Genomic DNA, 54,703 nt, shown 5'->3' with positions numbered 1-54,703 from the left:
CAGCGACCCAGCCCAGGCTGCGGAGGCCCCGGCAGCATCTGAAGAACCGCCGGCTGATGAGGGTTTTGACGGCGGAGACGACTGGGGCGGGTTCGATATTGGCGGCGATTTCTAGGCGCTAGCGCACACGCCGCCTTTCATAGAATTCATTGCCACCTGCTTCGAGGACGTAGAACATATTGTTGTATGGGAAGCGCAGGCCTGCAGTGTGGAAATGCTGGGCTGACTGAACGCCAGGATGCCGTGCGCCCGACAGCACCTGATCGGCGACCTGCGACGCAAGCACTGCGCCGCTATCGGTCATTGGCCTTGTGAGAACCCCCTGGGCGAATTGGTTTTTCTGGCCAACTACGCCGCAAATTGATTTCGGGTAGCGCGGATCATTGAGTCGATTTATCACCACAGTGCCAACGGCCAGCATGCCCTCGGCGCTGGATCGGTTGGATTCGAAATACATGGCGCGCATCATGCATTCCTTCTCGCTCAGCCGCGCCATGCCGAAATTCGTCCCTGCAATGCCGCAGGCTGCGAGGTTGATAGCGGCCAAAGCCACTACCGAGAGGCGCAGAAGGGCTTTGCAGAACTGGCGCATCAGGGCGTTCCGGGGATCACTAGAAAAGGTCGATTGATCCCGAAAATGCGCGCGCAGGCTTAAGGAAACACTGCGTGGGAAGGTTAATCAGTGCTTAGCGCCGACTGAGCAGTCGGATGAGCAGCAGGGCAGTACCCGCCAGAGCGATGGCCGGCAGAGGATCGCGCCTGATCATCCCGGCTCCTTTTCGAGCCTCCTGGCCGGCCATTTGCGCGAACTCACCGGTTTGGGTGGCGACTGCCGAGCCAATTTCGTGCAATTGATCGCCCCAATGGTTCGCAGTCTGTCCAGTCTGTCGGGACAGTAATTGTCTAAGATGCTGGACGTCGCGTCGCATAGCGTGCAATTGGCCTTCCAGGCTATGCGGATCGTGCCGCTGGAGGCCGAGTTGGGTCAGCAAAGTATTGAGGGACATGGTCTGCTCCGTCTTTGCTAGTGAACGGTTGGACTACTAGGGCGGTTCCACGCCCTTGAACTGCCGAGTGTCTGCGCCATCTTGTCGAGATGGGAGGGAACCGCATGAGCAAGAGCACAGATCGCCTGAACCGGCTGTTTGATCGCCTGGAAAGGCGTATCCCCAGCCTGGCCGCAGGCTGGCTGGCGCGGTTGCGACGCCCGGGCGCGCGCTGGGTTCGCATTCCACTCGGTATTGTCCTGGTGCTGGGCGGTATCTTCAGCTTTTTGCCGGTGCTTGGTATCTGGATGCTGCCACTCGGCCTGCTGCTGCTGGCGGTCGATCTGATTTTTTTACAGGGACCGGTGAATACGGCTGTGCTGCGCGGAAGCCGATGGTGGACGAACTGGCAAAGGGCGCGGCGCGACAAGAAGCGCGATAGAAAGTAGCCATCATGGCTTGCTGTAGTGGGCCTCGATGAGGTCCACGGCAGCGGCGAGGCGCTCATCAACAATGTGCAGGTATTGCGTCCAGTCCGCCATGCCGGTGACCTCGGCCTTGCCGTCGGAAATCCCTCGTAGGGCCAATAGGGGGATGCCAAATGCCTGGCAGGACCGCAGGATGGCGAAGGTTTCCATGTCGACCATGTCTTCAGGAACCGAATCATAGGCCGGGCCAGAGACGATATTGGCCCCAGTGGACAGCGTGGCGGGCACCAGGCCGGGCACGAGTGGCTCCAGCGGCAGTGTCGCCGGCACATCAAGGAATGGTGTCACACCTTTGGGGAATCCGAGGGCTGAGGCGTCCATATCGCGGTAAGATACCGAGATGGCCTGATAGACGGCGCATTGCTCAAGGCTGCGTGAGCCGGCGGATCCGAGCGAAACCACTATGTCTGGCGGACTATCGGCCATGGACGCCAGGATGCGGGTGGCGTTGACGGCAGCCTCTACCGGCCCCACACCGATCATCTTTGGTTTGATGCGGGCGCGCAGGTGTGGGCCGTATTCCGGCTCAGCGGCCATGAGGTAAAGGATCGTCATGGCTCAATTTCTATCACGGTACTAGGTTTCGCCAAGCCGATTTGCCTTGTGGTCGGCACTTGGTCATCGCCTGGGCGCGGTTTGCCGCGAGAAGCGTAGACCCGCGGCCAACCGAACGAACAATTAGGCGGCCTTGCTGGCTTTCGCCGTTCTTGTTGTACGTTTACGCGGCGGCTTGACTGTCTTGGCTGCCTCGAAAGCGATTTCTGAAACGGCCTTGAACCAATAGGCCTGATCCTGACCTTCGGGACGGCCATCGGCCTCCCACATCGCATAGGCTCGGCGTTGGACTTGCTCGTGCACTTCAGCACTCCTTGATGGATTGGGCGAGAGAAGCGTGCGCGTGCATGGTTTATGAATGGTAAACGCCGTTACTGCGTGGATGCATAGCGCCTCTGCCGCGAGCGCGTGTTAGAACTTGTCCTCTGTGATGTGTCGAAGATGCCCGCGATGAATCGTCGGTGATGACACGATGCTGAACTTTTTTGCTGACGGCACTGGTCGGCAGGCATTGCTAAGCATCGCGCCAGGTTCCGAGCCTGCCCATTTGATGGGTCGGCCACCAGCATGGATGGGTCGAACATGAAGCCATTTCATCAGATTCTCGGCAATAATCTTGTCGCTAACGTCACCAATTTCACGGTGTGGTTTGCCATTACCTTCTGGGTGTTTCTTGAAACCAAGTCGGTCTTCGCCACCGGGATGATCGCTGGTTTCTATCTGGTATTCACGGCGGGTTTCGGCTTCTGGTTCGGCTCGATAGTGGATCACAACGCCAAGAAGCACGCCATGCTGGCCTCCAGCATAGCCTCGGCGTTCTTCTACCTGCTCGCGCTGGGCATGTTGCTGGCTGAGCCGGAAGCGGCGTTCCGAGACCCCTATGGCTGGTACCTGTGGGGCTTTGTCCTGCTGGTCATGCTGGGCGTTATCGCAGGCAATATCCGCTCAATCGCCTTGCCAACGCTAGTCACCATCCTGATCGCCGAGGACCAGCGCGACAAGGCAAACGGGTTGGTTGGCATGGTGACCGGCATTGGCTTTCTGACAACCTCGGTGATATCGGGGTTCCTGGTGGCCTATGCCGGCATGTTCGGGGTGATAGTGCTGGCCCTTGTCGCGACGGGGCTGGTGTTTCTGCATCTGCGCCTGATTCAGATCGATGAGGGCAGGGGGGCGCCCAATCCCGATGTGCCGGCAGAGCCCAAGCGGGTCGACATTGCCGGGACCATAAAAGTTGTGGCCGCCGTGCCGGGGCTCTTCGCACTGATCTTTTTTGCCTGCTTCAACAATTTCCTGGGTGGCATATTTATGGCGCTGCTTGACGCCTATGGCCTGTCGCTGGTGCCGGTGGAAGTGTGGGGGCTGACCTTCGGCGTGCTGTCGATCGCCTTCATCCTGAGCGGGATCATTATTTCCAAGACAGGCCTGGGCAAAAATCCACTGCGCACGCTGCTCATGGTCAATGCCATCACCTGGGCGGTGTGTAGCGTGTTCACCATCCAGTCCTCGTTCTGGCTGCTGGCCGCCGGATGCTTCATTTGGATGCTGCTTGGACCTTATGCCGAAGCGGCCGAACATACGACGCTGCAAAAAGTGGTGCCGCTGGAGCGACAGGGGCGTGTGTTCGGCTTTGCCCAATCGGTCGAACAATCCGCTTCACCGCTGACGGCCTTCCTCATCGGTCCGCTGACGCAGTTCGTGGTCATTCCCTTCATGACGGAGGGCGCCGGGGCCGAAACGATTGGCGGGTGGTTCGGCACCGGTCCGGAGCGTGGCATGGCGCTGGTGTTTACCATTGCTGGCTTGGTCGGTCTGCTGGTCACCATCATCGCGTTCAATTCGCGCTATTACCGGGACCTCTCTGCCGCTTATGCGAGGGGCAAGGATGATGACGGGGCAGGCGGCGGGGCGACCGTCGCCAGCCCCGCCTGATCGGCAAAGAGCGGTTACGCAGGCAGGGTGTCTTTGGGCGCCGCATTCTCGTTCTTTGGTGGGAAGGCCAGGACAAGCATGGCTGCGGCCAGACCGATGGCGGCTGAAGCCATGTATAGTCAGTGGTAGTCACCAAAAGTATCGAAGAGATAGCCGCCACCAACTGGACCAAAGGCCATGTCGATTGCCGAGGTCATGGTGATGCCACCCATCACCGTGCCCATGACCTTGGCGCCGAAATAGTCGCGCGCCAGCACGGCATAGAGGGCATTACGCCGCCATAGACAAGGCTCTCGACGCGATAGATTCTAGCGGCCGCCAGCGCAGATGCACCGCACGGCATGGCATAGCTGACGGTGTGGAAGATCGGGCCGGAATGGGCGCCGCAACCCAGGAAGCATACAGCGGCCAGAACGATGAACTGCAGCGTGCGCAGGATGGTCCCGATATTGGTCGGTGGCCTGGGCGACGGTACGACGTCGCTCCCCGGCCCTGGCGCCTAGGCCAGAGCCTCTGGCGCCCTGCGGATCAAAAAGGCGGCCGGAATGATGAGGACCGTTGTCGCGAAAGCCGTGATCATAATAGCGTCGCGCCGGCCAAAATTCTCGAGCAACACGGCGGCCAGTGGGGTTATGGTCATTGGCGCAACGCCGGCACTACGGATGCCTTCAGGATAACCGAACGTGCGCCGAGGCGGTCGGTCTTGGTGCCTCAGAAGAAGCCGGTAATGCCCATGACCATGAAGCCTACGGTCATGGCGCCGGATATGCCGGCTCGGTTTCAACCGGTTTCCTCGGCGATGGGTTGGAGATAGACGGGCAGGGCGAACATGGCGCCCATCGCCAGTCAGGTGATCGCTGCGCCCGCAGCCACGATCACCCAGCCATAGCGTCGTTCCGGTGGTAAATCCGTTCCTGCAGGAATTTACCTGGACGACGGATGAAGCGCCCGTGTTTCGACGCAAACAAGTGAAATTTATCCGCAGTTCCGCTGCCCTCCTTGCCGGAGCGTCTGCGGGGCCACATATTCAAGGCATGAGTGAAAAAAATCCGGCTCGCCGCTCCGATGCTGTGAGGCCAAAAAGAGATGTTCGCGACGAGGTGTCTGCCTTTGTGCAGAAGGTTGGACTTATGGCCCGACCCAACGCGGCGGAGGACGGCCGGCTTTTGTTCGGCATGGATGCGACCATGAGCCGGCAGCCTACCTGGGACATGGCGGTTTCCCTGCAGGCAGGCATGTTCGAGGCCATCCCCAAAGACGCGCATCTGCAGGTGCAATTGATCTATTTCCGGGGGCTGGGGGAATGCCGGGCGTCGAAATGGGTGCTCGATGCCAACGCCCTGGCCCGCTTGATGAGCACGATTTCCTGTCAGGGTGGTAATACACAGATCGGGCGGGTGTTTTCGCACGCCAGGGACGAGCACAAGAGGCGACGCATCAATGCAGTGGTCTATGTCGGTGACGCGATAGAAGAGAATGTGGATGCGCTCTGCGCCAAGGCGGGGGAACTGGGCGTGATGGGGCTACCACTGTTTGTGTTTCAGGAGGGGCATGACAGCCGGGTGGAGGCGGCCTTCCGCGAGTTTGCACGCCTCTCCAAGGGTGCCTATGCGCGGTTTGACAGCTCGGCGCCGCAGCAGCTCGCCGATTTGCTCAAGGCCGTGGCGGCCTATGCCAGTGGCGGACGCGCCCATCTCAAGTTGCAATCAAGCGGTGCGGCGCGGGCCCTGCTTACTCAGATCGAGAAACGATGAGCTGGGTTTTTCTCGGTGCATTGGTTCTGATCGGCATCCTGTGGCTGGTCTATGCACTGCGCAATATGGATCGTCGTCTGGTGATGCGGGGGTTGCGCTGGATCGTTGGCGGTGGCGCCGGGCTGATTGCTGCTGCGGCGCTTCTCTTTCGGCGTATCGATATCGCCATGATCCTGGGCGCGGTCGCTGCGTCAGTGCTGCTGCGTGGCCGGTTGGGGCAGTTCTCATTCGATAGTATCGGCTCGGGGCCTTCAAATGTATCCAAGGTGCGCAGCCGGTATCTGGCCATGGAACTGGACCATGATACGGGTGAACTGACGGGCAGGGTGCTGGACGGGCAGTTTGCCGGCTGGGATCTGATGGATCTGGGCGAAGCGGAGACGCGCGCTCTCATCGATGAGATCGGGCACGATGCGGAGAGCGTCAATCTGCTCGAAAGTTGGCTGGACACCAACCGCGCCGGCTGGCGAGAATATTTTGCTGAGAACGGCGCTTCTGGGGCGGAGGGTGCGCAGTCAATGGGTGCGGCCCGAGACCCGGTGGCCGAAGCCTATGCCGTTCTGGGCCTAGAGCCCGGCGCCAGCGACGAGGAGATCAAGGCGGCGCATCGTGAATTGATGAAGGGTGTGCATCCAGACAGGGGTGGCTCGGAGTTCCTGGCCGCCAAGATCAATGAGGCGCGAGACTTCCTGCTGGGACGGTGAGCCGGATGGTGCGAGCGACGTTCCTCAGTCTGTTGCCCTCAGGCCGCGTCGCTGGCCCTGCGCTACCCAGATTGACAAGGGTACCATGACCAGTCCGGCCCAGCCATAGGCCGGCAAGATGCCGATAGTTTCTGCCAGAAAGCCAAATGCCAGCGTGCCGATAATGCCTGATACGTTTTCCGCCATAACGAGGGCGGAGGTCGTTGTGGCGCGGCTCTTGCCTTCCATGACGCGATGAAAGCGAGCCTCGGCCAAAACGCTGAGCGGCGCCATGAGCACATAAGCCAGGCAGAGCAACAAGACGAACCACGGGGAGGTGCCGATTGAGGACAGGATCAGCAGGCCGCCGCCCAGCAGCGGGAGTAACCAGGCCAGCCATGACCGCCCGGCGAGACGGTGGGCGTAGATGCTGGCCGCGGCATAGATGAATTCCACTGCCGCGCCGACAATGCCCCACGCCCAGACCGGAAGATTGACCGCGAGATAGTAGATCTGGTCGAACTCTTCGATGAGTTCGAAGACCACGAGACCAACAGCGATATAGGTGGTTACGAAGCGCAGATCGGCGTGTTGGCGAAACTCCATCACGGCATCGGCAAAGTGCGATAAATAGGTGGCCGGTGTTTCGTCCGTCTTGGACGCCGGGGCGCCACGCCGCGTGTCGTGCAGCCAGACCGCGATGATTGAAGCGAGCAGAAGCGGCGGTATGGAGAGCCACAGGCCCCAGTCGAAGCTGTGATAGGCGACGAAACCGCCCAGGAGCGCGCCAATGCCGATGCCGAGTTCTTCGGCAGCATTGTCGCGACCTAAAACCTTTTCGAAGACTTCTACGCGGCCTTCGTGTTCCATTCGTTCGTACAGCAGCGCCTCTCGAGAGCCCGATTGTAGGGCCTGGGCGAGGCTCCAAAACAGGAAGCCGAGCGCATAGAGCCAAAAGTTGCCCGCGGCGGCGATCCAGAGCAGGAAGGTCAGCGCCTTGAACAGTGGCGCAGAGACCAGGAGCCACCGCCGGCCAAAGTGGTCCGAGAGTGCGCCTGAGGGCATCTCCAGCACGATCGCGGTGGCGGACCAGAAGGCCAGTAACAGTCCGATTTCGGTTAGCGACAGGCCCTCAAGCTGAAACAGCGCCGTGTAGAAGGCATAGGCGAGGATGAAGTCAAACAGGAAAGCATAAGCGTAGTAGAGCCCGAGGAAGCGACGGAGGTCTGAGGACGAGCTGGACATCGTGGCGATCCTGTTTCGCTCGTCCAAGGATCGCATATCCAGGCACTGGTGGGCACCAGCGATAGCCAGATGGATCAGATTATTGCGGCGATGATGAGTCTGATGCGCGATGAGCAGGCGTGACTGCAATTTGGCGTCTACGGTCTAGGCTCGCCCGGTGAGCCATGCTAAACCGTCCGCAAATCGAAGCCATATATGCGGAATCGAAAATTGGCCCAGACCGGTATTAAGCAGTTCCTGACCGAAATCTTCTCGTGGTGGGGTGGTAACACTTGGGGCACGCGCCTCTGGATCCGCCGTTTCGGCGACTATGTCGGGTCCGATGAATTCGGCAATCGCTATTATCAGGACCGCAAGGCCAATCGGCGCTATGTGACCTATGCTGGCGGTCTTGCCGATGCGTCGGCCATTCCGCCCGGCTGGCACGGCTGGATGCATCATCGGTCCGATGTGGCACCTGCCAACGCAAAATATGAGCCGCACCCCTGGGAGAAGGCGCATCAGCCCAATCTGACCGGGACGGCCGCCGCCTATCGTCCCGATGGCAGCCTGCTCAACAAGGGCGAGCGTCCGCGGGTGACCGGCGATTACCAGGCCTGGTCGCCCGAATAAGGGGTCGCGGTTTGCGGCAATCCATGAAAATTCTGCTTCGGCCGCTCCTGATAGCGGCCGTTTTGCCCTTTGTACCCACGGTGCAGGCGCAGCCGGTAGCCAATCCGATTGCGACCTTTGCCGGCCTCGACAAAATTACCGGTCGAATTACGCGCTTCGATGTCTATGTCGATGAAACAGTTCTGTTCGGCGCGCTCGAGCTCACGCCGCGCGCCTGCTATGATCGTTCCAAGAGCGACACCCTGCAGCGCACATCTGCTTTTCTCGAGGTCAATCAGATGAGCCTGGACGGCACCGGGGAGCGGATATTCACGGGCTGGATGTTTGCCGATAGTCCAGCGCTCAACGCGGTGGACCACGCGGTCTATGATGTGTGGCTCATCGAGTGCAAGACTTCAACGAATGTGCCACCGCCCGACGCGCGGTGATTTGTGATGACCGCGCGTGCATTTTGGATGCGTTCTCCCAATGCCGCAACACACAGTATCTCTCGGAGGTTCGTCTAACAGGACCTCCGGCGGAGAACCGCCGGATACCGATGATCGGATGACGATGTTGGCGTTCAAACTGTGGGCCTAGAACATCTCGTCCAGGGTGCAATAGAAGCGAAATCTGGCCTCGTCCCATTCCGCACCATAGGCTGCAAGGAAGGGCGCGATGTGCTCTTGGCCGATATTGTCCCTGATGCTGCGGCAGGCAATAGCAAGGTCTTGCCAGACATCGGCGGTGCCGAGGCGTCCGCAATCGACCATGCCCGAAAAGCGGCCGTCGGCCGCGAGAATGTTTGGAGTGCAGGCATCGCCATGGGTGACGATGGCGTCACCGATTTCCGGGCGATTGGCGTCGAGCCAGTCCAGAATCTGTGCGCCAGTCCGGCCCAGACGCTCGGCGTCGAAATCGGTCTCGTCGACAAGGCCCGCGGCTAGGCGCTGTTCAGCCAGGATCAATCGCGCGTCGATACTGTGGTCGAATGGGCAAGTCGTCGGGTCAAGCGCATGCAAACGTTTGAGGGCCTGGGCGTAGGCCCGGACGACGATTGCCGGTTCATTGGCGTAATGGGTGAGGTCCGCTCCGGGAACGGCACTCATCAGGAGCCAGAGGCGATTGCTGCCCTGTTCGGCATCGACGACGCGTGGGGCCTTGAAACCCATGCGCGTCAGCCAGTTCAGGCGCTCGATTTCTCCCGGCAATTCGCCAAGTGGATGAACGGTTTCAGCCTTGAGAAACACCGCATTGCCGTCACCAAGGGCAATGCGCCAGACGTGGCAGGTCGATTTGCCAATGGTAATACGGGTCCAGGGCAGATCGCGCAGTGGCCCCAGGCTTTCGGGCAGGTCTTCAGGCTTGGTCATTGCTGTCCCAGGCGTTCCAATTGCCTTCGCGCTGCAGAGCCAGGCTGAGGCGATCTTCATATTCGGTTCGGGTAATTTCGATGCCGCCAAGCGATTCGAGATGGTCGGTGAGGAACTGCGTATCGAGCAGTTCGAAACCACCGGCATTGAGGCGGTCGACCAGATGCGCCATGGCCATCTTGGAGGCGTCGGTGCGGCGATGAAACATGGATTCGCCGAAAAATGCTGCGCCTATCGCAAGGCCGTAAAGACCGCCAACCAGGTTATCGCCGTCCCAGACTTCTACCGTATGGGCCACGCCACGCCGAAACAGCTCGCCATAGACGGCGCGGATTGTGCCATTGATCCAGGTGGTCTGGCGGTCCTTGCCGACGGTGGCACAGCCCTCGACGATGCCATCCCAGTCGGTATCGACGCGAATGGTCCAGCCGGAACTGCGCATGGCCTTGCGCAGGCTCTTGCTGGCATGAAATCCATCGAGTGGAATAATGCCGCGCAGGTCAGGGCTTACCCAGAAGAGGTCTGTGTCGTTTGCATCCTCCGCCATGGGAAAGATGCCCGCCTGATACGCGCGGACAATCAGCTCGGGGGTGATCTCGACTGTAAAGGGGTCTGTCTGGCGGGCCATGGTACTAAAGATAAGGGGCGCTCACGCGCCCCTCAAGCTCATGCCTTGTTCTCGGCCAGGAATTTCTCCAGCCAGTGGATGTCGTAATTGCCGGCCAGGATGTCAGGCTCCTTGATCAGGCGCTGGAACAGGGGCAGGGTGGTCTTGACGCCATCCACCACGAACTCGTCAACAGCGCGGCTGAGGCGTTTGAGGCATTCCTCGCGGGTGCGGCCATAGACGATCAGCTTGCCAATCAGCGAGTCGTAATAGGGCGGGATCTTGTAGCCCTGATAAACTGCCGAATCGACACGTACGCCGACGCCGCCCGCGGGGTGGTAGAAGGTGATGGTGCCGGGCGACGGTGCAAAGGTCTGCGGGTCCTCGGCATTGATACGGACTTCAATGGCGTGGCCATAAAACTGCACCTGATCCTGGGTCATCGATAGCTTTTCGCCCGAGGCAACCTTGATCTGCTCATACACGATGTCGATACCGGTGATGCGCTCGGTGACCGGATGCTCCACCTGCAAGCGCGTGTTCATTTCAATGAAATAGAACTCGCCGTTCTCGTATAGGAACTCAATGGTGCCAGCGCCGGAATATTTCAGCTTGCGCATGGCGGCGGCGCAGATTTCGCCGATCTCGTCGCGTTCCTGGGGGGTGATGGTGGGACCACCGGCTTCTTCCCAGACCTTCTGGTGACGACGCTGGAGGGAGCAGTCGCGTACGCCAAGATGGACTGCATTGCCCTGGCCATCGCCCAGCACCTGCACCTCGATGTGGCGCGGCTTGCCGAGGTATTTTTCCATATAGACCGAGTCATTGCCAAAGGCGGCCTTGGCCTCGGTGCGGGCCGTCGACCAGGCTTCGAGCAGGTCTTTTTCTGTCTTGGCCACCTTCATGCCGCGGCCACCGCCACCAGCCGTTGCCTTGATCAGCACTGGATAGCCGATTTCCTTGGCAGTCTTCTTGGCGTCGGCATCGGTCTCGACGGCGCCGGCAGAGCCTGGGACCACGGGGATGCCCAGTTCCACCGCCGTCTTCTTGGCGGTGATCTTGTCGCCCATGATCTCGATGTGGTGCGCGGAGGGACCAATGAAGGTCACGTTGTGCTCGGTCAGGATTTTGGCGAAACGGGCATTTTCGGAGAGGAAGCCGTAGCCGGGATGCACCGCGTCAGCGCCTGTAATCTCGCAGGCCGCCATGATGGAGGGAATGTTGAGATAGCTGTCCTTGGCCGCATTGGGGCCGATGCACACACTTTCGTCGGCCAGGCGCACATGCATGGCATTGGCGTCAGCCGTTGAGTGCACGGCAACGGTCTGGATGCCCATTTCCTTGCACGCTCGCAGGATACGCAGGGCGATTTCGCCGCGATTGGCGATCAGAACCTTATGGAACATGGTCGTCCCCTTACTCGATGACGACGAGCGGCTCGCCATATTCTACCGGCTGGGCATCTTCCACGAGGATTCGCGTGATTGTGCCCGAACGGTGTGCGGGAATCTGGTTCATGGTCTTCATCGCTTCGATAATCAGGATGGTCTGACCCTCGGACACCTTGGTGCCGACCTCCACAAAGGTCGGCTTGCCTGGTTCGGGAGAACGATAGGCCGTGCCGACCATCGGCGAGGTCAACGTGCCCGGATTGGACGCCAGATCTTCGGCCGCGGCGGGCGCGGCGGACGGAACGGAACCAGAGGGCGCGCTGGGCGCAGCTGGTGCGGCGGCAGCAGCTGCAGGCGGCGCCATGTACTGCATGGGAGCGTGCGCATAAGTTGGCGCCTCGCTGGGGTAGGAGCGGGTGACGCGAACTCTCAGATCTTCCTGCTCGATTTCAATCTCGGCAAGGTCTTCCTTGTTGAGCAGTTCGGCGATGGCGCGGATCAGATCCTGATCCACCGATGACTTGGTCATTCTGTCGGTCTCCCGGCTTCTCGTCTTGAAGCGTTATTTGAGTTTATCGGCCAAGGCCATGAGGGCCAGTCTATATCCAAGCGTACCAAAGCCGCAAATAACGCCGAATGCGACCGAAGACACATAGGAATGGTGCCGGAACGCTTCGCGCTGATGGATATTAGTCAAGTGCACTTCCGCCACCGGTAGGTTCACCGCCCTCAGGGCATCATGTATGGCAACGGAAGTGTGCGAATATGCGGCGGGATTGATCAGGATGCCGTCGGCCGTCTTGCGGGCATCCTGGATCCAGGTGACCAGCTCACCTTCATAGTTGGACTGGCGGAAATCGAGGCTCAGCCCTAATTCCTCGGCGGCCACGTGACAAAGGGCTTCGATGTCCTTGAGCGTTTCGGCGCCATAGGTCCCTGGCTCGCGCGTACCGAGCAGGTTTAGGTTCGGGCCATTGAGGACGAGAACGCGTTTTGTCATGATCCATGCCTTGTGCACCGGCCCTTTTGGCCAGCGCAAGGGCGGTTACACGAAATGCACCGAAAAGACTAGAGCTAGCTGCACTTCGCTGCGGTTTGCGGGTGTTGCGTCGTCGGCACCACAGTGATTTGGCTTTAGTTACACTGGGTCTTTCCGCATTCGCGCATGTCAGCAATGCGGGTCCGCAATTCGTCGGCCCCGATTGCGCCGGGAATGATTTCGTTCCCGATGATGTAGGTTGGAGTTCCGGTGATGCCCAACGCCTGGGCTATCTCATAGGACGACTGTATGGTCTGGGCGACACGGGGATCGCCCATTTGCAGTTCCAGCTCAACGGGCGAAAGGCCGAGATCCTGCGCCGCGGCGAGGGCCACGGATTTGTCGACCTTGCCGCGGCTGGTGAACAGGGCGGAGTGAAAATCCCAATAGCTCGCGTCACTCTCCCCGACCAGGACGCCGATTCGTGCGGCATCGATGGATTCATTGGAAAGAATGGGAAACTCCTTGAGCACGACCCTGAGATTGGGATCCTCGGCCAGCAAGGCGGCCATGTCAGGCAGGGCAGCGCGGCAGTAGCCACAGTTGTAGTCGAAGAATTCGACCAGGGTGACATCGCCATCGGGATTGCCCAGGACAATCTGGCCTGGCGCGTTGAAGATCTGGTCCCGGAATTCGGCCAGTGCCGTTTCTGAGCGCTCCGCTTCCTCTGCGCGCAGGGTTTGCTCAAGTGCGGTAGAAACGCGCTGCAGCACCTTGGGGTCGTTGAGCAGGAATTGCTCGATCATGGGATTGAGAACCGCAGGATCGATATTGGCGATTTCAGATTCTGCCGGCTCTGCCTCAATCTGAGCCGCCTGTTCTTCGAGCATCTGCGCGACGATGGTGCGGACTGCGACTTCGTCCATCTGCGGTGAGGGCGGGTTCAAATAGCCATAGCCCAGTGCGCCGGCAAGAATTCCGGCGACAGCAGCAAGAAGGATAGTCAAGCGGTTCATCATTGGGCTCCAGGCGAGTCGGTCGGCCTTTGTCTAGCAGACCTTTGGCCATACTGGCATGGGACGGTAGCCCATGGACTTACGAGACTATCAATTGTTGTTGAGAAACCGGGCACTTCGCGCTAGGCCCGAGGCAGAAGTGGGGTTCGCATGACCAATTCTCCGGACGGCCTGATGCCGTTTTTCGCCATGGATATTCTCAAGCGCGCCAAGGCGTTGGAAGTGCAGGGGCGCACCGTGTGCCATCTGGAAGTTGGTGAGCCGGGCGCGCCGCCGGCGCCGCGGGTGCTTGAGGCGGTGGCGTGGGCATTACCGGAGCCGCAGGGATACACCAATGCGAAGGGCCTGAACGCGCTGCGCGAGGGCCTGGAGGGTTATTATGAACGCCAGCACGGCCTGCAAATCGATCCGGAGCTGATCGTTGCGACGATGGGCTCGTCGGCGGGCTTCATCCTGGCATTTCATACTGCATTCCAGCCGGGTGCCCGGATCGCCATTACCCGTCCGGGCTACCCGGCCTATGTGAACACGTTGCTGGGATTGGGCTTCGGCGTTGCCGAAATTCCCGTTTCGGCCGGAAATGGCTGGCGGCTGACCGGGGCGGAAATCGCAGTCGCGCATGCGCGACAGCCATTCGATGGTCTGCTCTTTGCCAGTCCAGCCAATCCGACCGGGGCGTCGGTAAGCCGCGAGCAGCTTGCCGATATCGTTGCTACCTGTGCGCGCCTGGGCGTCACGCTGATTTCCGACGAAATCTATCATGGCCTCGACTATGCAGGACCGTCGGTGAGCGCTCTGGAGCTGACCCGTGATGCCATCATCATCAACAGTTTCTCGAAATACTATTGCATGACCGGATGGCGCATCGGCTGGATGGTGTTGCCGGAAGCGATGATCCGGCGGGCAGAGATTTTGCAGCAGAACCTGTTCATCTCTGCGCCGACCCTGAGCCAGATCGCGGCCAGCGTGGCCTTGGGGGAGCGTGACTATGCGGAAGAGCAAAAAGCGCGCTATGCCCATAACCGGCATTTACTGGGGCAGGGGTTGCGTGAGCTTGGCTTTGATTTGCCCCGAGATGGCGACGGGGCCTTTTACGCCTATGCGGGGATCGGTCAGTTTTCCAATGATGCCATGGATTTCTGTCTGACCATGCTGGACCAGGCCGGTGTCGCGGCGACACCGGGTATTGATTTCGACCGGACCGATGGCAATGGCTTTGTGCGGTTCAGTTATGCAGGCAAGTCCGAGACGGTGGAAAACGCTCTGGAGCGCATGCAGGATTTCCTCAGGGCAGGCGGCTAGACATGAGCGCCATTCCGACCTTGCACACAGCACGATTGGTGCTGCGACCGCCGGTGATGGCGGATTATCCCGCCTATTCCGCCTTCATGGCGTCAGACCGTTCACGCATGATGGGCGGGCCGCATGTCCGCTGGGCTGTATGGGGCATGTTCGCCAGCGATGTTGCCATGTGGGAACTTTATGGCCACGGCGCATTGATGATCGAGGTCAAGGCGAGCGGCGAATGCGTCGGTCAGGTGGGGATCAATCACGGCCCGATGTTCCCGGAAAAGGAACTGGGCTGGATGCTCTATGCGGGATTTGAGGGGCAGGGTTTTGCGACCGAGGCCGGTGGCGCCTTGAGGGACTGGGCGTTCGAAACGCTTGGACTCAGTACGCTGGTGAGCTATTTCGACGCAGCGAACTACAAATCCATGGCGGTTTCAGCGCGTCTGGGTGGCGTGCGGGATGACATGGCCGTGCCTCAGGATGAGGGCGATGTGGTGTACCGGTATCTTGCCGGACGGTGAGGGACTCGGCCTTGGAGCACTTTGCAAGGCAGAGCCTTCCAATGGCTGATATTTGGAAAAAAAGGGCGGCCCGGAGGCCGCCCTTTTCATCTAACCAAGGCCAAGGCGGCGCTGCCACCAACCGACCTTCTTTTTCTTTCCAGGCTCAGACTCACCTTCGCCCTCGCCTTCACTCCCGCTCTCGGCAGGCGCGTTGGTCTCCTCGGCCGGAGCGACGCTTGAGGTGACAACCACGCCCTCGGGCGGCAGATCCTTCTTCACGCGACGGGTGCGCGCTGGCTTCTTTTCCTCTGCCGCGCTGTCATCGGCCTTGGGGGCCTCGGCAGGCGCAGCTTCGGTTACTGCCGGTTCGGCTGCTGCTTCGGTCGCTTCAGCCTTGGGCTTGCGCGCACGGGGCTTGCGCTTGGGCTTTTCCACCGGCTTGTCTTCGGCGACCGGCTCAGTGGGCTCTTCTTCGGAACTGGCCGCGACCGGGGTGGTTTCGGCAGGCGCCGATTCCTCGGTTTCGGTAACCTTCTTGCGACGGGTGCGCCGAGGCTTGTCGGCCGGCTTTTCCTCGGCAACAGGTGCTTGTTCGGCGCTCGGCTCGGCGTTTACCTCAACATGGTCGACAACCGCTTCTTCAGGCGCCGAAACGGCGGCCGCCGCAGCGTCGTGTCCGGTCTCGCCGTTCTGATCGTTCTGATCGCGCCGATTGCGGCGCCCGCCGCGACGACCGCGACGGCGGCGGCGGCGTGTTTCGCCATCGCTATCGCCTTCAACGGCCTGGCGGGCGTCTGCATCCTCACCACCGGTCTCGTCATCTTCGGCAGCACTATCGGTGTCGCTATCCTGATCGGAACTGCCCTCGGATGCCTGCTGGTTCTGCTGTTCGCCATTGCGGCCACCGCGCCGACGGCGGCGGCGCCGACGGCGTCCGGACCCTTCGCCATCTCCGGCATCTGCTGAACGCGATTCGGTTTCTTCAACCTCGACTTCGATGTCGACCTCGACGTCGTCTTCGGCAGAATCCTCAATCACTGCGCTGTCCACCCGCACATGGGCGGCTGCACGCTGATCGGCATAGGCTGAAACGCGGGTTTCGCCCTTTTCAATGGCGAACTGGTGGCCCGTCATCTTGCTGTCTGCGGTGATCGTGATCGAGAGCTTGTTGCGAGCTTCGAGCTGCGAAAGGGTGTCGCGCTTGAAGTTGAGAATGTAGAGCGCGACGTCGACCGGGACGCGAACATTGATCGACTGACCCTGCTTGCGGAGCACATGATCCTCGATATGGCGCATGATCATCAACGCCAGGCTTTCGGTGGAGCGCACAAGACCGGTGCCATCGCAGATCGGGCACTTGTGGGTCGAGCTTTCCACCACGCCAAAGCGGATACGCTGGCGACTCATCTCCATCAGGCCGAAATGAGAGATGCGACCCACCTGGATGCGGGCGCGGTCGTCCTTCAGGCAATCCTTGAGCTTGCGCTCGACGGCCCGGTTGGACCGGTTCTCCATCATGTCGATGAAGTCGATGACGATGAGGCCGGCCAGGTCGCGCAGGCGAAGCTGGCGCGCCACTTCCTCGGCCGCTTCCAGGTTGGTCTGGAGGGCGGTGTCCTCGATATTGTGCTCCTTGGTGGAGCGGCCCGAGTTCACGTCGATGGAGACGAGCGCTTCTGTCGGATTGATGACGATGTAGCCGCCGGAGGGCAGGGTAACCGTCGGAGAGAACATCTGGTCTAGCTGGGCTTCGACGCTATATTTGGAGAACAGCGGCTGCTCTTCGGCATAGGGCTTCACGTTTTTGGCGTGGGACGGCATGATCATCTTCATGAAGTCCTTGGCCTCGCGATAGGCGTTGTCGCCTGCCACCAGAACTTCGTCGATGTCCTTGTTATAGAGGTCGCGGATGGTGCGCTTGATCAGTGAGCCTTCCTCATAGACCAGGCAAGGCGCCGAGCTTTCCAGCGTCAGCGTGCGCACGCTTTCCCAAAGGCGCATCAGGTATTCGAAGTCGCGTTTCACCTCGGCCTTGGTGCGCGAGGCACCGGCCGTACGCAGGATTACGCCCATGCCCTGGGGCACTTCCAGATCGGCGGTGATTTCCTTAAGGCGCTTGCGGTCGGCAGCGTTGGTGATCTTGCGCGAGATGCCGCCACCGCGGGCGGTATTTGGCATCAGGACAGAATAGCGACCGGCAAGGGACAGATAAGTGGTCAGGGCAGCGCCCTTGTTGCCACGTTCTTCCTTGACGACCTGCACCAGCATCACCTGACGGCGCTTGATGACTTCCTGGATCTTGTACTGGTGACGGCGCTGCTGGCTCGACCGACGGCGCTCCGGCACCTCTTCAAGGGCGTCGCCCCCGCCAATTGACTCGACTGGCTCGCTGTCGGCGGGCGCCTGTTCGATGTGTTCGGCGTCACCGGGTTCCTGCGGATCGGCTTCGGCGTCCGGCTCGATTACCCCTGTGGGCAGCGAGATGGCCTCATCGGCGTCATCACCATGATCGTCCTCGTGTTCCTCGTCGCGCAGCAGGGCTTCGCGGTCGGCAACGGGAATCTGGTAGTAGTCGGGGTGAATTTCCGAGAAGGCGAGGAAGCCATGGCGATTGCCGCCATACTCGACAAAGGCCGCCTGCAGGCTGGGCTCAACCCGCGTGACTTTTGCGAGGTAGATGTTGCCCCGCAACTGGCGGCGGGTCGCTGATTCGAAATCGAACTCCTCGAGCCGGTTACCGGCGGTAACGACAATCCGTGTTTCTTCCGGGTGGATGGCATCCACCAGCATTCTTTTGGTCGCCATAATGAACTCCGCGCACCCGCGCGCCGACAAGTGGACACCGGGGGGCCGGCTTCCTGTTCGTAGCGCATTGCGGGGCGAATAGGTTTGATACTGGGTGGCGCGAACCTCTCACGTTCAGCGCCGAAGACTGTGCGGTCTGGGCCGGCAAACAGGGCGAAGCAAAGCGGCAATCGTTCATATCGATCGCGTCGCGCTCTGTTCGCCAGCGGGCCATATGACCTCTTCCTATTGGGCATCAGGCCTTTGGGCCTGCTGCCGTCCGGCCCGGTCTGGGCCGAAATTCGTTGGTGCAGGGCGTTGAAACCGCAACTTCCGTTCCGGATCATAGAGGGCAATCCATTGCCCTGAACACGACCGCGGAACACACGCACCTACACATTGATCGTGTAGAAAAGTTGCGCCGCAATGGCAACAAGAAAGTCAAATCTGTCCCGGACGCCCAGAATTGATGCCTGTTATGTTGGCCACAGGTGCAAATCATCGCATAAGGCAGGGTCTGCCGAAGAATCGCCGCATCGTGGCGGCACGCAGATGCTCGGAATCTGGGAGCCCGGCCACAATCTTGACCCGACAATCACTGATTGGCCTCGTATTTGGCCTGTTTGCCCTGCTGGGCCTGTCCACAATTGCTGCTGCGCAGGACGCGACGGCATTGCCGCCCTTGCCCAATGTGATCGATGCGCGCGTCACGATCGCGCCTGAGCGCGCACGGCTGGTGGTCGACCTGGCGGACCGGACCGCGTTTTCCTTTGTCTCGCTTGATGATCCGCGCCGCCTGGCCATCGATGTCCGGGCAGGGACGTTTTCAGTTCCCGAGCCAGAGGGCGACCTCGCCGATGACGGGCTGGTTTCAGCCTATGCCATAGAGCAGGCGGGGGCAGACAGGGTGCGCACAACGCTGACGCTGGCCGGCCCCGCCCAGGTGCAGCAGGCCTATGTGCTGGACGCCTTCGAAGATCAGCCGGCGCGGCTGGTGGTCGATATCATTCCTGCAACCGAGGAAGAGTTTGCCGCCAATGTCGAGCGGGACCTTGCCGCGTCTGAAACGGTGGTTCCTGCAGCATCGACGCCTGCCGGCGGTTCGGAACTGCCCATAGCGACCCGGCCTCTGGTGGTCATTGACCCAGGTCATGGAGGTATCGACAGCGGTGCGGAGACCGCCGACGGGGTCAAGGAAAAGGACATCGTGCTGGCCTTCTCGTTGCGCCTGCAGGAACTCCTCGTTGAATCTGGACGGTTTGATGTGGCGCTAACCCGCGAGGACGATTCCTATTTGCGCCTAGAAGAGCGGGTAGATCTGGCACGGGCCAACAAGGCAGATCTGTTTATTTCAATTCACGCGGACAGTTTTCAGCAGCCGGAAATTCGAGGCGCCAGCGTCTATACGCGGGACGAGAATGCCACGGATGTGCTCGACAAGGTGCTGGCGGACAATGAAAATGCGTCCGATGTGATTGCGGGCTTTGCCATGCCACAGACTATGGCGCCCGAAGTGGTCGGCATTCTGCTCGACCTGATGCGGCGTGAGATGCGCGTACAGTCCTATATGGCCGCGCAATCCATCGTGCATCAGCTGGAGCCCAGTGTTGCGCTACGCCGGTTCCCAGTGCGACAGGCCGATTTCTTTGTGCTGCAGGCCCCTGACGTGCCCTCTGTGCTGGTGGAACTGGGCTTTTTGTCCAATGCAAATGATACTGCCAATCTGATGCAGTCGGATTGGCGGGACCGCACGGCCGAGGCCATCGCACGCGGCATCTCGACCTATTTTGACAGTCTTGAGGAAGAGCTGTGATGCCCTCGAAGACGCGACTCGGCTACCTTTCCAAGCTTACCGCCCCAACGGCACCGGGTAGATAATCCACATGCTTCGACTGCTTGGCTGGCTCTTTGGATTTGGCATGTTCCTCGCTCTTGGCGGGGTCGCTGCTGGCGCCGTGTACCTGGCGACAGTCAGCGCTCAGTTGCCGGATTACACAGTCCTCCAAGATTACCAGCCGCCGGTGACGACCCGGGTGCATGCGGCCGATGGCACCCTGCTGGCCGAATATGCCCGCGAGCGGCGCCTTTTCCAGCCAGTGGAGACCGTTCCGCCTCTGGTGGTTGAGGCCTTCCTCTCGGCGGAGGACAAGGATTTCTTCAATCACAACGGCATTGCGATCGATGGCGTGGTGCGTGCCGTGCGGGACAATGTGCTGGCCCGTCTGGATGGGAACAATGCCATTCAGGGCGGCGGGTCATCGATTACCCAGCAGGTGGCAAAGAATTTCCTGCTGACCTCCGAGCAGACCTGGGACCGCAAGATTCAAGAGGCCATCCTGGCGCTGCGGATCGAATCGACCTTCACCAAGAACAAGATTCTCGAACTTTATCTCAACGAGATCTTTCTGGGGCTGAACTCCTATGGGGTGGCGGCGGCGGCCCTGAACTACTTCGACAAGGCACTGTATCAGCTCACCTTGCCGGAGGCGGCCTATATCGCGGCCTTGCCCAAGGGCCCCAATAACTATCATCCGTTCCGCCGGACCGAGGCGGCGATCGAGCGGCGCAACTGGGTGATCGATCGCATGGTCGAGAATGGCTATGTCAGCTATGAAGAGGCATCGCTGGCCAAGCAGGAGCCGCTCAACGTCATTCCGCGCGCGGCGGGCAGCCAGCTCTATTCGGCGGAGTATTTCACCGAGGAAGTGCGGCGCGAGCTGGCCAAGCTTTATGGCGAGGACCAGCTTTATGGCGGTGGCCTCTCCGTACGCACCACGCTCGAGCCCCGTTTGCAGGAGTATGCGCGGCGGGCGCTGATGGACGGGCTGATCGAGTTCGATCGCGGGCGCGGCTTTCGCGGGCCCGTCGCCAGCGTGGAGATCGGCGAGGACTGGGGATTGGCGGTTGCCGCCATCGAACCGTTGAGCGATGTGCCGGAATGGCAGCTTGCGGTCGTGCTAGAGGTCGGGAACAACGAGGCGCGAATAGGCCTCAGGCCCGATGATGATGTGGATGGCGCGGTGGCGACCAGTCGCATTGAGGGCGTGCTATCCGGGCCGGAAATCCGGTGGGTTTCACAGGCCGTCCAGAACATCCTCAATGTTGGTGATGTGGTCTATGTCTCGCAGGTGCCGGGCAAGGACGGTATCTATACGCTTGAGCAGGTGCCGGAAATCGAGGGCGCACTGGTGGCGATGGACCCGCGGACTGGCCGTGTGCTGGCGATGGTCGGCGGTTTTTCCTTTGCCGAGAGTGAGTTCAATCGTGCCACGCAGGCCCTGCGACAGCCGGGATCGTCCTTCAAGCCAATCGTCTATGCGGCGGCGCTCGACAATGGGTATACGCCGGCCTCGGTGGTGCTGGATGCACCGGTGGAGGTGCGCATGGGTGATGGCTCGGTGTGGCGGCCGGAAAACTATTCGCAGGAGTTCTTTGGCCCGCAGACGTTACGGCGCGGCATCGAACGCAGCCGAAACGTCATGACGGTGCGGCTGGCGCGCGATATCGGCATGCCGCTGATTGCCGACTATGCCCAGCTTTTCGGCATCTATGACAACATGCAGCCGGTGCTGGCGATGGCGCTGGGGGCAGGGGAAACCACGGCGCTGCGCATGACGGCTGCCTATGCGACCATCGCCAATGGCGGGCGCAAGATCGTGCCGACGCTGATCGACCGCATCCAGGATCGCTATGGCGCGACGGTGTTCCGTCACGATCAGCGGCTTTGCGACGGGTGCGCTTCGCAAGACTGGCATGGGCAGGGCGAGCCGCGCATCGTCGACAATCGCCCGCAGGTGCTGGATCCGATGACGGCCTATCAGATCACCTCGATGATGGAAGGGGTGGTCCAACGCGGTACCGGGACCGCCGCTCGTGCCCTCAACCGGCCGGTGGCCGGCAAAACCGGCACCACCAACGACTATAAGGATGCCTGGTTCGTCGGGTTCACTCCCGAACTGGCGGTGGGCGTTTATGTCGGCTATGACCAGCCGCGCTCCATGGGGTCCTCGTCGACTGGTGGTGGCATGGCCGTGCCGATCTTTACCGATTTCATGGCCAATGCCCTCCAGGGAAAACCAGCGACGCCGTTCAATGTGCCGGCTGGCATGAGCACGGCGTGGATCAATCCCAGCACGGGGGTAAAGGCGTTCGAAGGCGAGGCTGCCATAGCTGAGGCGTTCAAGCCGGGAACCGGACCCAACCTGATGACCTCGGTGATTGGCCTGGATGTTCAGGCGTTCGACGCCATCCAGCGCGAGCAAATGATGCAGCAACAATATGGTGGTTCGTTCAGGACCACCCGGCCCAGTGGCGGCGGCACGTTTCTTGACCCAAGCCTTAGCGCCCCCCAGAGCCTAGTGGACTGAGCGCGCATCTGTGCAAACGGCGAATTGGTCGCGAGGAGTTGTTGCACTGTCGCTGCTTGTAAGCTAGGAACCCAGCCCGTGCCCCTCTGGCGGAATGGTAGACGCAGAGGACTCAAAATCCTCCGCTGCGAGGCGTGCCGGTTCGAGTCCGGCGGGGGGCACCATTTCCTAGAACTGATTGAACTCTAGCTGCCCAGCATCAGGCGCGTCAGAAAGACGGTCAGCACACCTGCGGCCATGGCCGCGAAGAGATTTCTCGTCAGGATGAAGACGCCGCCGGTCGCAATTGCCGCGAGCATTTCGGCGGGGCCGCCGGTGACTAGGGCGGGTGCAACCAGTGCGGCAAGAACAGCGCCTGGAATATGGCGCAGCCAGGCCGCAGCGAACCCCTGACGCGGCAAGCGGTCAGCCAGCAGCAGGCCGCCTGCCTTGATGGCAATTGTGACCAGAGCCATGCCGAGAATGGCGATAAGCGCCTCAGGACTGGTCTGCATGCTTGCGCACCTCCAAAATGGCGCCAGCGAGGCTTCCTGCCAGGCCGCCGGCCAGAATGTGCCAACTTCCGTCAAACGAGCTCTCTGTGGCTATTGCAACCAGGGCGGCTACCAACCAGGGCAGAAGGTCGGCCTTGCCGCGCCACATGCCCAGCAGCAGCGCCAAAAAGGTCGCTGTGAAGGCAAAATCCAACCCCCAGCGGGAGGGATCATCAATTGCCGAGCCGAGCCCAAACCCAGTGACATTTGTGGTCATCCAACTGACCCAGGCCAAGACGCCGCCGCCCATGAGAAAGGCGACGCTGCCACCGCCGCGCGCCATGGCCGCAACAGTCATGGCCCAGTTCTCGTCTGTAACCAGATACATACTGAGCGCGCCGCGCCCGAGATTTGAGGATGGATAGAGGGGCCGCAGGGTGGCGGTGAGCAGAAGATAGCGCAGATTGACGATCAGCGCGGCCAAAACCAGCGGCCCAACGGGAAGCGATGATGGTGTGGCCGTCCAGAGATCGAGTGCTACAAACTGGGCCGAACCGGCAAAGACCAGACCGCTCATCATTACCACTTCAAGCAGGCTCAGCCCGGCCGTGCGCGCCAGCATGCCCCAGACCATGCCGTAGGCGGCAACGGAAATGGCAACCGGGATACAGGCCCGGGCTCCGGCAAGAAACTGATCAATGGTCGAGCTGGATAGAGCGGATGACTGCGACATGGACGGTTTCTAACAATGGGTTGCGGGCCGAAGCCGATGATTATGGGTCATAGTGCGATCAGCGGCCGGAATGATCGGCCATCAGCAATTGACGCCTCAGGGCCTGCGGCGTACAGCAGCCACTGTCATTGCCCAGTCTCCAGCGCCCGTCCAGCCGGCACCGTGCAATCGGTGTGAATTGGTCCCCCCGGCGGACTGAATATTGCTCAGTCCCAGTCGGCTTCGGGGTTCCAGGCGTGACCCAGATTGTAGGATTGAAGCTGGAGTAACTTCATGGACCCGTTGCCAACCAGACCGCTCTGGCAGCGTTTCAGCCTGTTCCTGATTCCGTTGATGGCCTCGAATATCCTGCAGGCCCTGTCAGGCACCATCAACTCGATCTATGTCGGGCAGCTGATCGGCGTGGAGGCCCTGGCGGCCATCGCGACCTTCTTTCCGCTGATGTTCTTCCTGATGAGCTTCATCATCGGGCTCTCGGCAGGCTCCACGGTTCTGATCGGCCAGGCCTGGGGCGCCAAGAACATCGACAAGGTCAAGCAGGTGGCCGGTACAACCCTGGCCGCGGCTATCGCCTTGGGACTGCTGGTCGCCATTGGCGGCGGAATCTGGGCGGAGCAGATTCTAGTCGTGCTGGGCGCGCCGGATAACATCCTGCAACTCTCGGTGGGTTACTCGCGCATTGCTCTGATCGGCATGCCGGGCTTCTTCGTTTTTCTGGTGGTAACGTCCGTGCTTCGCGGTGTTGGCGATACTATCACGCCGCTGTTTTCGTTGATCATGTCGTTGCTGGTGGGTCTCGTGGTCACGCCCGCGCTGATCCTGGGATGGTTCGGCCTGCCGCAGATCGGGGTGAATGCGGCTGCCGTTGCCATGATCGCGGGCTTTGTTTCAGTTCTGGTGTTCCTGTTCTTTTACATGCGTGCGCGCAGCATGCCACTTGCGCCGGACAGGCTTTTGCTGACGGCTATCCTTCGCCCGGATTTCAAACTGCTGGGTCTGATCCTGCGGCTGGGCATTCCGGCCGGGCTGCAAATGGTGATCGCGTCCAGTGCCGGTATCGTCGTGGTGGGCCTGGTCAATCGCTTCGGATCAGACGCTACGGCAGCATATGGCGCGCTGGGGCAGGTGATGAGCTATGTGCAATTCCCGGCCATGTCGATCGGCATTGCGGCTTCGATATTTGCCGCCCAGGCGATCGGTGCACGGCAGAACGAACAATTGGGTGCAATTGCGCGGACGGCCCTGACGCTGAACCTGATCATCACGGGTGGACTGATCCTGCTGGCCTATCTGTTCAGCCAGCATTTGGTGGCGCTGTTCATCACGGACCCTGCAGTGGTCGAGCTGACCGAGTCACTATTGCATGTCGTGTTGTGGAGCATTGTCTGCTTTGGCTGGAGCATGGTCTTTTCTGGGATCATGCGGGCCAGCGGCACGGTCTATGTGCCCATGATGCTCTCGGTGGCGTGCATTCTGCTGGTCGAACTGCCCGGCGCAATCTGGCTGAGCCAGACCAGTCTTGGGCTGACCGGCATCTGGGTTGCCTATGCAGCCTCCTTCACCTCGATGATGGTGCTGCAGGGCTGCTGGTACCAGTTTGTCTGGAAGCGCAAGGAAATCGTGGCGCTGGTTTAGGGCGCCGCAATTACGTCCTCAGTCTTGGCCGAGCGTCATACGCAGGGCGCGCAGACCATCCGGTGAAAACACGTCGATTTCGACACGGGCGGGGTCGTGGGCCATGCGGCGCGTCCGCGCGGACAGGGCCATGACCACCCCAAGCAGATCCCCGACCGAGCGCTTCTGGCGCGGCAACATGCGATCCGTCATGCCGCTGAGTGCCTTGTTGCGCACTTTCATGTCGGGTGAGGCGAGGGGAGAACGGCCAATGAAGTTGGCCAGTTCGACTAGAGCACTGCGTTCACTCATTGGGCTACTCCATACACAAGCACCAATTGCTTCCCCGTGGACCGGAGCTTTCCGACCCGCTAGCCCGGTCGGCGGTTGGTCCGCCGTGCCGGTTATTCTCAAGTCACGCATCGGCCGACCCCGGAAACCGCGTAGCGCTTTTCGGTCCGATGCCTGCGTCAGCCCTGCATCGCCAGGCAGGCCAGATCCTGGTCCTTGAGGCGATTGCACATATCGGTCGCTGCATCACGGTCACCGAAGCCCACGAAACGGGCGCGGTAGAAAACCTGGCCGTTCTTTTCGAACCGCTCGACATAGGAACGGAAGTCGCCGAGTGAGCCGACCTTGCCGGCAGCATCGGACAACATGGAGCGGGCGCTGTCTTCGGACGGACCGGCGCCGATCTGCACAATCCAGCCACTGATGGGGGCCGCGTCGGCAACCGAACCCGAATGCATCAGGTCAACCGGCTGTCCGGCGCCACCGGATACATTGGCGGGCGGCAGCAGGGGTGTGGAAGCAGGCGTCTGGCCTAGAGCTGCCGGCGGCGCACCCAGATTATAGGTTTCACTGAGCCATGCGCCGATGACGTCCTGGCTGGGATAGTCGGGCGTAGCCTGAGTTGGTGCCGCCAGTACATTGGCGGCCTGCACCGCAGGCGAGAGTCCCAGGTCGGCCGGAACCGGGGTCGGCAGCGTCACAGGGGCGTTAGAAGCCACGGCCACTTGCGGCGTCTGCTGGGGCTGCGCGCCATTAGCAGCGACCAGTGCGGCTAGGCGGAAGTCCGGCATTGGCGTGGGCATGGCGAAGGTCGGCTTGCGCGGCTGGGCAAGAGCGAACTGGGTGTTGCCCTGGCGACCCGGTACGGGAACCATTGCAGTCTGCAGATAGTCCCCACGACGGCCCTTGGACAGATAGCTCGAGACAAGCTGGCGGACCTTCTCGTCGCGCGACGCGGCCGAATTGAAACCGAAAGCAACAATGATGATGTGGCGGTTGTCCTTGCGGGCAGCAGTCAGCAGGTTCGATCCTGCCGCGTTGATATAGCCGGTCTTAATGCCATCGACGGCGCCCATATAGCCGAGTACGCGGTTATGGTTGCCATAGGTCTTGCCGCCATAGCGGAACGAGGTGGTCTGGAACAGATCATAGTACTGAGGGAAGTGCTGATAGACCGCCATGCCGAGGATAGCCTGATCGCGCACCGTCGTGATCTGGCCGCCATCGGGCAGACCTGAGGCATTACGATAAGTGGTGCTGCTCATACCCATTGCGCGAGCAGTTGCGGTCATGCGTTCGGCAAATTTGGATTCGGTGCCCGAGATGTGCTCTGCGATGACACGGGCCATGTCATTGGCGGAAAGCGTCACCAGCGATTTCATCGCGTCTTCGACCGAAATGGTGGAACCAGCACGCAGCCCCAGCTTGGTGGGCACTGCCGAGGCGGCGTGGCGGGACACCGTCATCTTGGTCGAAAGGCTAAGATTGCCGGCCTGAAGTTCCTGAAACAGGATGTAGAGCGTCATGACCTTGGCGACAGACGCCGGGTAGCGCCGCGAGTCGGCTTCATGCTCATAGAGAACCTTGCCGGACTTGGCGTCGACAACAACACCGGCATATTTGCGCAGGTTTTCGATGGCATGGGCGGGCGCCGTGACCGACAGGCCAAGGGCGAAGGTCACGAAAATGGTGGCGACAGCACGCAGAAAGGTGGTGCGCCAAGGGGTCTTTGCCAGGAAAATCACCCGGTACTCCAATTACTCAATCGGGCAACTGGCCCGTACGCTACTCGTTTGACGCTGGATGAATTCGCGTGTCCCCAAACCGGTAAAATTCATCCTTTTCAGAGGTTAGGGCGGCGCCGTTACGAATCCGTAAAATGCAATCATTTTTTGGCGGCGTGTCTGTTTGGGGCAACAAGCAGGTGGCGAAGTCCCTTCGGGCAGCGGGGATTTGCCCGGCCAGGGGGTGTCGCCAGCAGCGCTCACATTTTCGGGAAGGGATGGCCCTTAACACGGGGCCGATTTTGCCTACATAATGGGTCCAACCAACTGCTTCGTTTCCTCTGGCGACAGAGCGACTGCCATGACTGTGACTCCCATGCTGCCCAAAGAAAATGTGCCGTCCACAAGCTGGCTTCTGACGCAATCGCGCGTTCATGCCGGTCCCAAGGATGGCGAACCTGGCCGCCCGGGCGGGAACGACGCCGATTTCGAAACCGGGACGGTGACAAAGACGCGTCCCAAGACTAAGAGGCCGAACCTGTATCGGGTTCTGCTGCTCAACGACGACTACACGCCGATGGAATTCGTCGTTCTGGTGCTGCAGGACGTCTTCAACAAGTCACGTGAAGACGCCATGCGCATCATGCTGCACGTTCACCAGAAGGGGGTCGGTGAGTGCGGCGTATATCCATACGAGGTTGCCGAGACCAAGGTGACCCGCGTGATGGATACGGCACGCAAGAACCAGCATCCGCTGCAATGCGTGATGGAAAAACAGTAGGAACATCATATGCCCTCATTTTCGCGCGGACTCGAAAAGGCCCTGCACCAGGCGATGAACCTGGCCCGTGAGCGCAACCATGAGTTTGCCACGCTCGAGCACCTGCTTCTGGCCCTGACAGACGACCGCGATACGCTGGCCGTGCTGACCGGGTGCGACGTCGATATCGACGCGCTCAAGAGTGACCTCGAAGATTTCATCAATGAAGAACTGGACAGCCTCGTCGTGCAGAACGGCCAGGATGCACGACCGACCGCTGCTTTCCAGCGCGTGATCCAGCGCGCGGTCATTCACGTGCAGTCATCCGGTCGCGAAGAGGTTACGGGTGCCAACGTGCTTGTTGCCATTTTTGCAGAGCGCGAAAGCCACGCGGCCTATTTCCTGGAACAGCAGGACATGAGCCGGCTTGACGCGGTCAATTTCATCTCTCACGGCATTACCAAGTCCGGCCCGAGCGAAGAGCGCAAGGTGCATGGCGCCGAGGAGGGTGAAGCGCATTCCGAAGGTGGTGCGGACGCCAAGAAGAGTTCGGCGCTGGCCGATTTCTGCGTCAACCTCAACGAGAAGGCCCGGGCCGGCAAGATTGACCCTCTGATCGGGCGCGACACCGAATTGCGCCGGACCATTCAGGTTTTGTGCCGCCGTTCGAAGAACAATCCGCTCTATGTCGGTGACGCGGGTGTTGGCAAGACGGCTATCGCCGAAGGTCTGGCACGCAAGATCATTGAAGGCGATGTGCCTGAGGTGCTCAAGGAAGCAGTCATCTACGCGCTCGACATGGGCGCGCTGCTCGCCGGTACCCGCTATCGCGGAGACTTCGAGGAGCGGCTGAAGGCGGTGATGAAGGAACTCGAGAAGATGCCAAATGCGGTGCTCTTCATCGACGAGATCCACACCATGATCGGTGCCGGTGCCACTTCGGGCGGCGCGCTCGATGCCTCGAACCTGCTCAAGCCCGCTTTGGCGAGCGGGGCGATCCGTTGCATCGGTTCGACCACCTATAAGGAATACCGCCAGTTCTTCGAGAAGGATCGCGCTCTGGTGCGCCGCTTCCAGAAGATCGACGTCAATGAGCCGACTGTTCCCGATGCCATCGAGATAGTCAAAGGGCTGCGACCTTATTTTGAAGAGTTCCACAAGCTCAAATATACCGATGAGGCCCTCAAGGCTGCGGTGGAGCTGAGCGCACGCTACATCACAGATCGCAAGCTGCCGGACAAGGCGATTGACGTGATCGACGAGACTGGGGCCAGCCAGATGCTGCTGCCCGAGGACCAGCGCAAGAAGACCATCGATGTCGAGGATATCGAGACCACGATTGCCTCGATTGCGCGCATTCCACCCAAATCGGTGTCCAAGTCTGATGCCGAACTGCTGTCGGGACTGCAACAGAGCCTCAAGACCGTGGTGTTCGGGCAGGATGACGCCATTACAGCGCTGTCCTCGGCGATCAAGCTGGCGCGTGCTGGTCTGCGCGAACCGGAGAAACCGATAGGTTCGTATCTGTTTACCGGTCCGACCGGTGTCGGCAAGACAGAGGTCGCCAAGCAGTTGGCCGACACGCTCGGCGTGGAACTGCTGCGCTTCGACATGTCCGAATATATGGAACGCCACACGATCAGCCGGTTGCTAGGTGCGCCTCCGGGCTATGTCGGGTTCGATCAGGGCGGGCTGCTGACCGATGGCGTCGACCAGCATCCGCATTGCGTGGTGTTGCTCGACGAGATCGAGAAAGCCCATCCGGACCTTTACAACGTGCTGCTGCAGGTGATGGACCACGGCAAGCTGACTGACCATAATGGCAAGGCGGTGGATTTCCGCAATGTCATCCTGATCATGACGTCCAATGTCGGTGCGGCAGAACTGGCGCGCGCGCCGATCGGCTTTGGCCGCAAGCGCGAACAGGGCGACGACGAGGAGGCGATCAACCGCACCTTCAGCCCAGAGTTCCGCAACCGCCTGGATGCGATCATTTCGTTTGCGCCGCTGCCACGTGAAGTGGTGCGCCGGGTGGTCGAGAAGTTTGTGTTGCAACTCGAAGGCCAGTTGGCCGAACGTGGCGTGACGATCAACCTCACGCCCGAGGCGGCCGACTGGTTGGCCGAGCATGGCTATGATGAGCGCATGGGTGCTCGCCCGCTGGGCCGGGTGATCCAGGAGCACGTCAAGAAGCCGCTGGCCGATCAGGTACTGTTCGGCGAATTGGTCAATGGTGGTTCGGTGACAGTGGCGGTGGTGGGCGAAGGCACTGAAGCCAAGCTGGAGCTGGTGGCTGTACCGCCGCGGCCGGCAAAGCCCAAGGCTCTGCCGAAGCCTAAGAAACCAAAGGCGACTGCGGACAAGAACTGAGGTTTGTGTTGCGTTGAAGATCAGAAGGGCCGGAAGCGATTCCGGCCCTTTTCATGTTGCCGATCTGCTGCCGGCCCAAAGATGGGTGAGTGCAAAGGCAGTGTAGATCGCCACAGCCAAAAAAAGTGTGTGAACGCCGACGATGCGGTAGAGCAGGGCACCAAGGGCTGCGCCGCCGAACAAACCAAACCAGATCGCCAAGTGTTGCAGCCAGCGCAGCTTGGGCGCGGCACCCCTTAGAGCAAGTGCCAGATCCTGACCGGCCATATAGAGGGTGCCGGTGACGAAGGTGGCGCCAAGTCGGACGGCGCCGCGCATGGGCAGAATTGCGTTCTGCGCCCCGGCGGTTGCGGCGAGCACAAGCATGGCCTGACTGGCTGGAAGACCGCCCAGAGCAAGGGCCAAGGTCAGCGCGACCCCAAGCAGGACAGCGAAGCTGACCGCTGCCGGCCCCCAGCGTGGAGTGGAGATGGCCAGCAAATTGCCAAGGACGCTGCCAATGAAGAACAGCACAATGAGTGAGGCGGTCAGCAGGACGATTGGCCAGGAGCCGTCCACCAGCGCTGCGCCGCCCTGGGTTGTGTTGCCGCTCATGAAGGACGTGTAATATCCACCCAGTTCGATGAACCCTACCGCGTCAACAAGGCCTGCCGTGGCGGTCAGCACCATGCCAAGGGCGAGATGACGGGCCGGTGTCATGGCGCGTCAGAGATGGGCCGCAATGTCTTTGGCGAGTGCGGCCAGTTCTGCGTCGTCGGCTTTCCCGCCGCCATGGGTGCCCAACGCCACGCCTTCATAAACCGGGATGATGTGGAAGTGCAGGTGGAAGACAGTTTGTCCCGCTGGCGCTTCGTTGAACTGGACCAGGCGAACCCCATCGGCTTTGGTGGCCGCCTTGACGGCCTTGGCAACGCGCTGCACCAGCGGCATGACCGAGGACAAGGTGGCGGGATTGGCGTCGAGCAGGTTGCGCGAGGCGACCTTGGGGATGATCAAGGCATGTCCCTTGGACTGGGGGAAGATGTCCATCATCACCAGCGCGTTCTCGTCCTCATGGACCTTGTGGCAGGGCAGTTCGCCCTTGAGGATTTTTGCGAAGATGTTTGCGGGATCATAGGTCATGCGGTGTACTCCTGCTGCCTAGTAGGCATGGCAAGGGATTGGCTCCCTGGTCAAGGCCGAGAAGGGCTGAAAACTATCGCTCCTGGCGCTCGCCCTTGCGGAACGGCGTGAAGCCTTCAAGCAGCTCCTGCTGCTGTACGATCGCCGGACGCTCGTCTTCGAGATAATCAGCGACAGCGTTCCTGAGACCCGGATGAGCGATCCAGTGGATAGAGTGGGTCAAGACGGGTTCGTAGCCACGTGCCAGCTTGTGTTCACCCTGCGCACCAGCTTCGACCACGGCAAGCTTGTGGGCAATGGCATAGTCGATGGCCTGGTAGTAGCAGACCTCGAAATGCAGAAACGGTACGTCACGCGTGGCGCCCCAATTGCGGCCATAAAGCGCGTCCTTGCCACGAAAATTGATGGCCCCGGCAATTGGGGTGTCGCCATCATAGGCCAGCATCAGCACGACGCGATCGGCCATGTACTGGCTGAGGAGTGAAAAGAAGGTGCGATTGAGATAGGGACGGCCCCATTTGCGGGCGCCGGTATCTTCATAGAAGGCATAGAAGGCGTCCCAGTGGTGCTCCCGGATATCGCTGCCTGAAAGCCAGCGGACTTCCAGACCATCCGCCAGCGCATCGCGGCGCTCCCGGCGGATGGTCTTGCGTTTGCGGGACGAGAGGGTTTCGAGGAATTCCTCGAAACTCCCGTAGTTCCGATTGTGCCAATGGAACTGGGTATCGACGCGGCGCAGCCAATCGAGCGACCCCGCCAGTTCGGCCTCCAGTTCCGGCACGAAGGTAAGGTGGATCGAAGATGCATCGTGCCGACCGGCCAGTTGCTGTGCCGTCGAAAGGAGCGCGGCCTGTGCTTCCAGACTGTGTGAGGGCACAAGCAGTTTGGGGGCGGTCGCCGGTGTAAATGGCACCGAGCCCTGCAGTTTGGGATAGTAATGGCCGCCGGCCCGCTCAAGCGCATTGGCCCAGCCATGGTCGAAGACATATTCGCCCATGGAGTGCGATTTCAGGAATAGCGGAAGAAGGCCGACTGGTGTGTTTGTTCCGTCGGTGAGCAGGATGTGCTGGGCCTGCCAGCCGGTCTGGCCGGTGGCGCAGCCGGACTCCTCAAGTGCCAGGAAGAAGGCGTGATCAAGAAACGGATTGTCGACTGCGCCATCGGTGGCGGGCGCCAGACCGTTCCACACCGAAGCTGGAATGGATGCGGTGCTGGGATGGATAGTGGCAGTGTATTGGGTTTCGGACACTTCGTTGGCAGGCCTTGGAACGTGTCTGAGCGATATGGGGAGACGGTGCCCCGGTCGCAACCGGGGCGATGGTGCTAAACCTCGACGACTGCCTCGATCTCGACGGCTGCGCCCATGGGAAGAGCAGCTACGCCGAATGCGGCACGGGCGTGCTTGCCCTTGTCGCCCAACACGTTGACCAGAAGGTCGGAGGCGCCATTAGCCACCAGATGCTGTTCGAAAAAGTCGGAAGTCGAGGCCACCAGGACCGTCAGCTTCACGATCTTCTTGATCTCGTGCAGTGGCACGCCGGCCGTGTGCTCAATCTGGGCCAGAATGTTGACGGCGCACAGTTCAGCGGCATTGCCACCCTGGACGACGTTCATGTTGTCACCCAGGAGGCCCTGCACTACGCCATTCTCGTTGCTGGAGAGCTGGCCGGAAACATAGAGCAGGTTGCCGCTACGATTGACGGGCACATAACTGGCCACTGGTGCCTTGGGTGCGGGCAGCTCATAGCCATATTCGCGGAGCTTTTCGATCGGGTCGGTCATTTGGTCTTGCCTTCGAGGTCGTCTGCTTCTTCTTCGGATATCGGGCCCAGAGGAGTCGTGGGCCTAGTGCTATATAGCTTGCCGCGAACAACGGCGGTACGCCCAAATCTGGTGCGAACCTTATCCATGGCCCGCTCGGCGGCAGCTTTTCTTGCAACCTGGGGTTCCAGCAAGTCGCCGGGGTCTGATCCGTCTGCTGGGGCCAAGCCCGAAACCCCGATGCCGATGAGGCGAAACGGCGTGCCGTCCACCTCCCGCGTCAATAGGCTCGTGCCTGTCTCGTAAAGAACATTGGCAAGCTGTGTTGGCATCATCAGATGTCGAGCGCGTGTGCGCAACTTAAATCCGGCCGTCTTGAGCTTGATTGTGACCGTGTCGCCAACCAAGCCCTTGGCTTTGAGACGTTCGGAGAGGCGCTCCGAACATTGCAGCAGTTCGGTGGACAGCTCTTCCAGACCTGTCAGATCGCGGGAGAAGGTTGTTTCGGAGGAGACTGTCTTCATGTCTCCATCATTGGAGACGCGCCGGGCATCCTGGCCCTGTGCCAGCCGCGCAAGCCGGGCGCCCGATTCTCCATAGAGCCGGATGAGGCGGGTCGGGTCCTCCTGCTGGAGCTGGCCGATGGTGTGGTAGCCATCCTTCTTCAGCGTTTCGTAAAAGACCTTGCCGACGCCAAAGATCAGATTGATGGGCTTGGGGGCGAGGAATTCCAGCGTTTCAGCGGCGCCGATGACCGCAAAGCCGCGGGGCTTGTCGAGATCGGACGCAACCTTGGCGAGAAACTTGTTGTGGCTGAGGCCGACCGAGATGGTGACGCCAATCTCCTGCTCGATGGACAGGGCAAAGCGGGCCAGGCTCAGGGCAGGGGGCGCCTTGTGCACGCGCTCGGTGCCGGTCATGTCAAGGAAGGCCTCGTCAATGGAGATCGGCTCTACCAAGGGCGTCAACGCATCCATATGCCGCCTGATCTGGCGGCTGACATCGACATATTTGGCCATGTTGGGCCTGATGACGACAGCGTCCGGACAAAGCTCGAGCGCCTTGAACATGGGCATGGCCGAGCGCACACCCGATTGGCGAGCGATATAGCAACAGGTGGAGACCACACCGCGCTGGCCACCCCCGATGATCAGCGGCTTGTCGCGCAGCGAAGGGTCGTCCCGCTTTTCGACGGAAGCGTAAAAGGCATCGCAATCGACATGGGCGATAGAGAGCGCAAAGAGCTCATGATGGCTCCGCAAGCGTGGTGAACCGCAGGCCGGGCAACGGCCTGGAACAGGAGTTGAGGATCCGGCCTGCAGACAATCGCGGCAAAACCAGTCGGTCGCCATGTTAGTCCACTTGGTTCAGGCGATGCCAGGCGCGCATGAACTGCTCCGGAGTGGTGCCCGAGTTTGCGCACAAGGCGAGCAGAATCGGTTCATTTGCGGCAAAGTAGTCGATGAGGCCGAGCTGCAGCCGATCCGAGCCAATAGCGGCGCGCAAAGCGTCGGGTGTGAGGCCGGCATGCTGCATGAAGCCAAGCAGTTCTTCCGGATTTTCCGCAAGAAAGCCCAGGCACATGTCCGCTAGGGTAGAAATATTGGGTGCGGAGCGGTCGGATGCTGGCACGGGGCGGTCTCACTTGGTGTTTTGTTAGAGTTTGAATGCTAGCCCAGAATGCAGGTGAATGCGAAGGTCTGTCCAAGGGCTGACCAGAGTTTTCAGGCCCCGGACGCCCAGCGGTGCCCAAGCGAGGTAGAATGCCCAAGACTGTGATGATCGTAGAAGACAACGAGCTGAACATGAAGCTCTTCAACGATCTCCTGGAATCACGCGGATACGCGGTGATCCAGACGCGCAACGGCATGGAGGCGCTGGATCTTGCCCGAGCGCATATGCCGGATCTGATCCTGATGGATATCCAGCTTCCGGAAGTCTCGGGGCTGGTGGTCACCAAATGGCTCAAGGACGATGATGAGCTTGCCCATATTCCTGTGGTAGCCGTGACAGCCTTTGCCATGAAGGGTGATGAAGAACGCATCCTGCAGGGCGGCTGCGAGGGATACATTTCCAAGCCGATCTCGGTGTCTCACTTTCTGGAAACCATTGCGCACTACATTGGGCCTGCCTGACCGGCGCCATGGGATGGATGACCGGTTGCGGCGAGCTTGAAGCCAGCGAGGAGATGCTGGCAGTCCGTTCCAATCCGGGGTAGTGCAGTGACCGCGCGTGTTCTTATCGTCGACGATATTCCAACCAATGTTCGTCTGCTCGAGGCGCGGCTGAGCGCGGAATATTATGAGGTCCTGACCGCAAGTTCCGGGTCCCTGGCGCTGGATATATGTAATAGCCAGGATGTCGACATCGTCCTGCTCGACGTGATGATGCCGGAAATGGACGGGTTCGAGGTCTGCCGGCGTCTCAAGGCCAATCCCAAGACACATCATTTGCCCGTGCTGATGATCACGGCGCTCGACCAGTCCTCGGACCGGGTTCAAGGTCTCGAGGCGGGCGCCGATGATTTCCTGACCAAGCCGGTGGACGACACCCAGCTCATGGCACGGGTAAAGAGCCTGGTCCGGCTCAAGTCGCTGACCGATGAATTGCGCGCGCGAGCCCTGACCGGTCAGCAGATCGCCGTTGAAGACGCCCTGCGCGCCATGGACAGCATTTCGGCCAGCGAAGGTTCGGTGCTGATCATTGATACCGACAGACGTCACGCAGAACGCATCCAGGGTTATCTCTCGGCGGAACACAAGGTCGATATTCTGACAGAACCGGCTGACGCTGTGTTTCAGGTCGCCGGGGGCGGCTATGAGCTGGCCCTGGTCAGCATGAGTCTGGACGATTTTGATCCGCTGCGCGTCAGCTCGCAGATTCGCACCGTGGACCATGCGAGAAATCTCCCTATCATTCTGATGGCCGATAGTGCCGATAAACCGCGCGTGGTTCGGGCGCTCGATCTGGGCGTCAACGACTATATCAACCGTCCGGTGGAGCGAAACGAGCTGCAGGCGCGGGTACGAACCCAAGTTCGCCGGCACCGCTATGCGATGGAATTGCGCGAAAGCGTCAACAATACCATGGCCCTGGCGGTCACGGATGAACTGACCGGTCTCTACAATCGGCGCTACTTTGATCGGCACCTGAATGTCATGCTGAGCAAGGCGCAGGAGCAGGATCGAGACATTGCGCTGATGATCCTGGATATCGATCACTTCAAGGCGGTGAACGACAATCACGGCCACGATGTGGGCGATGCGGTGTTGCGGGAATTTGCTGCCCGCCTCAAGCGCAATATCCGGGGCGTGGACCTAGCCTGCCGGTTTGGTGGCGAAGAGTTCGTGGTTCTGATGCCTGATACGGACACCGGGCAGGCAGAGGCGGTTGCCGAACGCGTGCGCCAATCGATGGCGGAAAAGCCGTTCGAGGTTGGGTCGACCCGTCCGCTATCGGTTACGGTTTCGGCCGGTGTGGCGCTCAAGGAGAGCCAGGCTGATACGCCGGAGACCTTCGTCAAGCGCGCCGATGTTGCGTTGTACCGGGCCAAGCGCGAGGGCCGGAACCGGGTCATTTTCGACGCGGCATGACGGCCGTTTGCTAAAATGCTCGCCGTTAGGGTTATTCGTTATAATTAACAAGTGGTTGATGGCGTCCCGATGCGGGATTCGCTTGGCCTTTGACCGGGTTGGGACTAGGTTCACTTCAGACGGTCTTGGGAGATATCCCAATACCGCTCGCTCCCTACGGCCCATCTCAGGTCCGCCGCAACTCCTGAGTTCCGTAGGGCGGTTGGTCCGGACGCGGACAGAGTGGCCTCTTCGACATGCCGCTCCGGACCAGCCACTCTTTACCATCAGAGTTGGACGCGTTGTGCACAGTCGCCTGTGGACGCAGTGACGCCCCATTCCTTGTGCATTGGCCGACAGGCACTTGTATGAGGAGTGGGGATGCAAACGCGCGTGCGACCTGAAGGGCACAAAACAAAACCCCCGCAATCGCTTGCGGGGGGTTGTTCATTCAGACCGGGAACGCCAGATTACTTGATCTTGGCTTCCTTGAATTCAACATGCTTGCGCACGACCGGGTCGTACTTTTTGAACGCCAGCTTCTCAGTCTGGGTGCGGGCGTTCTTCTTGGTCACGTAGAAAAAGCCGGTATCGGCCGTCGAGACGAGCTTGATCTTGATGGTGGCGGCCTTGGCCATTTCTGAAGTCCTTCACAAAGCGAAAAGCGCTGCAGCGGGGCAGCGCCGGAATTTGGGCGCAAACTACGGATTTGCGGCAGGATGTCAAGTGATAGGATGGAGGCGAGGAGACTTGATATGACAGCACCAACCACCCTGCTCAAGAAGTTGCAGATCAAGTCCGGGGCCAAGCTCTGGCTCGTCAATGTTCCCAGGGCTCTTGCGGCGGAGATATCCGCTGGCGCAGAGGTTGAGATTGTCCGCGAAGCGGACGGTTATGACGGCGTATTGGTATTTTTCGACGCCGCCGCAGACGTTCAGGCACTCATGCCAAGGATACTGGCGCATATGCCGTATGACGGTCTGCTCTGGGTGGCTTATCGCAAGGGGCGACAAGCCAAAGCGGCAGGTCTAAGCCGAGATCTGGGCTGGGATCGCCTCGATGCCGCCGGGTGGCGGCCTGTGCGGGTGGTGGCTCTGGATGACACCTGGTCAGCGTTGCGTTTCCGCCCGCGAGAACTGGTCAAGGCGAAGGAAGGCAGTTCCTTCGGGTGATCAATCGCGTTGTCCGGTGCCGAATCCATACATGCGATTGGCCCATTGCAGGCCGACAATGGCACCCTTGATTGAGGGCAGCATGGCCAGTGGCAGGACAATTGCGAGCGGCACCATGGTCACCACATAGGTGATGGGCTGGACGTGATAGGTCATGTCCAGATGCAGCATCAGGAAGACGATGATGTGGCCCACAATGGTGATGGCGATATAGGGCGGAAAATCATCGGCCCGGTGGTGGCTGAGTTCCTCGCCGCACACATCGCATTGTTCGGCCGTTTTGAGATAGGCACGGAACATCTTGCCCTGACCACAATGGGGACAGCGGCAGAGCGTGCCGCGCCACATGGCGTTAGGTACGCTGCGCTCGTCGAGAAGACGGGTCTGATCGGTCATCAGTTACCTCTTTCTCCGGCCTTTGGGGCCGAAGCTTCTAGGTGCGCCTTTGCGCAGGCGTTTGCCAGATGGCGGATTGCCGCGCTTGCCTTCGGACAGGAGCTCAAAGCGCAGGGCGCCGGCCACCGGTGCAGCTTCGAGCAGACGCACTTCAACGCGGTCCCCCAAAGTGAAGGTTTCGCCGGTGCGCTCGCCAATCATTGCCTGGCGTTCCTGGACAAAGCGGTAATAGTCCTGGCCGAGAGTCGAAGCGGGGATGAAGCCGTCTGCGCCGGTTTCAAGCAGGCGTATGAAGAGACCCGAACGGGTAATGCCGGAGACCCGGCCCATGAACCGGGCGCCAATGCGTTCGGCCAGGAACTGGGCGAGAAGGCGGTCGGAGGTTTCCCGCTCGGCCAGCATGGCGCGGCGCTCGGTGGCCGAGATGTGTTGGCCGATGCCGGTGAGCTTGCTTGCTTCCTGATCCGTCAGCCCGTCGTCGCCCAATCCCAGGGCGCTGACCAGGGCGCGGTGCACGATCAGGTCGGCATAGCGGCGGATAGGCGAGGTGAAATGAGCGTAGCGATCAAGATTAAGGCCAAAATGCCCGTAATTCTCGGCTGAGTACTCTGCTTGCGCCTGGCTGCGCAGCACCATCTCGCTGACCTGCTCGATATTCCCGGCCTTGCGCGCCTGATGGAGAATGCCGTTGAAGTCAGCCGCGCGCACGCTGTCGGATTTCTTGACGGCAATATCGAGACTGCCGAGAAATTCACGCAGGGCCTGGAGCTTTTCGGAAGAAGGCTCGTCGTGTACGCGATAGAGCAGTTCGCTGCGCTTCTGCTCGAGCGTTTCTGCGGCTGCCACATTGGCGGCAATCATCAATTCCTCGATTAGCCGGTGGGCCTCCAGGCGTTCGGGCACGTGAATGTCGCGCACCAACCCCTTCTCGTCGAGCAGGATCTTGCGTTCCGGCAGGTCGAGGTCAAGGGGGCCACGTTGGTCACGGGCCGAGGCCATAGCCGTATAGGCATCCCACAGAGGCCTGAGGATGGGATCAAGCAATGGGCCGGTCTGATCGTCGGGATTGCCATCGATCGCCTCCTGGGCCTGCTGGTAGGACAGTTTGGCGGCAGAGCGCATGAGAATGCGATGGAAGCTGTGGCTCTTCTTGCGGCCGTCAGCGCCGAGCACCATACGTACGGCGAGAGCCGCGCGGGGCACACCTTCCTTGAGCGAACATAGCTCGTTGGAAATGCGCTCGGGCAGCATGGGGACGACACGGTCTGGGAAATAGACCGAGTTGCCGCGCAGATAGGCTTCGCGATCGAGTGCCGTACCGGACCTCACATAGGCCGCCACGTCTGCAATGGCGACTGTAACCACATAGCCACCCTGGTTTTTCTCGTCATCGTCCGGAGCGGCGTGGACCGCGTCGTCGTGGTCCTTTGCGTCTGCCGGATCAATGGTGATGAGAGGCAGGTCGCGCCAGTCCTCGCGGCCCTTGAGGGTGGCTTCCTTGGCCTCATCTGCTTCGCGGATCACGCTTTGCGGAAAGACATGGGGAATTTCGAGGTTGTGGATGGCGATCAGCGAGATGGCGCCTTCCGAGTGCGGATTGCCGATAACTGTGGTGACGCGGGCACGCGGGATCATCAGGCGGCCGGAGAATTTCACCTCCACTTCCACCAGATCGCCATCTGCGGCCTCGCCGAGGTCGCCCATGGCGATGCGCATTTCCTTCTGCTTGCGGTCCACCGGGATCAGGCGGGCGCCGTCTTCATCCTTTCGGACGATTCCGATATGGGCGCGGCGTGGCTTGTCGAGCACCTTCATCGGTTTGGCCGTGTAGTCCGGAACCGCGTCCTCCCCCGCATCGATCCGGGCCAAAATGCGGTCTCCGGGGGCGGGGACGACGCGGGCATGCGGGCCAACCAGCACGCGAACGCGCGGCATTTCACCTTCTTCCGGGTTCCACTGCGCGGGGAAGGCGTGCAAGTCGTCAGGGTCGGCATCGCCGGGAATATCGAGCACGGTGACATGGCGCAGGGCGGCGGTACGGCGGAGTGCCTTGCGGGTGCGCGTGATGACGCCTTCACCTTCAAGCTCGGCCAGCATGGCCTTGAAGGGACGTCGCATATCACCGCGTATGCCGAAGACCTTGGCCAGGTCGCGTTTGCCCTTGATATTGTCTTCCTGGGCCAAAGCTTCGAGCAATTGCTCGCGCGTGGGGAGCCGCTCGGCCACGGGCAGGCGAGGGCGTTTGGGACCGGAGGTATTCTTTGGTTTTTGGGATTTGGCCATGAATAGGGTGTTTCTGAAAATTGCCTCCTATGTAGGGGATCGGCGGCGCTTTGCCAAACCAGGGGAGCCATGCGGCGGTGCGCAAATCGGTTCACCCTCTTGTGACATCGTGTGTTGAGAGGCTAGACCTTGGCGCAACGCCTTGAGGAGAGGGTCGCTTCATGCCCGCCGAAATACTGCCGCTGATCTACGCACTGGTGCTGGGCTACCTTTCAGGCTCGATCCCGTTTGGCCTGATCCTGACCCGCGCGGCGGGCATGGGTGACATCCGATCCATTGGTTCAGGCAATATCGGTGCGACCAATGTGCTGCGCACCGGCAATCGCCCCATCGCGGCAGCGACGCTGGTGCTCGATGCGCTCAAGGCCGTCGCGCCCATTCTGATCGCGCGCTACTTCTGGGGTGAAGATGCTGCTCGGTTTGCCGCGCTGGGTGCCTTTTTAGGCCATTGCTTTCCGGCCTGGATTGGTTTCAAGGGCGGCAAGGGGGTGGCCGTGATGATCGGCTCCCTTCTGGCGCTGAGCTGGCCTGCCGGACTGATTTTCTGCGCTGTGTGGCTGTTGATTGCCTTTACCCGCAAGATTTCGTCGATTGCCGCTCTGACGGCCGCAGCGACGGCGCCGATTTTTGCCTATGTGTTCAATGGTGAGCGACTGGCCTTGGTGGTGACAGGCTTGGCGTTGCTCCTGTTCTTCCAGCACCGGGAGAATATCGCTCGCCTGCTCAAGGGGACCGAGCCGACCATTGGTAGCGACAAAAAGGCTAGCTGATGCAGGCGGGACGGGTGACCAGAGATCTGACGCCCGCCCAACGCATCGCCTGGCTGCGGTTGATCCGCACTGAAAATATCGGGCCGGTGACTTTTCGGCAGTTGCTCAATCGGTTTGGATCGGCGGAAGCGGCGCTGGAGGCGCTCCCAGATATCAGCGCCAAGGCGGGGCGTCCGATGCAGGCGATCAGCCAGGCCCGGGCAGAGGACGAAGTCGCCGGTCTCGACCGCTACGGCGCCCGTCTGGTCGGGCAAGGGGAGCCCGGCTATCCCGAACATTTGCTGCAGATTTCCGGGGCCCCGCCATTGTTGACCTTGGCGGGGGGCGAACGGCTGGATTGGCGCCGCACAGTGGGTATCGTCGGGGCACGCAATGCCTCGAGCGCCGGGGTCAAGATGACCCGTGTGCTGGCGGGCGATCTTGGCGCGAGCGGTTATAGCGTGGTGTCGGGACTTGCGCGGGGGATTGATGCCGCGGCGCATCGGGCTAGCCTGGAGACGGGGACGATTGCCGTCCTCGCGGGGGGCTTTGATCGCATCTATCCCGAGGAGAATATTCCGCTTGCGCACGACATTCTCGATAATGGCGGTGCCTTGCTGACCGAGATGCCCCTAGGCTGGGAGCCCCGGTCCCGTGATTTTCCCAGGCGTAACCGGCTGGTTTCGGGTTTGTCGCTCGGCGTGGTTGTGGTCGAGGCGGCCAAGCGCTCGGGCTCGCTGATTACCGCACGACTGGCCCTCGAACAGAATCGCGATGTTTTTGCGGTGCCCGGCTCGCCGCTCGATCCGAGGGCCGAGGGCGGCAATCTGCTGATCCAGCAGGGCGCGCGACTCGTCACCAGTGCAGCGGATATCATCGAGGTGGTGAGTAGCGCAGACCCTGCCCGCCATGCCCTGTTCGAGCCGGAGTGGCAGCCGGACGAAGCCGCCGAGCAGAATGAGCCGGCGCCGGATGACCGGAGCAAATTGCTGCAGGCGCTGAGCACGACGCCGGTGGACGTCGACGAGCTGATCGCCCAGACCGGTATCGCGCCGCAGGCCATGCAGATCCTGCTGCTCGAACTCGACATCGGCGGGCAGATCGAATGGTCGAGCGGGCAATTGGTGGCGCTGCGCTACAGCTAGAGAAAGATGGGTTCTTCGTGCAGCGCAATGCCGAACCGGGTCTGAACGGTTTGCTTGATGTGGCCGGCAAGAGCGGCAATGTCTGCCTGCTGCGCGCCACCATGATTGACGAGAACCAGCGCGTGGCGCTCGGAGATGCCCGCCGGGCCCAAGCGGTAGCCCTTGAGACCGGATTTCTCGATCAGCCAGCCGGCCGAGAGTTTTGCCCTGCCATCAGGCTGCGGATAGCAGGGTGCGGATGGAAAATCATCCAGAACCGGGCCGGCTTCAGTCGTCGTGACAATCGGGTTCTGGAAAAAGGAGCCGGCATTGGGTGTTTCTCGCCAGTCGGGGAGCTTGCTGGTGCGCAACTCGATAACACGATCCATGACCGTGCGAGGGCTGATTTCCTTCGAACCGGCGAGATCAGAAAGACCGGCGAACCCCAGATTGGGTGTCCAGGTCGCGGTTAGGGCGAAGCGGACGGCAAGAACGACGTATCGGTTCGGATGCCGTTTGAAAATGCTGTCGCGATAGCCGAAAGCGCACTCGTCCTTGCCAAATGTCAATGTGGCGCCAGTGGCCCGGTCATAGGCGCTTAGTGAGTGAAAGATATCGGCCAGTTCAGCCCCATAGGCACCAATATTTTGTACCGGCGCGGCACCGACCGTGCCTGGAATAAGCGCCAGATTCTCCAGGCCACCCAGGCCCTGGTCCACCGTCCACAGCACGAAATCGTGCCAAGTTTCGCCTGCGGCGGCTTCGATCAGGGTGCCTTGGATTGTCTGATCGATGATCTTGCGCCCCGGCAAGGTGAGCAGGGCCGTGATCCCATCGTATTCGGGCGCCAGCACGACATTGCTGCCACCACCGAGGACCCGCACCGGCAGGTTCTGCGCGGCGGCATGGTCGAAGAGGGCCGGCAACAGTGTGGGCTGATCAATCATTACGCCGAAGCGTGAGCGGGCCCGCAGCGCCAGGGTGTTGTGGGCGGTCAGGTCAAAATCGGGAATCAGGGCAGCAGCGATGTCGGTCATTTGCCGCATAGACATCACTTTTGCTGTCCCTCAAGCAAGTGTGAATACGGCCCCGGCATGGATGCACGGGGCCGCACTTAGTGACTCAGCGGCCGCCTTCGATCTTGCGGTGGCGCTGATTGACGCCTCCAACACCGTAAGGGTAGTCGGACATATCCGGCTTGCTGGCTGCGTTCAGTCGATCCACTTCCTCAGCCGTCAGGACCAAGTCTGCGGCACCAAGATTGTCGTTGAGCTGCTGCTCGGTGCGGACGCCCAGGATCACTGAGGTCACCGCAGGCTGTGCGGCCGTCCAGGCCAGGGCAACCTGCGCCATACTAGCGCCTCGGGCCTTGGCTATGTCTTCGACGGCCCCGATGACCTCCCAGGTGCGCGATTGCGCATTGCGGGCCTCATAGGCCTCCATGCCCCGCTTGGGGTTTTCACCCAGGCGGCTGACGCCCGTTGGCATCTGGTCGCGCTTGTACTTGCCCGAGAGCCAGCCGCCGCCGAGCGGAGACCAGGGCAGCAGACCCATGTTTGCGTCCTGGCAGGCCGGGACAATTTCGTGCTCGATGTCGCGGACAAGCAGGTTGTATTGCGGCTGGAGGGTCACTGGTGGCGCAAAGCCCTGCAGTTTGGCGATCCAGACGGCCTTGGTGAGCTGCCAGCCCAGGAAGTTCGAAAAGCCGTAATAGGCGATCTTGCCCGCGCTGATGGCGTCATCGAGAAAGCGCAGGGTTTCCTCGACCGGCGTCAGGGCGTCCCAGGCGTGCATCTGGTAGAGGTCGATCTGCTCGACCCCGAGCCGGCGCAGCGAGGCTTCGAGCGCTTCGGACAGATGCTTGCGCGACAGCCCGATATGGTTCGGACCATCGCCCATAGGGAAGCGGCCCTTGGTTGCAATGACCAAATCCCGCAGTTTTTTCGTCTTGAGCCAGCGCCCAACGATTTCCTCTGAGGTGCCGGCTGAATAGACATCAGCGGTATCGAGGAAATTGCCACCGGCCTCAACATACCGGTCCATCAGCGTGTGGGCAGTGCCCTCGTCGGACTCAGCGCCAAAGGTCATGGTACCGAGGCAAAGATGAGAGACGACGGCTCCACTGTTTCCAAGCTTGCGATAGTCCATTGTCCGCTCCTCCTTAAATACATGCAAAGGCTGTCTCCGGTGAAGCCGGAACGCATCTCGCATGGCAATGTCGGTGTTGTCTCTGGCGCAGGACGCGCCTCAGCAAACGTGCATGTATGGTAGATGAGATGCAAGCCTTTTATCGCATTTGTACGATGAGGTGAATTTGACTGCTGAGGCGCTGCCCGTTGACACCGGCATCCGCCTTCACCATGTTGCGCGCTCTTTGAGTTGGCAGTTGCGGAAAGCTATTCCATGAAGGTCGTCGTCGTTGAAAGTCCGGCTAAAGCCAAGACAATCAACAAATATTTGGGCAAGGACTATGAGGTCCTGGCCAGCTTCGGCCATATCCGTGACCTGCCGGCCAAGGATGGTTCGGTGCGGCCGGACGAAGATTTCGCCATGTCCTGGGTAGTCGACACGGCGGCAAAGAAACGCATCTCCGATATTGCCTCAGCGCTCAAGGGGGCGGACGGGCTGATCCTGGCGACTGACCCGGATCGCGAAGGCGAGGCCATCTCCTGGCATATTCTGGATGTTCTGCGCGCCAAAAAGGCGCTCAAGAAGGACACGCTGGTGCAGCGCGTGGTGTTCAACGCGATCACCAAGGACGCCGTTACCGCTGCCATGGCTGCGCCCCGTGATATCGACATGCCTCTGGTCGATGCCTATCTGGCGCGCCGGGCACTAGACTATCTGGTGGGCTTCACCCTGTCGCCAATCCTGTGGCGCAAGCTGCCGGGCTCACGTTCGGCGGGGCGCGTCCAATCGGTCGCGCTGCGGCTTGTATCGGATCGCGAGCGCGAGATCGAAAAGTTCAAGGCGGATGAATATTGGTCCGTAGAGGCAAATCTGGCACAGGGCGGGAAGAGCTTCCTGGCGCGGCTGTTCGCGGTTGACGGCAAGAAGACCGACAAGCTCGATGTCAAGACCGGCGACGATGCCGCCGCGCTCAAGAAGCTGATCGAGGCCGGCCAGTTCAATGTGGCCAATGTTGAGAAGAAGCCGACCAAGCGCAATCCCTATGCGCCGTTCACCACATCAAGCCTGCAGCAGGATGCGTCTTCGCGGCTCGGCCTGTCGCCCAACCGGACAATGCAGATTGCACAGCGCCTCTACGAAGATGGGCTGATCACCTATATGCGCACCGATGCGGTGCAGATGGCGCCTGAGGGTATTGCCATGGCGCGCTCGGTGATCGGGAAGTATTTTGGGGCGGAGTATTTGCCTGAAAAGGCCCGCATCTATCAGTCCAAGGCCAAGAATGCGCAGGAAGCGCACGAAGCCATTCGCCCCACCGACATGTTCAAGCGCCCCGAGAGCCTCAATCTCGATGCCGATCAGGCCAAGATTTACGGTCTTATCTGGAAGCGGACGCTCGCGAGCCAGATGGCGTCGGCCGAGATCGACCGCACCTCGGTGGATATCGCTGTCAATGTGCCCGGCCGGGCCGTAACCCTGCGCGCGACCGGATCGGTGGTGAAGTTCCCAGGCTTTCTGACCCTTTACGGGGTAGAGGCCAAGTCTGACAATGACAGCGACGGCGACGACGAAGGCCGCGAATTGCCCCCTCTGGCCGTCGGCGACAAGCCTGAGCTGAAAAAGGTGGAGATCGAGCAGCATTTCACCCAGCCGCCGGCGCGTTACACTGAAGCGAGCCTGATCAAGAAGATGGAAGAGCTGGGCATTGGCCGCCCCTCTACCTATGCGGCGACCCTGACCACGCTCAAGGATCGCGACTACGTCAAGCTTGAGGGCAAGGCGCTGCATCCCGAGGATCGCGGACGCATTGTGACCTCGTTCCTGGAAAGCTTCTTTTCCCGCTACGTCGAATACGATTTTACCGCTCATCTCGAAGAGCAGCTCGATCAGGTCTCGGCTGGCGAACTCGATTACAAGGTGCTGCTGCGTGATTTCTGGAAGGACTTCACGGTCGCGACCGAGGAGATCAAAGATCTGCGTGTGTCCGAAGTGCTGGACGCGCTCAATGACATGCTGGCGGACCATATCTTTCCGGCCAAGGAAGATGGTTCGGACCCGCGCAAATGTCCCACTTGCGGAACCGGCACGTTGTCGCTGAAGCTTGGCAAGTTCGGCGCCTTTATCGGCTGCTCGAATTATCCGGATTGCAAACACACCATGCAGCTTTCGGACGCTGCCACCGGCCAGTCTTCCGAGGCGGTTGCCGGCGACGGTGTCCTCGGCACAGACCCGGCAAGCGGCGAGGAAGTGTTTCTCAAATCCGGCCGTTTCGGTCCCTATGTGCAACTCGGTGACGGCAAGGAGCCAAAGCGCTCCTCGCTGCCCAAGGGGTGGGACGCTGCCAGCATGACGCTGGAAAAGGCGCTGCAATTGCTTGCCCTGCCACGCGAGGTTGGTCTGCATCCCGAGACGGGTCTGCCCATCTCGGCGGGCCTTGGGCGCTATGGACCGTTCCTGCTGCATGACGGCAAATATGCCAATCTGCCGGACGTGGAAGAGGTCTTTACGGTAGGGCTCAACCGCGCCGTTGATCTGATCGCGCAGAAGGCAGCCAGTGGTGGTCGCGGCGGGCGGGGCGCGGCTGTGCCGGCAATCCAGACCTTTGAGCATGATGGCGGGCCGATCACCGTGCGCGCGGGTCGTTATGGCCCCTATGTCAATCAGGGCAAGATCAACGCAACCCTCCCCAAGGATCTTAAGCCGGAAGACGTGACGGTGGAGCAGGCGATCGCCCTGATTGCGGCTCGCGCTGAGGCGACCGGCGGCAAGAAGCGCGCACCTGCCAAGAAGGCGGCGGCCAAGAAGCCTGCGGCCAAAAAGGCCCCTGCAAAGAAAGCTGCGGCAAAGAAACCAGCCGCGAAGAAGATCGCGAAGTCTGAAGACGTTCCGTTCTAAGGGCTCAACTGCCCGGCAACGTCGCTCCCGCCCGTCTCGGGGGTGAAGCCGGTGGCGCTAGCCTATCGTGCGCTTGAGCACACCCAGCCAGTTGTCCAGCGCGATCTTGCGGACCAGTTTCTCGCCATAGCCCTTGTCAAGCAAGGCCTGGAGCAGCTTGGGGACGCCGGTAATGTCGCCGATTTCGGCGGGCATCATGGCGCCATCAAAGTCGCTTCCCAGTGCTACTCCGTCTTCGCCCAAGGCCTCCACCAGGGCATCGACGTGGCGAACCATGAGATCAATTGGCGTATCCTGCAGGAAGCGCCCATCGGGCCGCAGGAAGCCGGTAGCGAAATTGAGGCCCACGACCCCGCCGCTTTCTCGAATGGCAGCAAGCTGCCAATCAGTCAGATTGCGTGTGCATGGACAGATGGCGTGGACATTGGAGTGCGTCGCCACGAGTGGCTTTGTTGAGATGGCCGAGACATCGCGAAAACCAGCGGCGTTGAGGTGGCTGAGGTCAATGAGGACGCCGCGCTGATCGCACAGGCGCACGAGCTCCTTGCCCGCATCGCTCAGTCCAGGACCGATATCGGGATCGGCATTATGGCGGAAGGGAACGCCGGTGCCAAAGGCATTGGCGCGGCTCCAGGTGATGCCGATGGACCGCAGACCGGCGCCATGGAGAACTTCAAAGGCGCGGAAATTGGTGTCGAGGGCCTCGGCGCCTTCGATATGGAAGATGGTTGCCAGCTTGCCTTGCGCCATTGCGGCGCGCAGCTCTGCGACTGTGCGGCAGACTTTCAGCGCGCCGGCGCGCTCGAGCTGGAAGAGCAATGCGGCCATGCCGAAGGTGGATTGCTGGGCGTCAGCGAGGTCGAGTTGCGGGGGCAATTCACCCTTGGCGTAGTCCGGCGCGGCGGCAATCTGGGCAATATGGGCCTTGAGCGGTGGGGGGAACATGGCGAAAAAGCCGCCCGCCATACCGGCAGATTGGGCGCGAGGAAGGTCGATATGCCCCTCCTGGACCCCATTGATGAACATGTCCAGCTTGTCGGTGCGGGCATGATCGAAGAGGCGCAGCAGGGTGTCGTTGTGACCGTCAAAAAAGGGAATGGTCACGCTGCGCCCTCATGTACGAACACGCTCTCGCCCCCAACCAGAGTGCGCATGACCTTGCCCTGCATGCGGGCATCCTCAAAGCTGGTATTGCGCGAGCGGGAGCGGAAGCTTTTCTCGGTGACCTGCCAGGGGTAGTCGAGATCGATGAGGATCAGATCGGCCGGGACACCCCGTGCAATGCGTCCGGCGTCGAGACCAAGGATTTCAGCAGGACGGCATGTCATAGCGCGCAATATGGTCATCAGCTCGACATCACCGGAATGGACAAGCCGCAGCGCGGCAGACAGCAAGGTCTCGAGCCCGATTGCACCATTGGAGGCTTCAGCGAAGGGCTGGCGCTTGACTTCGGTATCCTGCGGGTCGTGGTCGGAGTGGATGGTGTCGATGGTGCCGTTGCGCAATGCCTCGATCATGGCTTGCCGGTCATCCTCGCTGCGCAGAGGCGGGGTGAGTTTGAAATATGTGCGGTAGCGGCCGATGTCGTTCTCGTTCAGGCAGAGATTGTTGATAGAGATACCAGCAGTAACCTTGTTGTTGCGGGTCTTGGCCGTCTGGAGCAGTTCGGCTGACCCAGCTGTTGAAATCTGGGCCGCGTGATAGCGTACCCCGGTCAATGCAGCCAGTTGCAGGTCACGCGAGAGCGGGATTGTCTCGGCCTCTCGGGGGATGCCCCTCAACCCCAGAATCGTAGCGAAAAGTCCCTCATTCATTACGCCATCGCCCACCAGTTCGGCGTCGGCGAGATGATGCACAAAGGGCATGTCGAAATTGGCGGCGTAGCCCATGGCGCTGCGGAGCAGTGAGGAGGACTGGATGGACTGTGCGCCATCGGTCAGGCAGACCGCGCCGGCGTCCTTGAGCAGGCCGAACTCGGTTATTTCCTTGCCCTGGAGCCCTTTGGTTATGGCTGCGGCGGGCAAGATGCGTGCCGGCGACTGGGCCTGGGCACGGCGAATGAGAAAGTCGACCAAGGCGCCGTCATCCACGACGGGCGTGGTATCGGGCATCATCACGAAACTCGTGACACCCCCTGCGACCGCTGCTGCGCCTGCCGATGTCAGGGTTTCGCGATATTCCTTGCCGGGTTCTCCAACATAGACGCGCATGTCGATCAGGCCGGGCGCCAGCGCCAGCCCACCAGCGTCAAGCACCTCGGCACCCTCGGGGACGCCAACGGGTCCGCCGGTGGCCAGGTCGCTGATGCGGCCGTCTTCGATCAGAACGGCCCCTAGAAGATCGGTGGCCGAGGCCGGATCGACGATACGGGCATTGTCGATGATGAGGGGGCGCATCATGGTTGGTTCCTTGCCGGCAGCAGGGCATCGAGCACGGCCATGCGGACCGCCACGCCCATTTCAACCTGATCGGTGATCACAGCCCGTGCGCTATCGGCAATGGCCGGGTCGATCTCAACCCCGCGATTCATCGGCCCGGGATGCATGACGATGGCGTCAGGCTTGGCGCATGCCAGCTTGGCTTCGTCCAGGCCATAGAAGCGGTAATATTCGCGCACAGAGGGGATCATCTTGCCATTGGCCCGCTCGTGCTGCAGGCGCAGCATCATCACCACGTCGACGCCTTTGAGACCCTCTTCCATGTCGGTGAAGACTTCGGTTGCCAAATTTTCAATGCCGGCGGGCAGAAGGGTGCGTGGGGCGATGACGCGCGTCCGGACATTGAGCGCGCCGAGCAGGAGCAGGTTCGAGCGGGCGACACGCGAATTGGCGATGTCTCCACAAATGGCCACGGTCAGTCCCGCAAGCGTGCCTTTGTGGTTACGGATAGTCAGGGCGTCGAGCAGGGCCTGGGTGGGGTGTTCGTGTGCGCCGTCGCCAGCATTGACCACAGAACAGCCAACCTTCTGGCTGAGCAGCTCCACGGCGCCGGCCGCAGAGTGGCGCACCACCAGCACGTCGGGGCGCATGGCATTGAGCGTGGCGGCCGTATCGATCAGCGTTTCGCCCTTGGAGACGGACGAGGTCTTGACCGACATGTTGACCACCAGCGCGCCGAGGCGCTTGCCGGCAATCTCGAAGGAGGACTGCGTTCGCGTTGAGGGTTCGAAGAAGAGATTGATCTGGGTTTTTCCCGCAAGCGTCGGGAGCGATTTGCGCTCCTGGCGGGAAATCTCGATCATCCGTTCGGACCGGTCGAGCAGATCGACGATTTCGTGCTGTTTCAGATCAGCAATGGAAATCAGATGGCGCTGCTGGAACGGGGGGAAGTCGCCAGAAGACCGGCTGGCGGCGGGGCTGTGCTGCGGCATGTCGCATCCCTTGCGATTTGCTGCGGTCTAGCCGAGGGGGCAGGGTGGGGCAACCCCACCCGTGCCGTTTCGCGCAATTATCCTGCTGTCGACGTCCTGAGCCGCCAAAAGGCAAGCACGAACAAGAGCCCGATGACCAGCTCGCTTGCCGTGACCGCGATCAGGGCAGCCGCCGGTGGGCCGTCTGTTGCCAAGGCCACGAGCCTTGAAAGCCCAAACCCCAGATAGAGCAAAATGCCGGCGCCGATACCCAGGCGATGATGCCGAAGCTGAAGTGCGCCCAGCGCCTGTATTGCGCCCAGGGCCAGAATGACCAGTGCGGGTGCCTTGAGCTCATTGAGCAGGTTGGTCATGCCATCCACTTCGATATCGTAGCTAGCATAAAATGCAGCGGGTGAGAAAAGGATGGCCAAGGACAGGATCCCCGCGAGGGTGCCGCCAAGGACGAGCAGCACCCGGTTTGCTGTCGGCATGCGTCAGGCCGCCTTCTTCCACGCGCCGCCGGCTGCAGCCTGGCGACAAAATTCGGCAAAGTCCCGTGGTGGGCGACCGAGTGCCCGCATGACGCCATCACCGATAGATTCGTTGCGGCCGTCGAAGACTTCCTGGCACAGGGCGACCAGCAGATCAGCGACGTCCGAACCGGCCTCGGCGCTCACACCGGCATGAAAGTCTTCCGGCGAGATCGGGGCATATCTGACATCCAGTCCGGATACCGCGCTGATTTCGGATGCCGCATCGGCAAAGGTCATCAGGCGCGGCCCGGTCAGTTCATAGAGCTGGTTGTTGTGCCGATCATCGAGCAGGGCGCTGGCGGCGATTTCGGCAATGTCGTCGATATCGATGAAGGGTTCGAGGCGCATGGCGGCCGGCAAGGCGATAAGGCCCGCCATGACACCCGGCTGCAACATGCCTTCGGAGAAATTCTGGTTGAACCAGGAGGCGCGCAACAGGGTGTAGCCCAGCCCGCTTTCGGCGAGAATGTTTTCGCAGCGTTCGGCACCGCTTTCGCCGCGTCCGGACAGCAGGACCATACGTTTGAGGCCCGCTGCCTTGGCCACCGCCACCAGGGCGGAGACATCGTCATCGGCTCCCGGCGCAGCAAGGTCCGGGTAGTAGGAGACATAGGCAGTCTCCACGCCGGTGAAATGCTCGGCCCAGTTGCTGCGATCCTGCCAGTCAAAGGGCAGGGCGCTATGCCGGCCCACAGCGTTTGGCGCGTGTCCGGCCGCTGTCAGATTGGCGACGACGCGCCGCCCGACCTTGCCTGTGGCGCCGATGATGAGGATTGGACTTTGAGACATCGATGTTCTCCCGTTGCGGTTGATTGCAGAGGGAAGATTGTCGCTGGTGTCTGGACTTTCCATTGCGAATTAGCCAATGATCTATGCAGATCGTGCAGAATGATAGTTTGGACGCAAAGCTGTGGGCGAATAGATATGCAAGAAGTCCATTTCCGGCCGCCGGGTGCCAGCGATCCGCTGGGTGAAGTGCTGCATATGCTCAAGCTCAATGGCACCCTCTATTGCCGGGCGACCTTGTGCGCCCCGTGGGGTGTGGCCATGCCCAGAATGGACAATTCGATGTTGTTCGTCGTCATCATGTCGGGTGAAGGCTGGCTGCGCGTGCCCGGCCGGGAGAGCATCCTGATCCGCGAGGGGAGCATGGTGGTGCTGCCGCGTGGGCAGGCGGTGGATCTGGCCAGCGGGCCAGAGCAAGCGGCCCTGCCTCTTTTCGATTACCCGGCCCGCAAGGTCAGCGAACGCTATGAAATGATGGAGATCGACGGGCCTGGTCCGGTTACCCGCGCCATGACCGGGGTGGTCTCGATTGATGATGTGGCCGCAAGGCGGCTCATTGCGTTGCTTCCAGAACTATTGGTGGTGGACCGCTGGAATGATGTCGCTGGGGGCTGGCTGCGCAGCACGCTGGACCTGATTGCGCATGAAGCAGCGACGCTCAAACCCGGAGGTGAGGCCGTTATCACGCGGCTGGCGGATATTTTGATCATCCAGGCCATCAGAACCTGGCTGGATGGGGCAGCAGAGGCCCAGCGAGGCTGGTTGGCGGCGCTTCGTGACCCAATGCTGGGACGAGCGCTAATGGCCATGCATGCCACACCGGAGCACGACTGGACGCTGGATGGGCTGGCCCGGCTGGCGGGCATGTCGCGCTCGGGCTTTGCGGCTCGCTTTGCCGATATGGTGGGGCAGCCGGCAATGCGCTACCTGACCGACTGGCGGATGCACCGCGCCCGACTGGCCCTGTTGGAAAGCCGTGCTGCCGTCGGCCAGGTCGCGCGCAGTGCGGGTTACCAGTCCGAGGCCGCGTTTGGCCGGGCCTTCAAGCAGTTTTTCGGAGAATCGCCAGGCAGTCTGCGGCGGCCAAGCTAGCGGGGACGCAGGCGATCAAGCGCGCCCTGCAGAATGTAGCTGGCCGCGAGCTTGTCGACCACTTCGGCGCGGCGGTCACGGCGGAGATCAGCTTCAATCATCATGCGGGTTACCGCCGAGGTGGAAAGACGTTCGTCCCAGAAGGCAATGGGCAGATTGACCTTTGGCGCCAGATTGCGGGCAAAGGCACGGGTCGACTGTACACGCGGTCCTTCGGTGCCATCCATATTGAGAGGCAGTCCCAAGATAAGAGCGACAATCTGGTTCTCGTCGATCAGTTCGATGATGCGTTCGGCATCTTGAGTGAACTTGGTGCGCTTGATCGTTTCGAGCGGCGTGGCCGAATAGCGCATGCCGTCCGACACCGCGACGCCAATGGTCTTGGTGCCAAGGTCGAGACCCATGATCTTGCCGCGTTCGGGAATGGCGGAGAGGGGATTATTGTCTGGCGTGTCGACTAGCATGGGACTCGGTCCGAGTGAGGTGCTTGCTTTGGTTCAATATGCGCAGGACAGTAGTGTGTCGAGCAAAGTCGCGAGCGGAGCTGGCCTTTACAATGCGAACATATCATGATCATATACAGAATATTACAAGAACATCGTAGAGGAACTTACTAGCTGGAGTTGTTACGCAACGATTGAAATAGTGCTTCTTGTGCACTATTTTGGGGGATGGGATGCCGACGCTTGCGAAATTGGGCAGGGTGCAAATCAGAATGTTTGCGGACGATCACTTACCTCCCCACTTCCATGTATCTACGCCGGATGGAGAGGCGCTGGTGTTGATCGAAGGGTTGCAACTGAGCCGAGGAAGGCTGCGTAAGCAGGACTTCGAAGTGGCAACTGACTGGGCCCGCAATAATATGCGGCTCTTACGGGATCGATGGGACGAATTGAATGGCTGACGATGTGTTCCTTTCGGTTGGTCGACCCTTGCCGCGGATTGCTGCGGCGAGGCTGGTATCTGACCGCGTAATCGAGATTACTTGGCATGACGGCCGGGTACAGGCTATCGATGTAACACCCGCGATTGTTGGGCACCGTCACTTCGTCGCCCTGCGCACTGACAAACCCGCATTTGAAGATTTCGCCGTGGGAGAGAACGGTGATTGTCTAGTTTGGGCTAGTGGCGAAGAGCTCTCCGCCGTGTGGTTGGAGGAGTTGGCGCCCGCTTCACTTGACAATGAAGAGTTTCGGCAGGCCATGTCGGAATTGCGCTTCTCATTGG

Annotated in this window: 58 protein-coding genes and 1 tRNA gene (2 of these 59 running past the window's edge); 24 read left to right on the top strand and 35 right to left on the bottom strand. The window is 60.8% G+C overall.

Annotation, left to right across the window (positions count from 1 at the left end; translation table 11 throughout):
• Nucleotides 1–115, top strand: the 3' portion of a protein-coding gene (locus GO014_RS04260) for a DUF2076 domain-containing protein (protein ID WP_246204370.1). Its footprint begins 419 nt before the window's first position; 115 of the gene's 534 nt are visible here — the last part of the coding sequence; the start codon falls outside the window, past its left edge; it ends in the stop codon at nucleotides 113–115.
• Between the two features lie 3 nt (nucleotides 116–118).
• On the opposite strand, the gene GO014_RS04255 is transcribed toward GO014_RS04260, so the two are convergent.
• Both GO014_RS04255 and GO014_RS04250 read right to left on the bottom strand, forming a co-directional pair.
• Entirely contained in the window at nucleotides 119–592 is a 474-nt protein-coding gene (locus GO014_RS04255) for a cell wall hydrolase (RefSeq protein ID WP_157289240.1), read from the bottom strand.
• A gap of 94 nt (nucleotides 593–686) precedes the next feature.
• Entirely contained in the window at nucleotides 687–1,007 is a 321-nt protein-coding gene (locus GO014_RS04250; protein ID WP_157289239.1) for a hypothetical protein, read from the bottom strand.
• A gap of 104 nt (nucleotides 1,008–1,111) precedes the next feature.
• Here GO014_RS04250 and GO014_RS04245 point away from each other — a divergent pair, with 104 nt between their 5' ends.
• On the top strand, nucleotides 1,112–1,435 hold the full coding sequence (locus tag GO014_RS04245) for a hypothetical protein (protein WP_157289238.1): 324 nt from the start codon (nucleotides 1,112–1,114) through the stop codon (nucleotides 1,433–1,435).
• A 3-nt stretch (nucleotides 1,436–1,438) separates the two neighbouring features.
• Here the strand turns inward: GO014_RS04245 and GO014_RS04240 are convergent, their stop codons facing one another.
• Complete coding sequence (locus tag GO014_RS04240; protein ID WP_157289237.1) at nucleotides 1,439–2,029, bottom strand: 5'-methylthioadenosine/S-adenosylhomocysteine nucleosidase; 591 nt, start codon at nucleotides 2,027–2,029, stop codon at nucleotides 1,439–1,441.
• A gap of 123 nt (nucleotides 2,030–2,152) precedes the next feature.
• Complete coding sequence (locus GO014_RS04235) at nucleotides 2,153–2,332, bottom strand: DUF2934 domain-containing protein (RefSeq protein WP_157289236.1); 180 nt, start codon at nucleotides 2,330–2,332, stop codon at nucleotides 2,153–2,155.
• A 279-nt stretch (nucleotides 2,333–2,611) separates the two neighbouring features.
• On the opposite strand from GO014_RS04235, the gene GO014_RS04230 reads away from it, so the two are divergent.
• Nucleotides 2,612–3,961, top strand: coding sequence for an MFS transporter (locus GO014_RS04230; protein ID WP_157289235.1), 1,350 nt, complete (start codon nucleotides 2,612–2,614; stop codon nucleotides 3,959–3,961).
• Nucleotides 3,962–4,080: 119 nt separating this feature from the next.
• On the opposite strand, the gene GO014_RS19605 is transcribed toward GO014_RS04230, so the two are convergent.
• Nucleotides 4,081–4,218, bottom strand: coding sequence for a hypothetical protein (locus GO014_RS19605; RefSeq protein ID WP_425482053.1), 138 nt, complete (start codon nucleotides 4,216–4,218; stop codon nucleotides 4,081–4,083).
• Between the two features lie 242 nt (nucleotides 4,219–4,460).
• On the bottom strand, nucleotides 4,461–4,601 hold the full coding sequence (locus GO014_RS19600) for a hypothetical protein (protein ID WP_425482052.1): 141 nt from the start codon (nucleotides 4,599–4,601) through the stop codon (nucleotides 4,461–4,463).
• Between the two features lie 490 nt (nucleotides 4,602–5,091).
• Between GO014_RS19600 and GO014_RS04220 the strand changes: the two genes are divergently transcribed.
• Both GO014_RS04220 and GO014_RS04215 read left to right on the top strand, forming a co-directional pair.
• Nucleotides 5,092–5,715, top strand: a complete 624-nt coding sequence (locus GO014_RS04220) for a VWA domain-containing protein (protein ID WP_246204369.1) — start codon at nucleotides 5,092–5,094, stop codon at nucleotides 5,713–5,715.
• Entirely contained in the window at nucleotides 5,712–6,419 is a 708-nt protein-coding gene (locus tag GO014_RS04215; protein ID WP_157289233.1) for a DnaJ domain-containing protein, read from the top strand. Before GO014_RS04220 ends, GO014_RS04215 begins: the two co-directional genes overlap by 4 nt.
• A 24-nt stretch (nucleotides 6,420–6,443) precedes the next feature.
• Here GO014_RS04215 and GO014_RS04210 read toward each other — a convergent pair whose 3' ends face one another.
• Nucleotides 6,444–7,643, bottom strand: coding sequence for an MFS transporter (locus GO014_RS04210; protein ID WP_157289232.1), 1,200 nt, complete (start codon nucleotides 7,641–7,643; stop codon nucleotides 6,444–6,446).
• A 225-nt stretch (nucleotides 7,644–7,868) separates the two neighbouring features.
• On the opposite strand from GO014_RS04210, the gene GO014_RS04205 reads away from it, so the two are divergent.
• Both GO014_RS04205 and GO014_RS04200 read left to right on the top strand, forming a co-directional pair.
• Nucleotides 7,869–8,255: an NADH:ubiquinone oxidoreductase subunit NDUFA12 gene (locus GO014_RS04205; RefSeq protein ID WP_343030837.1), complete on the top strand. Its 387-nt coding sequence runs from the start codon at nucleotides 7,869–7,871 to the stop codon at nucleotides 8,253–8,255.
• Between the two features lie 23 nt (nucleotides 8,256–8,278).
• Nucleotides 8,279–8,683 (top strand): DUF2155 domain-containing protein, encoded by a 405-nt coding sequence (locus GO014_RS04200; RefSeq protein WP_157289230.1) that lies wholly within the window; start codon nucleotides 8,279–8,281, stop codon nucleotides 8,681–8,683.
• 147 nt (nucleotides 8,684–8,830) lie between these two features.
• Here GO014_RS04200 and GO014_RS04195 read toward each other — a convergent pair whose 3' ends face one another.
• The 6 genes from GO014_RS04195 to GO014_RS04170 all read right to left on the bottom strand — a co-directional run bounded on the left by GO014_RS04195 (nucleotide 8,831) and on the right by GO014_RS04170 (nucleotide 13,600).
• Nucleotides 8,831–9,607: an APH(3') family aminoglycoside O-phosphotransferase gene (locus GO014_RS04195; protein WP_157289229.1), complete on the bottom strand. Its 777-nt coding sequence runs from the start codon at nucleotides 9,605–9,607 to the stop codon at nucleotides 8,831–8,833.
• Nucleotides 9,594–10,235, bottom strand: a complete 642-nt coding sequence (aat, locus tag GO014_RS04190; protein ID WP_157289228.1) for a leucyl/phenylalanyl-tRNA--protein transferase — start codon at nucleotides 10,233–10,235, stop codon at nucleotides 9,594–9,596. The genes GO014_RS04195 and aat overlap by 14 nt, the downstream gene beginning before the upstream one ends.
• Nucleotides 10,236–10,273: 38 nt before the next feature.
• Nucleotides 10,274–11,620 carry an acetyl-CoA carboxylase biotin carboxylase subunit gene (gene accC, locus GO014_RS04185; RefSeq protein WP_157289227.1) on the bottom strand — a complete coding sequence of 449 codons (1,347 nt, stop codon included), beginning with the start codon at nucleotides 11,618–11,620 and terminating at the stop codon, nucleotides 10,274–10,276.
• A 10-nt stretch (nucleotides 11,621–11,630) separates the two neighbouring features.
• Nucleotides 11,631–12,134, bottom strand: coding sequence for an acetyl-CoA carboxylase biotin carboxyl carrier protein (gene accB / locus GO014_RS04180; RefSeq protein ID WP_157289226.1), 504 nt, complete (start codon nucleotides 12,132–12,134; stop codon nucleotides 11,631–11,633).
• A 33-nt stretch (nucleotides 12,135–12,167) separates the two neighbouring features.
• Complete coding sequence (gene aroQ, locus GO014_RS04175; RefSeq protein ID WP_116588710.1) at nucleotides 12,168–12,605, bottom strand: type II 3-dehydroquinate dehydratase; 438 nt, start codon at nucleotides 12,603–12,605, stop codon at nucleotides 12,168–12,170.
• Between the two features lie 134 nt (nucleotides 12,606–12,739).
• Nucleotides 12,740–13,600: a DsbA family protein gene (locus tag GO014_RS04170; RefSeq protein ID WP_157289225.1), complete on the bottom strand. Its 861-nt coding sequence runs from the start codon at nucleotides 13,598–13,600 to the stop codon at nucleotides 12,740–12,742.
• Between the two features lie 150 nt (nucleotides 13,601–13,750).
• On the opposite strand from GO014_RS04170, the gene GO014_RS04165 reads away from it, so the two are divergent.
• Nucleotides 13,751–14,902 (top strand): pyridoxal phosphate-dependent aminotransferase, encoded by a 1,152-nt coding sequence (locus tag GO014_RS04165; RefSeq protein WP_179952916.1) that lies wholly within the window; start codon nucleotides 13,751–13,753, stop codon nucleotides 14,900–14,902.
• A 2-nt stretch (nucleotides 14,903–14,904) separates the two neighbouring features.
• Nucleotides 14,905–15,411: a GNAT family N-acetyltransferase gene (locus tag GO014_RS04160; protein WP_157289224.1), complete on the top strand. Its 507-nt coding sequence runs from the start codon at nucleotides 14,905–14,907 to the stop codon at nucleotides 15,409–15,411.
• A 90-nt stretch (nucleotides 15,412–15,501) separates the two neighbouring features.
• Here the strand turns inward: GO014_RS04160 and GO014_RS04155 are convergent, their stop codons facing one another.
• Nucleotides 15,502–18,198, bottom strand: a complete 2,697-nt coding sequence (locus GO014_RS04155; RefSeq protein ID WP_157289223.1) for an Rne/Rng family ribonuclease — start codon at nucleotides 18,196–18,198, stop codon at nucleotides 15,502–15,504.
• Between the two features lie 562 nt (nucleotides 18,199–18,760).
• Here GO014_RS04155 and GO014_RS04150 point away from each other — a divergent pair.
• The 3 genes from GO014_RS04150 (at nucleotide 18,761) to GO014_RS04140 (ending at nucleotide 22,708) form a co-directional block, all read left to right on the top strand.
• Complete coding sequence (locus GO014_RS04150; protein ID WP_179952915.1) at nucleotides 18,761–19,990, top strand: N-acetylmuramoyl-L-alanine amidase; 1,230 nt, start codon at nucleotides 18,761–18,763, stop codon at nucleotides 19,988–19,990.
• 70 nt (nucleotides 19,991–20,060) lie between these two features.
• The gene (locus GO014_RS04145) at nucleotides 20,061–22,544 is read left to right on the top strand and encodes a penicillin-binding protein 1A (protein ID WP_157289221.1); all 2,484 of its coding nucleotides are present in this window, start codon (nucleotides 20,061–20,063) and stop codon (nucleotides 22,542–22,544) included.
• A gap of 80 nt (nucleotides 22,545–22,624) precedes the next feature.
• Nucleotides 22,625–22,708 (top strand) — tRNA-Leu (locus GO014_RS04140).
• A gap of 21 nt (nucleotides 22,709–22,729) precedes the next feature.
• On the opposite strand, the gene GO014_RS04135 is transcribed toward GO014_RS04140, so the two are convergent.
• Both GO014_RS04135 and GO014_RS04130 read right to left on the bottom strand, forming a co-directional pair.
• Nucleotides 22,730–23,038 carry an AzlD family protein gene (locus GO014_RS04135; RefSeq protein ID WP_157289220.1) on the bottom strand — a complete coding sequence of 103 codons (309 nt, stop codon included), beginning with the start codon at nucleotides 23,036–23,038 and terminating at the stop codon, nucleotides 22,730–22,732.
• A complete protein-coding gene (locus tag GO014_RS04130; RefSeq protein ID WP_157289219.1) occupies nucleotides 23,022–23,750 on the bottom strand; it encodes an AzlC family ABC transporter permease in 729 nt (242 codons plus the stop codon). The genes GO014_RS04135 and GO014_RS04130 overlap by 17 nt, the downstream gene beginning before the upstream one ends.
• Nucleotides 23,751–24,023: 273 nt before the next feature.
• Between GO014_RS04130 and GO014_RS04125 the strand changes: the two genes are divergently transcribed.
• Nucleotides 24,024–25,385 carry an MATE family efflux transporter gene (locus GO014_RS04125; RefSeq protein ID WP_157289218.1) on the top strand — a complete coding sequence of 454 codons (1,362 nt, stop codon included), beginning with the start codon at nucleotides 24,024–24,026 and terminating at the stop codon, nucleotides 25,383–25,385.
• 18 nt (nucleotides 25,386–25,403) lie between these two features.
• Here GO014_RS04125 and GO014_RS04120 read toward each other — a convergent pair whose 3' ends face one another.
• A complete protein-coding gene (locus GO014_RS04120; protein ID WP_157289217.1) occupies nucleotides 25,404–25,676 on the bottom strand; it encodes a hypothetical protein in 273 nt (90 codons plus the stop codon).
• Between the two features lie 158 nt (nucleotides 25,677–25,834).
• Entirely contained in the window at nucleotides 25,835–27,400 is a 1,566-nt protein-coding gene (locus tag GO014_RS04115) for a serine hydrolase (protein WP_179952914.1), read from the bottom strand.
• A 340-nt stretch (nucleotides 27,401–27,740) separates the two neighbouring features.
• On the opposite strand from GO014_RS04115, the gene clpS reads away from it, so the two are divergent.
• Nucleotides 27,741–28,160, top strand: coding sequence for an ATP-dependent Clp protease adapter ClpS (gene clpS, locus GO014_RS04110; RefSeq protein WP_246204365.1), 420 nt, complete (start codon nucleotides 27,741–27,743; stop codon nucleotides 28,158–28,160).
• 9 nt (nucleotides 28,161–28,169) lie between these two features.
• On the top strand, nucleotides 28,170–30,509 hold the full coding sequence (clpA, locus tag GO014_RS04105; protein ID WP_157289215.1) for an ATP-dependent Clp protease ATP-binding subunit ClpA: 2,340 nt from the start codon (nucleotides 28,170–28,172) through the stop codon (nucleotides 30,507–30,509).
• Nucleotides 30,510–30,560: 51 nt separating this feature from the next.
• Here clpA and GO014_RS04100 read toward each other — a convergent pair whose 3' ends face one another.
• From GO014_RS04100 to GO014_RS04075, 6 genes are all read right to left on the bottom strand, one after another.
• Nucleotides 30,561–31,208 (bottom strand): YoaK family protein, encoded by a 648-nt coding sequence (locus GO014_RS04100; protein ID WP_157289214.1) that lies wholly within the window; start codon nucleotides 31,206–31,208, stop codon nucleotides 30,561–30,563.
• A 6-nt stretch (nucleotides 31,209–31,214) separates the two neighbouring features.
• The gene (locus tag GO014_RS04095) at nucleotides 31,215–31,631 is read right to left on the bottom strand and encodes an HIT family protein (RefSeq protein ID WP_157289213.1); all 417 of its coding nucleotides are present in this window, start codon (nucleotides 31,629–31,631) and stop codon (nucleotides 31,215–31,217) included.
• 73 nt (nucleotides 31,632–31,704) lie between these two features.
• Entirely contained in the window at nucleotides 31,705–32,880 is a 1,176-nt protein-coding gene (locus GO014_RS04090) for a GNAT family N-acetyltransferase (protein ID WP_343030763.1), read from the bottom strand.
• Nucleotides 32,881–32,954: 74 nt separating this feature from the next.
• On the bottom strand, nucleotides 32,955–33,413 hold the full coding sequence (locus GO014_RS04085) for a RidA family protein (RefSeq protein WP_157289211.1): 459 nt from the start codon (nucleotides 33,411–33,413) through the stop codon (nucleotides 32,955–32,957).
• Nucleotides 33,410–34,744, bottom strand: coding sequence for a DNA polymerase IV (locus tag GO014_RS04080; protein WP_157289210.1), 1,335 nt, complete (start codon nucleotides 34,742–34,744; stop codon nucleotides 33,410–33,412). The genes GO014_RS04085 and GO014_RS04080 overlap by 4 nt, the downstream gene beginning before the upstream one ends.
• Nucleotide 34,745: 1 nt before the next feature.
• Nucleotides 34,746–35,024, bottom strand: a complete 279-nt coding sequence (locus GO014_RS04075; RefSeq protein ID WP_157289209.1) for a DUF3572 family protein — start codon at nucleotides 35,022–35,024, stop codon at nucleotides 34,746–34,748.
• Nucleotides 35,025–35,155: 131 nt separating this feature from the next.
• Here GO014_RS04075 and GO014_RS04070 point away from each other — a divergent pair, with 131 nt between their 5' ends.
• Both GO014_RS04070 and GO014_RS04065 read left to right on the top strand, forming a co-directional pair.
• Nucleotides 35,156–35,527, top strand: a complete 372-nt coding sequence (locus tag GO014_RS04070) for a response regulator (protein ID WP_104894307.1) — start codon at nucleotides 35,156–35,158, stop codon at nucleotides 35,525–35,527.
• Nucleotides 35,528–35,614: 87 nt separating this feature from the next.
• Nucleotides 35,615–36,985, top strand: coding sequence for a PleD family two-component system response regulator (locus GO014_RS04065; protein WP_343030762.1), 1,371 nt, complete (start codon nucleotides 35,615–35,617; stop codon nucleotides 36,983–36,985).
• A gap of 449 nt (nucleotides 36,986–37,434) precedes the next feature.
• On the opposite strand, the gene rpmG is transcribed toward GO014_RS04065, so the two are convergent.
• Nucleotides 37,435–37,602, bottom strand: a complete 168-nt coding sequence (gene rpmG / locus GO014_RS04060) for a 50S ribosomal protein L33 (protein ID WP_046104197.1) — start codon at nucleotides 37,600–37,602, stop codon at nucleotides 37,435–37,437.
• Between the two features lie 117 nt (nucleotides 37,603–37,719).
• On the opposite strand from rpmG, the gene GO014_RS04055 reads away from it, so the two are divergent.
• Complete coding sequence (locus GO014_RS04055; RefSeq protein WP_157289207.1) at nucleotides 37,720–38,136, top strand: hypothetical protein; 417 nt, start codon at nucleotides 37,720–37,722, stop codon at nucleotides 38,134–38,136.
• Here the strand turns inward: GO014_RS04055 and GO014_RS04050 are convergent, their stop codons facing one another.
• Both GO014_RS04050 and rnr read right to left on the bottom strand, forming a co-directional pair.
• Nucleotides 38,137–38,532, bottom strand: coding sequence for a DUF983 domain-containing protein (locus GO014_RS04050; protein ID WP_157289206.1), 396 nt, complete (start codon nucleotides 38,530–38,532; stop codon nucleotides 38,137–38,139).
• Nucleotides 38,533–38,535: 3 nt separating this feature from the next.
• Nucleotides 38,536–40,815, bottom strand: a complete 2,280-nt coding sequence (rnr, locus tag GO014_RS04045; RefSeq protein WP_157289205.1) for a ribonuclease R — start codon at nucleotides 40,813–40,815, stop codon at nucleotides 38,536–38,538.
• Between the two features lie 161 nt (nucleotides 40,816–40,976).
• On the opposite strand from rnr, the gene plsY reads away from it, so the two are divergent.
• Both plsY and dprA read left to right on the top strand, forming a co-directional pair.
• Nucleotides 40,977–41,585, top strand: coding sequence for a glycerol-3-phosphate 1-O-acyltransferase PlsY (gene plsY / locus GO014_RS04040; protein WP_157289204.1), 609 nt, complete (start codon nucleotides 40,977–40,979; stop codon nucleotides 41,583–41,585).
• Complete coding sequence (gene dprA, locus GO014_RS04035; protein ID WP_157289203.1) at nucleotides 41,585–42,709, top strand: DNA-processing protein DprA; 1,125 nt, start codon at nucleotides 41,585–41,587, stop codon at nucleotides 42,707–42,709. The genes plsY and dprA overlap by 1 nt, the downstream gene beginning before the upstream one ends.
• Here dprA and murB read toward each other — a convergent pair.
• Both murB and GO014_RS04025 read right to left on the bottom strand, forming a co-directional pair.
• Nucleotides 42,706–43,740 (bottom strand): UDP-N-acetylmuramate dehydrogenase, encoded by a 1,035-nt coding sequence (gene murB / locus GO014_RS04030; protein WP_157289202.1) that lies wholly within the window; start codon nucleotides 43,738–43,740, stop codon nucleotides 42,706–42,708. The genes dprA and murB overlap by 4 nt on opposite strands.
• Nucleotides 43,741–43,810: 70 nt before the next feature.
• The gene (locus tag GO014_RS04025; RefSeq protein WP_157289201.1) at nucleotides 43,811–44,836 is read right to left on the bottom strand and encodes an aldo/keto reductase; all 1,026 of its coding nucleotides are present in this window, start codon (nucleotides 44,834–44,836) and stop codon (nucleotides 43,811–43,813) included.
• A 255-nt stretch (nucleotides 44,837–45,091) separates the two neighbouring features.
• On the opposite strand from GO014_RS04025, the gene topA reads away from it, so the two are divergent.
• Nucleotides 45,092–47,713, top strand: coding sequence for a type I DNA topoisomerase (gene topA, locus GO014_RS04020; protein ID WP_157289200.1), 2,622 nt, complete (start codon nucleotides 45,092–45,094; stop codon nucleotides 47,711–47,713).
• Between the two features lie 57 nt (nucleotides 47,714–47,770).
• Here the strand turns inward: topA and GO014_RS04015 are convergent, their stop codons facing one another.
• The 5 genes from GO014_RS04015 to GO014_RS03995 form a co-directional block, all read right to left on the bottom strand.
• Nucleotides 47,771–48,817 carry a dipeptidase gene (locus GO014_RS04015; protein WP_343030760.1) on the bottom strand — a complete coding sequence of 349 codons (1,047 nt, stop codon included), beginning with the start codon at nucleotides 48,815–48,817 and terminating at the stop codon, nucleotides 47,771–47,773.
• Nucleotides 48,814–50,109: a dihydroorotase gene (gene pyrC / locus GO014_RS04010; protein ID WP_179952939.1), complete on the bottom strand. Its 1,296-nt coding sequence runs from the start codon at nucleotides 50,107–50,109 to the stop codon at nucleotides 48,814–48,816. Before pyrC ends, GO014_RS04015 begins: the two co-directional genes overlap by 4 nt.
• Nucleotides 50,109–51,083: an aspartate carbamoyltransferase catalytic subunit gene (locus tag GO014_RS04005; protein ID WP_157289198.1), complete on the bottom strand. Its 975-nt coding sequence runs from the start codon at nucleotides 51,081–51,083 to the stop codon at nucleotides 50,109–50,111. The genes pyrC and GO014_RS04005 overlap by 1 nt, the downstream gene beginning before the upstream one ends.
• Before the next feature lie 77 nt (nucleotides 51,084–51,160).
• On the bottom strand, nucleotides 51,161–51,556 hold the full coding sequence (locus tag GO014_RS04000) for a DUF4345 domain-containing protein (protein WP_157289197.1): 396 nt from the start codon (nucleotides 51,554–51,556) through the stop codon (nucleotides 51,161–51,163).
• A 3-nt stretch (nucleotides 51,557–51,559) separates the two neighbouring features.
• Nucleotides 51,560–52,387 (bottom strand): NAD(P)H-binding protein, encoded by an 828-nt coding sequence (locus tag GO014_RS03995; RefSeq protein ID WP_157289196.1) that lies wholly within the window; start codon nucleotides 52,385–52,387, stop codon nucleotides 51,560–51,562.
• A 135-nt stretch (nucleotides 52,388–52,522) separates the two neighbouring features.
• On the opposite strand from GO014_RS03995, the gene GO014_RS03990 reads away from it, so the two are divergent.
• Complete coding sequence (locus tag GO014_RS03990; RefSeq protein WP_157289195.1) at nucleotides 52,523–53,476, top strand: AraC family transcriptional regulator; 954 nt, start codon at nucleotides 52,523–52,525, stop codon at nucleotides 53,474–53,476.
• Here GO014_RS03990 and ruvX read toward each other — a convergent pair.
• Nucleotides 53,473–53,940 (bottom strand): Holliday junction resolvase RuvX, encoded by a 468-nt coding sequence (gene ruvX, locus GO014_RS03985; protein ID WP_157289194.1) that lies wholly within the window; start codon nucleotides 53,938–53,940, stop codon nucleotides 53,473–53,475. The two genes, GO014_RS03990 and ruvX, sit on opposite strands and share 4 nt — an antisense overlap.
• Before the next feature lie 212 nt (nucleotides 53,941–54,152).
• Here ruvX and GO014_RS03980 point away from each other — a divergent pair, with 212 nt between their 5' ends.
• Both GO014_RS03980 and GO014_RS03975 read left to right on the top strand, forming a co-directional pair.
• Complete coding sequence (locus GO014_RS03980) at nucleotides 54,153–54,380, top strand: DUF4160 domain-containing protein (RefSeq protein WP_210252406.1); 228 nt, start codon at nucleotides 54,153–54,155, stop codon at nucleotides 54,378–54,380.
• Nucleotides 54,373–54,703 carry the 5' portion of a hypothetical protein gene (locus GO014_RS03975; RefSeq protein WP_157289192.1) on the top strand. Its footprint extends 146 nt past the window's final position, so the window shows 331 of its 477 coding nt (coding positions 1–331); the start codon lies at nucleotides 54,373–54,375; its stop codon lies beyond the right edge, outside the window. The genes GO014_RS03980 and GO014_RS03975 overlap by 8 nt, the downstream gene beginning before the upstream one ends.

Source organism: Devosia marina (assembly GCF_009758415.1).
Classification (GTDB): domain Bacteria; phylum Pseudomonadota; class Alphaproteobacteria; order Rhizobiales; family Devosiaceae; genus Devosia; species Devosia marina.
The sequence above is the reverse complement of the archived record's forward strand: the minus strand, read 5'-3'. Positions and strand labels throughout refer to the sequence as shown.

What these genes read in the sequence shown, in the direction of transcription:
- GO014_RS04165 (WP_179952916.1), top strand. Translation starts at nt 13,751, where the DNA reads ATGACCAATTCTCCGGACGGCCTGATGCCGTTTTTCGCCATGGATATT.
- accB (WP_157289226.1), bottom strand. Translation starts at nt 12,134, where the DNA reads ATGACCAAGTCATCGGTGGATCAGGATCTGATCCGCGCCATCGCCGAA.
- aroQ (WP_116588710.1), bottom strand. Translation starts at nt 12,605, where the DNA reads ATGACAAAACGCGTTCTCGTCCTCAATGGCCCGAACCTAAACCTGCTC.
- plsY (WP_157289204.1), top strand. Translation starts at nt 40,977, where the DNA reads ATGCCCGCCGAAATACTGCCGCTGATCTACGCACTGGTGCTGGGCTAC.
- GO014_RS04095 (WP_157289213.1), bottom strand. Translation starts at nt 31,631, where the DNA reads ATGACCTATGATCCCGCAAACATCTTCGCAAAAATCCTCAAGGGCGAA.
- GO014_RS04070 (WP_104894307.1), top strand. Translation starts at nt 35,156, where the DNA reads ATGCCCAAGACTGTGATGATCGTAGAAGACAACGAGCTGAACATGAAG.
- ruvX (WP_157289194.1), bottom strand. Translation starts at nt 53,940, where the DNA reads ATGCTAGTCGACACGCCAGACAATAATCCCCTCTCCGCCATTCCCGAA.
- clpS (WP_246204365.1), top strand. Translation starts at nt 27,741, where the DNA reads ATGACTGTGACTCCCATGCTGCCCAAAGAAAATGTGCCGTCCACAAGC.
- GO014_RS04050 (WP_157289206.1), bottom strand. Translation starts at nt 38,532, where the DNA reads ATGACCGATCAGACCCGTCTTCTCGACGAGCGCAGCGTACCTAACGCC.
- GO014_RS04085 (WP_157289211.1), bottom strand. Translation starts at nt 33,413, where the DNA reads ATGACCGACCCGATCGAAAAGCTCCGCGAATATGGCTATGAGCTGCCC.
- GO014_RS04230 (WP_157289235.1), top strand. Translation starts at nt 2,612, where the DNA reads ATGAAGCCATTTCATCAGATTCTCGGCAATAATCTTGTCGCTAACGTC.
- GO014_RS04240 (WP_157289237.1), bottom strand. Translation starts at nt 2,029, where the DNA reads ATGACGATCCTTTACCTCATGGCCGCTGAGCCGGAATACGGCCCACAC.
- dprA (WP_157289203.1), top strand. Translation starts at nt 41,585, where the DNA reads ATGCAGGCGGGACGGGTGACCAGAGATCTGACGCCCGCCCAACGCATC.
- GO014_RS03995 (WP_157289196.1), bottom strand. Translation starts at nt 52,387, where the DNA reads ATGTCTCAAAGTCCAATCCTCATCATCGGCGCCACAGGCAAGGTCGGG.
- GO014_RS04210 (WP_157289232.1), bottom strand. Translation starts at nt 7,643, where the DNA reads ATGTCCAGCTCGTCCTCAGACCTCCGTCGCTTCCTCGGGCTCTACTAC.
- GO014_RS19600 (WP_425482052.1), bottom strand. Translation starts at nt 4,601, where the DNA reads ATGACCATAACCCCACTGGCCGCCGTGTTGCTCGAGAATTTTGGCCGG.
- GO014_RS04145 (WP_157289221.1), top strand. Translation starts at nt 20,061, where the DNA reads ATGCTTCGACTGCTTGGCTGGCTCTTTGGATTTGGCATGTTCCTCGCT.
- GO014_RS03980 (WP_210252406.1), top strand. Translation starts at nt 54,153, where the DNA reads ATGCCGACGCTTGCGAAATTGGGCAGGGTGCAAATCAGAATGTTTGCG.
- GO014_RS04255 (WP_157289240.1), bottom strand. Translation starts at nt 592, where the DNA reads ATGCGCCAGTTCTGCAAAGCCCTTCTGCGCCTCTCGGTAGTGGCTTTG.
- GO014_RS04215 (WP_157289233.1), top strand. Translation starts at nt 5,712, where the DNA reads ATGAGCTGGGTTTTTCTCGGTGCATTGGTTCTGATCGGCATCCTGTGG.
- GO014_RS04220 (WP_246204369.1), top strand. Translation starts at nt 5,092, where the DNA reads ATGGCCCGACCCAACGCGGCGGAGGACGGCCGGCTTTTGTTCGGCATG.
- GO014_RS04250 (WP_157289239.1), bottom strand. Translation starts at nt 1,007, where the DNA reads ATGTCCCTCAATACTTTGCTGACCCAACTCGGCCTCCAGCGGCACGAT.
- pyrC (WP_179952939.1), bottom strand. Translation starts at nt 50,109, where the DNA reads ATGCGCCCCCTCATCATCGACAATGCCCGTATCGTCGATCCGGCCTCG.
- GO014_RS04130 (WP_157289219.1), bottom strand. Translation starts at nt 23,750, where the DNA reads ATGTCGCAGTCATCCGCTCTATCCAGCTCGACCATTGATCAGTTTCTT.
- accC (WP_157289227.1), bottom strand. Translation starts at nt 11,620, where the DNA reads ATGTTCCATAAGGTTCTGATCGCCAATCGCGGCGAAATCGCCCTGCGT.
- GO014_RS04055 (WP_157289207.1), top strand. Translation starts at nt 37,720, where the DNA reads ATGACAGCACCAACCACCCTGCTCAAGAAGTTGCAGATCAAGTCCGGG.
- GO014_RS04100 (WP_157289214.1), bottom strand. Translation starts at nt 31,208, where the DNA reads ATGACACCGGCCCGTCATCTCGCCCTTGGCATGGTGCTGACCGCCACG.
- rnr (WP_157289205.1), bottom strand. Translation starts at nt 40,815, where the DNA reads ATGGCCAAATCCCAAAAACCAAAGAATACCTCCGGTCCCAAACGCCCT.
- GO014_RS04025 (WP_157289201.1), bottom strand. Translation starts at nt 44,836, where the DNA reads ATGGACTATCGCAAGCTTGGAAACAGTGGAGCCGTCGTCTCTCATCTT.
- GO014_RS04125 (WP_157289218.1), top strand. Translation starts at nt 24,024, where the DNA reads ATGGACCCGTTGCCAACCAGACCGCTCTGGCAGCGTTTCAGCCTGTTC.
- GO014_RS04080 (WP_157289210.1), bottom strand. Translation starts at nt 34,744, where the DNA reads ATGGCGACCGACTGGTTTTGCCGCGATTGTCTGCAGGCCGGATCCTCA.
- GO014_RS04005 (WP_157289198.1), bottom strand. Translation starts at nt 51,083, where the DNA reads ATGCCGCAGCACAGCCCCGCCGCCAGCCGGTCTTCTGGCGACTTCCCC.
- clpA (WP_157289215.1), top strand. Translation starts at nt 28,170, where the DNA reads ATGCCCTCATTTTCGCGCGGACTCGAAAAGGCCCTGCACCAGGCGATG.
- GO014_RS03990 (WP_157289195.1), top strand. Translation starts at nt 52,523, where the DNA reads ATGCAAGAAGTCCATTTCCGGCCGCCGGGTGCCAGCGATCCGCTGGGT.
- GO014_RS04160 (WP_157289224.1), top strand. Translation starts at nt 14,905, where the DNA reads ATGAGCGCCATTCCGACCTTGCACACAGCACGATTGGTGCTGCGACCG.
- GO014_RS04135 (WP_157289220.1), bottom strand. Translation starts at nt 23,038, where the DNA reads ATGCAGACCAGTCCTGAGGCGCTTATCGCCATTCTCGGCATGGCTCTG.
- topA (WP_157289200.1), top strand. Translation starts at nt 45,092, where the DNA reads ATGAAGGTCGTCGTCGTTGAAAGTCCGGCTAAAGCCAAGACAATCAAC.
- GO014_RS04245 (WP_157289238.1), top strand. Translation starts at nt 1,112, where the DNA reads ATGAGCAAGAGCACAGATCGCCTGAACCGGCTGTTTGATCGCCTGGAA.
- GO014_RS04170 (WP_157289225.1), bottom strand. Translation starts at nt 13,600, where the DNA reads ATGAACCGCTTGACTATCCTTCTTGCTGCTGTCGCCGGAATTCTTGCC.
- GO014_RS04120 (WP_157289217.1), bottom strand. Translation starts at nt 25,676, where the DNA reads ATGAGTGAACGCAGTGCTCTAGTCGAACTGGCCAACTTCATTGGCCGT.
- GO014_RS04200 (WP_157289230.1), top strand. Translation starts at nt 8,279, where the DNA reads ATGAAAATTCTGCTTCGGCCGCTCCTGATAGCGGCCGTTTTGCCCTTT.
- murB (WP_157289202.1), bottom strand. Translation starts at nt 43,740, where the DNA reads ATGTCTATGCGGCAAATGACCGACATCGCTGCTGCCCTGATTCCCGAT.
- GO014_RS04155 (WP_157289223.1), bottom strand. Translation starts at nt 18,198, where the DNA reads ATGGCGACCAAAAGAATGCTGGTGGATGCCATCCACCCGGAAGAAACA.
- GO014_RS04000 (WP_157289197.1), bottom strand. Translation starts at nt 51,556, where the DNA reads ATGCCGACAGCAAACCGGGTGCTGCTCGTCCTTGGCGGCACCCTCGCG.
- aat (WP_157289228.1), bottom strand. Translation starts at nt 10,235, where the DNA reads ATGGCCCGCCAGACAGACCCCTTTACAGTCGAGATCACCCCCGAGCTG.
- GO014_RS04195 (WP_157289229.1), bottom strand. Translation starts at nt 9,607, where the DNA reads ATGACCAAGCCTGAAGACCTGCCCGAAAGCCTGGGGCCACTGCGCGAT.
- rpmG (WP_046104197.1), bottom strand. Translation starts at nt 37,602, where the DNA reads ATGGCCAAGGCCGCCACCATCAAGATCAAGCTCGTCTCGACGGCCGAT.